Below are 56,424 nucleotides of genomic sequence, written 5' to 3'. Positions count from 1 at the left end.
GTTAGTTGCCATGCCGACAAGCTTGCGTCACGAAAGCCTTGCCGCCGTAGCCAAAACAACGCTATGGCGAACCGGCAGCGTTGAATTTCCGACCCAGTTTGTCGGTCAGTCGGCAGTTCTAGAGATCATTGGCCCGCACGGCCTTGCGGTGACGAAAGCAGTCCGCGGCGGCCTCTTTCTTCAATCTCGGGATAGCTACTATCCTCCGCACTCACATTCCGCCGAGGAATTCTACGTCGTGCTGAGTGGTAACGCGAAATGGCAGAAAGGCAATGATCCTTTCCAAGAAAAGCTACCCGGCGCGCTGATACATCATTCTCCGGGGATCGCGCATGCAATGCAAACTGGCAAGGTACCGTTGCTTGCCGCTTGGATTTGGATGGGAGAAGATCTATCCTATGACTCCTACAGACTAGATTAGCCGGAAACATGCGGATTTGTCTCGGAAGTGGCGGCTTCAGGCCACGGCCTTGAGGCGGTCGGCTATTGAGGGAAGGCTAGGGAGGAATTCATTGATGCGGGCATGTGGATGCCCATCCAAAGTGAGCGTCATGCGGAATTGCATCGCATAGAGATACACAGCTTGGGCAGAGTTTAGAGTGGCCAGGGTCTGGCAATTTAAAAGTGGCGTCGGAGCTTCGCGCCGAACGAACGCGGGTCAAACGCGCCGTCAAAGCCTCCGATGCGACGATGATTTGTGCCTGAGGTGGCTGACCTGACTCAGAAACCGCCCTCAGAGCCTTTTCCCGGCTTGGCCGCTGTGATGGGACTCCGGAACGGCAAAACCCCGCCAGCGGCCTTCCTTGAGTCAGGAAAGGCATTCCCCGGCAGGCCCGCCTTGGGATAGGCTGGCGCTCCAGGCGATTCAGCCGCCGCTCTTGGAGGTTCCCATGCTCAAGCACATCGTCTCCCTGGCCGGCACTGGCCTCATCGCCCTGATGCTGGCTGGCCCAGCCCATGCCCTGACGCAGGCGGAGTGCAGCACGAAGTATCAGGCCGCCAAAGAGGCGAACAAGCTCAAGGGCATGTCGTGGAACGATTTCAGGAAGGCCCAGTGCGGTGACGATGCTGCGGCGGCTCCTGCGGCCACCACAAAGACGACGAAGCCTGCTGCCGGGGATGCTGACGCCGCCAGCCTTTCTCCTGCCCAATGCAGCGCCAAATACCAGAAGGCCAAGGATGCCGATGCGCTGCAAGGCGCGACATGGAACGAGTTCCGCAAAGACCAGTGCGGCCCAGGCGCGTCTGTGGCGTTCACCCCGCCCAAGAAGGCCAAGGCCGCCAACACCAAGGCCGATGACGGCAAGGCCCTCCCAATGGCAGCTTGCAGCGAGAAGTACCAGGCCGCAAAGGCCAATAACACGCTCAAGGGCAAGACGTGGAACGAGTTTCGGAAAGCCAGTTGCGGTGCTGGCGCTGATGACGACGACAGCGTGCCATCCATGGACGAGGCCAGCTACACCAACGACCCCGATGTGCCGGTGACCAAGGCCCCGCGCGGCGTCACCTTCCCGAAGGTCGTCTCCCGAAAGTTCTCCAGCGAGACGCCCGGTAAGCAGCGCCTCCACACCTGCCTTGCTTCTTACTACGACAACAAGGACGCCAACACGCTGAACGGGTTGAAGTGGATTCAGAAGGGCGGCGGTTATTACAGCCTGTGCAACCAGCGCCTCAAGGCGGCAGGGGCGTGAAGCTTTGGCACACCATTGGGGGGCTGGCTCTCGCATTCATCGCCACGTCGGCCTCCGCCGAAACCGTGACGGTCAAATATCGAGGGCCTGTTCCGCTCGACAGCTTCCAATGCCGTGACACGGAGAGCAGCTTCGTTGAGCGTGTATGTTACGACGCGGCGCAGCAGTACATGGTGATCCGGCTCAAGGGCACCTATTACCACTATTGCGAGATCGACGAGGCAACGGTGGCTGGCCTGCTGGCTGCCCCCTCGACCGGCAAGTTTTTCAACGCCCATATCAAGGGCAGCGGAGCCGACGGGCCGTTCGACTGCCGCACGCATCGCGTTCCCAGCTATTGATGCAATCTCATGAAACTCAGTGACCTTCCTCCTTCAAAGCCGGTCATTCTGGAATGCGATTGGTGCCGGATGTCCCACACAGTCACCCGGCAAGACATTGTTCCCCGAGGCGGTGACGACATGGAGGTTGAAGCCGCTCTCCTGATGATGGCCTGCCCCTCTTGTCAGACCACCGGCCTTCTCAGGCGCAGACCGGAGCGTAAATGGGCCACGGTGAGCCTGCCGCAATTCAACCTCTTCAAGGCGTGGCGGCGGCAGAAGGTGAAGCCACCGGCCCAAATGACCCTTGGCGATCTGTTTCAGGACCGTCTCATGGTGGTGACGGATTGCGATGCGTGCGGCGTGCGGGCCTATCTTACGCCGGAAAGCTTGCACCTGCTCCCCAATGTTGAGCTAGGCGCGATGGAACGGTTTTATTGCTGCCCGCACTGCAACAACACCAATGGTGAGGGCAGGCCGAAGTTCATGGTTCGGCATAGTGGGATTTTGACATAATCCTCGACATGTACGCGACAAGTTTTTGTGTATCTAACCGTCTTTCTGCAAAAGATTTAAATTCAGAGTGCCGCATCCGCAACGTAATGCCTCTTTCTTGCCGCGGTTGGGGGTAACGAAATACATCTCGTTGCAGCCGTCGCACGCAAAAGTTTCGGTGAATGATCGGAATGCGGTCACCACAGGAGCGAAATCCTCCTTCTTGAGATCTGCCCATTCGTTGAAGTGAACCGCCGTGTTGATCTGCCAGTTCTCGTATCCAGTTTTGACCTTCGCTTCACTGAACGCGATCTCAATCGCGGCGATCTGCGCAACGACGTCCTTTTGATTCCAAGAAACGGCAGCGGCCTTGGCCTTCTTTAGCAACTCACCTAGAGAGCTGGTTGCGTTTGGAAGAAGATCGCCAAGCATGAATTGGGCATCGCCTCGGAATTCGACATTGGCACGCAAGCGATCACATGCCTCCTTGGCGAAATGCTCGAGATAGTGGCGCAGGAGAGCAGCAGCGGCGCGAATATCGTTTTTTCGAGGTGTTCTTCGAGCTCGGCCCAGACGTCCCGATCATCCCACTCGGTAGGTCCGAAATCCACGGTCCAGGTCCGGAAGTGGGCAAAGTTGCGGCCTTTGATGAGGCCCTCCGACTTCATGTGGCGAAGCCATATCTCGTCGTGGGTCGTGAAGATGAATTGCGTGTTCGGGAACATCTCCTTGAGGAGTGTGCAGACTTGACGCCGGTGCCCTGCGTCGACCGACATCAACACGTCGTCGAGGACGGCGAACGTGAAATTTTCACCGAGCAGATGATTCATCAGCGCGAGGTAGAGGCATAGACCCATTCCATCCTGATGGCCCTCACTGTGGTATGCGCTTGGCGGAAAGTGGCCTCGACCATAGAAGTCTACATCGAAACCGAGTTTGCCGATCGAGGGTATCAGCTTTGCGGTAAATGCTTTCTCATCTTCCTCGTTAATCTTGCGATAGTAGCTTGCGAAGGCGGCTTCGACATTCTTGTATATCCTTTCAAGGGCGGTCGTCGTTACGTTGCCATAGCTTGTGAAGACCTTAGTGGCGCGATCCGCGCGGATCTTGCCGGCGGCGAATTTCAGCTGTGCGGTCCGGTAAATCTCCAGACGCTCCTGTGCAAGGACCAAAAAATCGCGCGCCGCATCTTGCTTGGTGGGTTCGGGTATTGCGGCAATTGCAGCGGCAAGCGCGGCCAGCGAAGGTTCTATGTCAGGAACCTTGTGCGCAGCGGCCAGAACTGCACGCGTATCGTCGAGCGGCAAGAACTTTTTAAGTTGCTGATATTGTCCCCGAAGGACCGTTCTAAACTCGGCGAGCCCGGTAATATCAATTTTCGGCGAGAACATGCCGCCATGGTCAATCATGGTGTTCAATGCTGTGCCGGCGGCATGGAGAGCGTCAAGAATCGGCTTCAGTTCATCTTCGAGGGCAGCACGTCGTTTGCTGATATCTTCGAGATGCTCCAGTTTTCCAGCGAGGTGGTCTGTGAAGGCGTCAGGTTCGAACGGCGTATCGCAGACCGGGCATGCTGCTCCGTCATACAGCTCCAGTGCCGACTTTAGTAGAGATTCGCGGGAGAGGCCATTGAGGCTTTCGGAATCCTTGCCCAGCTCGACAGCATTGGCGTCGGCGCTTGAGCATGCTTGCTGAAATGGGCTGGCTTGGAGCGCTTGGACGGCTTCGCGCAATGTCGTTAGGTCGGCGGCAGCCTGCGCCTTCGGCACGCGGCCAGGTGAGTTGGCGGCGGTCGTAGTCAGGCCATCCTTCACCGAGGTGTTGGGCTCCAAGTCGGCCAAGGGTGGCAGACCGAGCAACTCACGATGCGGATTGACTGCATCGAGGACGGATTTCTTGGTGAGTTGCGCGGTGTCGAGTGCGGCCAGAAGATTGGTGATAGCGTCCTTTTCTGCGCGCTCAAACCCTGGGAGATCTTTGGTGCACGCGTTGGCGATCTTCTGTAGCACACCCCGCAGTTTCTCGATGTCGTCGAGACGCAGCAGTGATTGGACCTCTTTCGAACGTTGGCCGGGTTCGGAGAGGACGTATCGGATCAACTCGCGGCGCGAAAGGACGAACTCTGGGTGAAGGTTGACGCTCTCGAATGCGGCGATGACAGGCTTATCGGCAGGTTTGATGTCCGGGGCGCTTGCCGATTTCACGGTCCGGCGGATCTGAGCCTTCTTGTTACCGAGAGAGGGGATGGTTACGTCAAGCGTGACCGAGGCTGCCTCAGGCTTATTGCGGCTATCGACATGCGGGCCATGTGCCTTGACAGAGAGCCCTCCAGTGCCCGCACCGGCCAAGCGTGAGATGTTGCCGGTTAAAGCGAACTCGATTGCATCCACGATGCCACTCTTGCCGGTCCCGTTTGGTCCGCAAGCGGCAAAGTTCTGACCCTTGAGATCAAGGGTCAGCTCCCGGATGCCGCGAAACTCCCTTATGTGAATCTTGTCGATCCGGATCATAATGCGTCCGGGAACAGCACGGCGCGGATCGCAGGCTCTGCGAAAATTCCGTCTTCAAGAACAACCTTTTGGAGCCCCGACGCGATTTCACCGAACCCTTCTTCCTTTTCCAAGAAGCTAAAGAATTCCCCAAGAATCGTGGCGGCTACCGACTTCATTTTTGCAGGCGGCTGCGATTGGTCTTCGAAGGTATTCAAGTTGTTTCCTCCAAAGGACGAGAATGACAGGAAAGCTTATTCGTGTCACCGCTGCATGGCAATAATGTTAACTTACTATTATTCTAGTCCAAAGATATTCGTATTTTTTGAAGGCAAAACCATTTTCGGCATGGCGACGGGCATTTTCGACTATAGCGCTGTTAGCAATAGCGCCGAACCACATGCTGGTGTCCAAACTTACCGGCCGGTGTGGCTTTTTCGGATATTTGGGCTGGCGCCGTGGGAACTTGAGATCGGCCGGTCAGGAATTCACGCCGGACTGCACAAGTGGTCCTATGAGACACTTCGGCAATGCGATGTGACTGAGCATTGGCTGTGGAACACCGTCTCTCTCGGCCCCTCGCCAACCGTCACCCTTCGCGGCGTCCCCAAACATGCTGCCGGTTTGATTTACGCCGCAGTCTTGCTGGCAAAGCCCATTCATGCCGCTCACCGGCTGATCGAAGAGCTGTTATCGTGCGACAGATATGTTTCGGAACGCGAACGCCAATGCCTCGTTGAGGAGCTCAGCACCCACGTCTACTGGCGTGAAGACGATCCCTACGCGCTCCAGCTCAAACACATTCCATCGCTGGAACAGCAATACCGCCGCATTCTGCGTTTTATCGACGGCGACAGGCAAGAACTGGATGAGCGCAACAAGCGCTTTGTCGAAGCCGAACTTCACGCGTGGTGCGGCTGGTTTGACCGCGTGGAAAAGACGCCGCTGACCGACGAGCAAGCGCGGGCCTGCATCGTCATGGAGGACCGCAATTTGCTGGTTGCGGCGGCCGGATCCGGGAAAACGTCGACGATTGTCGCCAAGGCCGCCTACGCCATAGGCAAACAATATTGCCGTCCAGACCAAATGTTGCTGCTGACCTTCAATCGCAGCATTTCAACTGAGATCAAAGAGCGGCTGAACGCTCGGGCATCGGCTCTTGGCTTGCCGGCCGATGTCACGGTGGCGACCTTTCATTCCTTTGGCTACGGACAAGTCAAACAGCTGGATCGCAGCGCCAGGCTCGCGTCGTGGGCTGGGGCCGACGCCAAGGCAATCGAACATCTCAAACATCTCGCCAGCCGCCTTCGCGCCGGAGATTCGTCATTTTCCCTTGCCCTTGCCGAGTTTTCCGCGATCTGGGCCGAGAGCGATCAAGCCCAAGACAATCATATTCTTGCCGCCGCCGCCTCCAAGAGCCTCGAAGAGGCAATGCGAAAGCTCGTTGCGCGGCAAGTTTCCCGCGACGCCGTGCCTCTATATACAACGCTGGCTGGCGTCACGGTGCGGTCCCTCCAAGAGCTGCGCATATGCAATTGGCTGACGCTGATGGGCGTCGATTTTGAATATGAGCGCGCCTTTCCTTCCCAGCATGTGCCAAATGACTGGAAATCGGGATACCGGCCAGATTTCTACTATCCGGCCATTGACTGCTGGCATGAGCACTTTGGCCTCAACAAGCTTGGAAAGGCGCCGCCGTGGATGTCGGCAAAGGCTGGCAGTCGGCAGCGTACATATGAGGAAGAGGTCGCGAACAAGCGAGCTGTGCTCGCCAAAAGCGGTGCCGATTGGTTTGAGACAACAAGTGCTGATTTCGACGAGGGAACGTGGGAGGCCAAGCTTCACGGTGAACTGAAGACCAGAGGCATGGAACCGGCGTTCATCGGCTGGGACCGCCTAGCCCAGCAATATCAGCAACTGGACAAGGTCAGCGGCGATGTCATTCGGCTTGTCTTGACATGTATCGGTCACGCAAAATCCAACCGCCTGTCTCCTGACGACGTGGAAAACATGCTGGCCTCAATCGGCAATGGTCGTGCGAAGGCGTTTCTCAAGGTCTTTTTGCCGCTCTATCGCGCCTATGAAGATGATTTGCGCGAACATCGCCAGCTCGACTATGAAGACATGGTGATGATGGCAACTGACGCTTTTTTGGAGGGAAGCCTCACCCACCCCTACAAGCTGATTTTGGTCGACGAGTTTCAAGACGTCAGCAACAGCCGCGCGGCGTTAATTGCCGCCATGCTGGCCCAGTCGCCAGAGGCTAGGCTGTTTGGCGTTGGTGACGATTGGCAGTCGATCTACCGCTTCGCTGGCGCCGACATAACAGCCATGACCCATTTTGGCGAAAGGTTCGGCTTCACAGCCACAAACTGGCTGTCGCGAACGTTTCGCAGCAATCAAGCCATCACCGATGCAGCATCGCAGTTTGTCATGAAAAACCCAGCCCAGCTGCGCAAGACAGTAAAAGCGCGGACGCAGGGCACAAGTGACTCGATAGAAGTCATCTTCCACGCTGATGACGGCATGGAGTTTCTCGCGCGCGAACTTGAGGCCTTGGCCGAATATGCCAGGGAAAAAAATCAAAAACTCTCGGTTTTCTTGCTCGGTCGCTATAATTTCTTGAAGCCGACTGCGATGGACGGCTGGAGCCATCGTTTCTCCGAATTTCTCGAACTGTCCTACATGACCATTCACAAGTCAAAGGGGCTCGAGGCCGATATTGTGTTTTTGATCGGCGCGACTGACAAAAAAGGCCGCGATTTCCCTTCCACCGTGCAAGATGACCCTTTGCTGGGGCTGTTCATGCCGGAACCAGATGCGATGCCGTGGGCCGAGGAGAGGCGGCTGTTTTACGTCGTTCTCACGCGTGCGCGCAGCAAAGTCTACATTATGGCGGCCGAGGGCCATGTTTCGCCGTTTGTCGCAGAATTGCTGGCTTCGAAGGACGTGAGCTGTTCATCGTTTAGCGGCGGTCAAAAGACCGAGGTAAAAGACCCAGCCGCGCATTTGCGCTCACGCCTTTGCCCAAGATGCGAAAAAGGAACTGTAGAGCGGCGTGTGAGCAAATATGGGCCGTTTGAAGTTTGTGAAAAAAGCTGCGGCTACAAACGCAATTTGCCGCGTCCAACGTGAACGGCTCGGCGGCTGCGGTTTTGCAGAAAAGGCAAGCAGCCCATCAGTAATATATGGGACTATGTTCCTTGTGTGCGATATGGCAAAAGACATGAACTGGCACATTCTCATCCAATAGGCTCTAATTCCCCTATTCATTTGAGCTACTTCCCACATCGAATCTCGGCCTCAATGCACGCCCCATTCCGCGTCCACGGCGTCGGCGAGATGCTTTAGCGTTGGGAAGTGATAGTGAGGTTGGGTCAGCACTTTCGGGGCGGGCGTTCCGCCAAACCCCTGCTGACCCATGCGCCGCTCGATCCAGCATACGGTATAGCCTTCCGCCTTCGCCACGCCTATGTCGTGATGCTGGCTTTGGGCGACATGAAGCATTTCCGATTGTTTGAATCCGTGAACCGACTGGCGGCCGCGATTAAAGGCAAAGAAGCGTGGATCTGGCTTGGCGCAGCCCGCTTCATCGCATGTCACACTGTCGTGGAAGGGATTTCCAAGCGTTTCGGCATAGGCCGAAAACATCGGCCGGTCGACGTTGGTCATCGCCACCAGCTTGTAGCGCCTGCGCAAGCGCGCCAAAGCGTCCGCTGAGTCGGCAAACGCAGGATGACGGAAGATGGCGAGCTGAAAGGCGTCAGCAGTGGCTTCATCGTTTATGAACCCGCACTCCGAGGCCAGATGGTGATAAACATCCTTCATCGCCACCGACGCACGCCCATGAAACCTGTCCCGGCCGCGCTTGTAAGGTTCGAAGATTTCGTCATCGCTGGCCTTCGCAGCTTTTGGGCCGCCGAGTCGCCTGATCGCGTTGAGCACGCCCGTTTCAAAATCGATGAGGGTGCCGACCACATCGAATGACATCACTTTGAAATCAGTTAGCTTCATCTCGCCCGGCCTTTGCGGAAAAGAAGTTCAATTTGTGCGAATGCGCGCGGCGGCGGCCGATATGCCGCCGCCCGCCGTTGTATATCAGGCAAACCACCAGCGATGATAGGCGCGGCCGCCGTCGAGCTGCCATTCTGACGACAGTTTCTTTCCGTGCTGCACACGCTGGTTCCTGGCACTCAGGAAATTCTGGAAAAAGGCCAAGATCGTGCCACCGTCGTCATGGCACAACCGCTGCATCTCGCCGTACATTTCCGCGCGCTTCTTCTCGTCAAGCTCGCCTTTTGCAGCAATCAGCAATTGCTGGAATCTCTCATTGTGCCAGCGAGTCGAATTCCACGGCGCGCCGTCGCGGTAGAATGTCGAGAAGACCATGTCGGGCGTTGCGCGCTGGCCATAGTTCGATCCGACGAAGGCCTTCTTGAGCCAGACATTTGCCCAATAGGAATCCGTCGGCTCACGCACGACATCAATGTTGATGCCGGCCTTGGCCGCGCTTTGCTGGTAGATGTTCCCCATATCCACAGCGCCGGGATAGACGGCATCGCTCAATGAAAGCTGCACGGAAAGATTTTCCGCGCCTGCCTTCTTGAGGTGAAAGCGCGCCTTGTCGGGATCATATTCGCGCTGCGGAATTTCGGCGTAGTAGGGAATGTTGGGTGCAATGGGCTGGTCGTTGCCTAGCGTGCCGTGGCCGAATGGAATTTTGTCGAGCGCCGAGCGGCGGTCGAAAGCATATTTCAACGCGAGGCGGACATCCGCATTATCGAATGGCTTTGCCTCGCAATTCATGTCCATGGTGACTTGCGTGCCGCTCGGCACCTCATCTATTAAGATTGAGGGCGCGCCCTCCAACATGCTGAGAATCTTGGGGTCGGGATCAGCGATTGTGTCAACCACATCGCTTAAAAGACTGTTGATGCGCGCCGTGACATCGTTGATGCCGAGTAGATGAACCTCATCGAAGTATGTTTCACGATGATATTTTTCATTGCGCACAAAACTTGCCTGAACACCTGCCTCAAACTTGGTCAGCTTGTACGGGCCGGCGCCGATCCCAGAGAGCGCGTCGACATTGCCAGAACCGTCTTCCGGCATGATGGCTAGATGGTAGTCCGCGAGGATTGACGGCAAATCAGCGGTGCCGACCTTTGTCTTAATCACCACAACGCCCTTGCCATCTGCCGACACGGTCTCGATATCGCTGAGCAGTCCTTTGGCTCCCGACTTAGAATTCGGGCCCAGATGATGATTGAGCGATGCCACGACATCGGCTGACGTAAGCGATTTTCCGTTGTGGAATTCCTGCCCTTGAACCAGTGTGAAACGCCATGTTTTGGCATCGGGAGAAGCCTCCCAAGAGGCAGCTGAATCAGGGCCGATTTTGTTGTCGGGCGTCACTTCTGTGAGGTAGGTTCGGCAGATGTGCGGGAGCTGGATGGAATAGGCTCCGGATGCCTGTGCAGGGTCGAGCGTGTCGGAGGTATTCGAATTGCCGATAGCGACGCGGAACGTGCCGCCCTTTTTGGGAGTTTCAGCTTGGACGGCAGCGCTCCAAAATGCAGAGGCACCAGAAGCGCTCACGCCAAGCGCCAGCGCGCTTTGCATGAATTGACGGCGTGACATTGAGCTCGACTGGTTTTGCGCCAGCAGACGGGAGAGTTCGGGGTGGGACATAGACCTTCCTCCTGGTTGATGTGGCATTTTCTTGTTGTTGGCGAAGATCAGGCCGCCGAGCGGCACAGATTTCGCGGGTATCAGAAATCTTTGCACAAGCGCAGGGAGTCGTAGATGGCAGCGTGGATATTGCGGCTGGCCACCGCATCGCCCACTCGGAACAACATGAACTTTCCGGAGCTGTTGGCGCTCAATTTCTGGGGCTCGCCATTCAGCAGCGCCTGTTGATCGGTCACACCGTCATTTCGTGATCGTGCCCGCATGCTGGTAAACACTTCGTCGGCGGGAATCGTGCCGTGCTCGACAATGACGTGATCGGCAATGCGCTCGATGTCCGGGCCGCCGTACTCATTGCTGAAAGTAACCTTGAGCTTGTTACCATGGCGCTCGATGCGGCTTAGCCGTGAGTCGGGTGTGATGGTTACACCTTTGCGGTAGAAATGTTCGAGAAAGATCGAGAAGTTCTGCGTTCCCATATCCGAGGCCGCAGCACGGTCTGGGGTCACATACTCAACCTTAGCACCATGTTTTCCCGCCAGATGGTCGGCGCAGGAGGGGGCGGAAGGCTGGCCATTGTCGTCATAGACCAGAATATCGCCTGTGAGAGCTGGTCCTGTAAGAGCATCCCAGACACTGATTGCAAGCTCTCCGCCGGGAACAAAGTCCATATCGGGAATTCCGCCTGTTGCGGCTATCACGATATCTGGGTTTTCGGCCTCGATCTCATTGTCGCTGGCCATAGTGTTCCAGCGGATATCGACGCCGAGCTCCTCCAGTTGCTGTGCATACCAGTCCACGATGCTGATAAGATCGCGCCTCCAGCCAGCAAGTGCTGCGATCTGGAGCTGACCTCCCAGTTTTCCCGAGGCTTCGAACATCGTGACATGATGACCCCGTGACGCGCACACCCTGGCGGCTTCCATGCCCGCAGGCCCTCCGCCCACCACGACAATCTTCCGCACCGCGCCGGCAGTCTTCGGGATTACGTGCGGCATGGTTGCCTCGCGCCCGGTCGCAGCGTTGTGCAGGCACAATGCGTCATAGCCCTGGGAGACCCGGTCGAGGCAGTAGCTGGCGCCTACGCAGGGGCGGATGGAATGTTCTTTCTTCTCGGTAATTTTGCGGACGATGTGGGGATCGGCAATATGCGCGCGTGTCATGCCGACTAGATCAAGAATGCCTTCCGTGATCGCATGCCTGGCCGTGGCGATTTCGGCGATGCGGCAGGCATGGATCAGCGGCAGCTTGATGTATTTTCGGAACTCCTGAACCTGCCCCAGCCATGGCGCCAAGGGCGCCCACATGCCTGGAATATGCTTGGCAAGCGCATAGTGAGTGTCGATGTGACCGAAGTTGACAGTCATATAGTCGACAAAGCGGGACTCCTCGATAATCTGCGCGGCTTCAATGCCTTCTGAAAGACCAAAGCCCTCCACCCAATCTTCGGTGGCACCCAACCTGATGCCGATAATGGATTTGCTGCCAACGGCCTGCCGCACTTCCTCCAGAAGCTCTAGCGTAAACCGCAACCTGTTGCGCAGGGAGCCACCATATTCGTCGGTCCTAAAATTCGTGGCCGGAGATAGGAACTGTTCAGGCAAATGCCCATGCGAGAGAATTTCCGTGCCGTCGAGGCCGCCTTGCTGGCAGCGCAGAGCGGCGGCGGCATAGGCCTTTATCACCCGCTTTATGTCGTGACGGTCCATCTCGCGCGGAAAGGCCCGGTGCGCTGGTTCCTTCACCCGTGACGGGGCGATCACGGGAAGCCAGTTGCCGGCATTCCAAGTGGTGCGGCGGCCCAGATGCGAAATCTGGCAGATGATGCCGCAATCGTGCCGGTGTATCCGCTCGGAGAATTGCTGAAAATATGGAATGATGTCGTCCGTGCTGACATCGATCTGGCCAAAAACCGAAGGCGTATCGGGTGCAACAAACGATGATCCGCCGAACATCGTCATGCCGATGCCGCCCTTGGCCTTTTCCTCGTGATAGAGTTGATAGCGAAGTTTGGGCATGCCGTTCTCGGCATAGGCGGGAGCATGTGGTGTGCTGACCACTCGGTTCTTCAGGGTGAGATGCCTGATCTGAAGAGGCTGAAGCAGGGGGTCTTTAGAGCCCACAGGATTGCCTTTCTGAAATCTCAGCGAAATGGGTCGATTTGGGCCAAAAGGCAAAATTTCTGTCCCTAACGGCCAGATGTGCGTTGCTCTGCATCATTTCCATCACCTGGAAAATCTGTTGCCTTTATTGAGCGGGGCCATAATGTTTCCTACACGTTTCCTTATGTGAAACATTTAGTCAACCACTTTTTCACTCCAGCTTTCGCGGCGAAGTGTTTTTGGCTAGATGCGGTGCAAGAGTATGTTTTGAAGGATACGCAAGACTGATGGATTTCGCGGGCATAGGTGGAAGCCTCGGCGCAAGCTTGCGCGAGGTTCGGAAGGCTGCGGGTATCACACTCGAAGCGGCAGCACGCCAAGCGGAGCTCAGCAAGGGTTACCTTTCGAAGGTTGAATCCGGCCAGGCAATCCCCTCCGGGCGCGTAATTGTGCGTTTGACTACCGTCTACGGCGTGCCTCTCTCTGACATATTTATCGCTGACAAGCAGAAGCGGCCGATTTCGCTCGTGCGGGCCAGTGAGCGGATACCGATCAATCGCACGGGCACCGAGGTCGGATATAGCTATGAGATGGGATCGCGGGCAAAACTCAATCCGCGCGCTGAAATCTATTTTCTCACACTTCCTGTTCTGGATGACGAAGCGTCACCAAGGTTCCGCCATGCGGGAGAAGAAATCATTCATGTTCTCCAGGGGCGGGTGCGCTTCGTCTATGGCGGCATCGATCTGGTGCTTGGCGAGGGAGACTGCATTCAGTTCGATTCAGGCGTCGAGCACTATGCAATGGCGGAAGGCGGCGAAGTTGCGCGAGTGTTTATTGTCAATATTCCTGACCGGTTGGAAACCCAAGGGCAAACAATGCAAAGTTTTGCCGGGAAATGAAAACACAATCGGCAACCCGCTTGCTGACTGTCGCGATGATGAATAGGGCAACAATATAGGCAGACCTGGACGAAAATCCCCGAAACTTAGCTTCGTAAATTCAGCGCAACCTCGGTAGAAACGAAATGGCCGCTCAGTCCTTTGGACCATGCTTTCGCCTTACCGAACTTTTCTCGGCCACGACGGACTGTTTATAGGGATCTTATATTTAGCGCGCAGACCGGGGTGAGGCATGGCACTCGCTTCTTGCGTCTCGTTGAAATAGACGGCGTGCGGTTTGCTTGCGCTTGAGTTCAAGAAGCTATCAAGCCGCTCAATTGCTTTGGCCCGGACCTCTTTCTTCCCCTGCACCGCCACGCTGCCGGTCGTCGCCCACCAAGTTATGACCGCCCCTTGAGGCATGCGATATCGAACCCCTTGTGGGAATTCATCAGATGAACCGTTTGGAAAGGCTTCGACAAACAGTTTTTCCAGTTTGTTTTTTGGGCCATTGAATTTCATCGGCGTTCTCCGTGTGAGAGTTGCGCCGATACTTTACAAGATGCAATTTCTTCACTTGCGGCTCGAGCGCCGCGCTACCGAAGTCACGGTGTCAGCTTTTCGGTTTGAAGAGCCGGCGCTTCTGGCCCTGCCCCTTCGAAGAGACATGGCAATTCATGCGCTGATGTGGCTTTTGTCCAATAATGCCATATGTGCGGCATGCATGCTTATGTCAGAGCTGCACGCACTGATCACACGATCAACTCGACTACCATGGAGATAAAATAAATCGATTCTCTCGCCCGTCACGGCCTCACAGAGTTGATCAATGTGAGGCTACATCTGAGCCAAATCGTCAGCTCTAATATCATTGCGCGTGTAACGTTTTCAAATTGTGAATGACTTGGGCTGATATGATTTCTGGCAGCATACCGTGGAGACGAGCCAAACCATTCGCGGCAATCCATACATCGCTTGGTATCGTAGGACGGGCACCAGTCTGTGTGAATGGGCCGTCTGTTTCAGTCAGAATGCGATTCAACGGCATCGTCCGGATTATAGCTGCGCGCTTTTCATTGGCCAGCATCTCCGCGTTAATGGAAAAATAGCAACCGAGGTCCGCTGCTCTCCTGGCCTCCGTTGCAGTTCCGGTGAACCAATGAAGCACTACGCGCCCTCGCTGGGGCGGCATGTATTGCTCGATCATATCGAGCACGACCTTCGTAGCTCTGACGCTATGCGTCGTGACAATCTTGTTCCCCGCTGCCGCGCAGAGCGTCAGCACGCGGGCGAAAATGTCCTTTTGGATCTCAAACGACCTGTAGAATCGTGGGCTGGCGTCCAGCCCGACCTCCCCCACATAACGGGTTCGCGGGAGCAGTTCTTCCCATAGCCCGATCTCATGAGCACGTTCGGCGACCAGTTGAGGATGCAAGCCAAGAGCTGCCCGAACATGACGGGTGGCTGACGCCAGTTCGTGGTTCCTTGGCCAAGCCTTAGGCGTGGTCGTAACGGTGAGAGTAAATACACCGTCACGTTCGCAACGCTCTACTGCGGCTACGTGGTCATGGTAGAGGTCAAGGTGACAATGAAAATCTACTAGGCCCGATAACATAGAGCCTCCTACGCTGGTGCAGCGCGAACGCCAGTCAGCAAATGCCCAACCTCCGTCAATCCACGACGATAGACATCGGCGAGAGCATCATGCCGTGAAGGATCATCATAAAGTGGACCCGGCTTGTGAATCAGGGCCTTCGCAAGTTCCGGTCGCTTCGAGAGCCGCTCTATTGCGATCTGGAAGGATCGCACCTGCTGACCTTCGGCCTGCTTGGTGTCCAATGTCGCGGCTTTCAGGTCGGGCACACCATAAGCTGTCGAATTATTGCCTCGTAGAGAGGATCGCCGAATCAGACACGGCAGACAGTAGCCGCAATGTCCCTGTGGCTTCTTGGTCCAACGTCCTTTCGTCGGTGACGAACACGACAGCGACAGCGGGGCAAGTTGCTTCAGCAGAGTTGAATTGGCGCACTCAGCGACCATCTCCCCCTTGGTCTTGTCCCAATAGGGGTTTTCAACCTTCCCGCTTATGCCGAGCGCGTGGAGTAAATCGTTCCATCTGGCCATATAGAAAGGATGGGTCGTCCGTGTGCTGAGCGCGCCGAGGTGGAGTCGATCGAGTGGGACATTGAGGGCGATCAAGCCGTTCTCCGGAACCTTGAGCACGAAGTCGCGGCCAAGCGCTGTGCCGGCGGCGATGCCCAGAGAGAAGAATAGGAACGAGCGGCCGCGCGTCGTGTCCTCCGATCCAACATCCTCAACCAGTCCGCTATCGAAGTTCATCCACACGCGCAATCGATCAAACGCGGATGCCTTGAAAGCAACTTTCAACCCGTCGAAGCACTGTTCCTGCGATTTGCTCACCAGCCCCTCGCCCGCATGGCTGACCAAAAGCGGTGTCTTGCCAGCGCTCAAGCTGTCGATCGCCCCGATTAGACTATCCAAACCACCGGAGAACAGGCTCACGCCATCGAACGGGACTGGAATGAGTTCGGGCGCTGCGGGGGGGACCAGTTTCGCGTAGCTCTTGGCCCGTTTGCGGAAGCCGACATCCCATTTGTCACCTGTAAGGAAGTTCAAGGCGCGAACCAAGATCGGCGCAGCGGCGGCCCATCGCGCCGGATCGCTCACGGGAACTACCAGTCGAATTTCGCGTGTCCATGCGTCCTGCGATTCAGTCGAGCGCGAGATTCGGGTGTCCGCTGCATGAACGTGGGCCGCGACCACGAGTATGTCCGCGCCGATCTCGTTTGGGGTCAGGTGCAGCGCCTTGAGGTCGGCCAAAGCGCGACCAATCCCATGATCGAGGCGCTTGCCCGCCACCAACTGCAAGGTCGATACAACCTCATCACGCGCCTTGGGAATACGGGTCTTATCGTCCTCTCCGAAACGGCCAATGATGACATGGCGCCTCATTTCACTGCCTCCCCATCGCCCATCTTCTGCAATACGTCGAAGGCGGACTGATAGACGTCGGTGACAAAGCCCATCACCGCATCGGGAGCCAGTGACTGGATGTTGACGCCCGCAGCGTTGATGGCGTCGCTGACGCCACGTTGGATGAAATCACGCAGTTGCGCCTGAACCCTCTCGGCCGCGCGCGGATCGGCAGGCAAGGTCACAACCTTGGTGCCGATGTCGTTGCAGATGCGCGCCTCGATTGCGTGCGTCGCATACAACTCGAAGACTGTCTGAATCTGGCCCGGTGTCAGCGCGTCGATGTCCGTGATGCCGGCTCCAGCGAGATCGGCGATTGTCTCGACAAAGGCGTCGCGCGCAATACCTTCATCAATCGAGCCGCCTTCGGGGCAAATGTAGTCGGCGAGTCCCGCGAACACTTCTTCGATCGGCCGTCCTGCTAGACTTTCAAGGTTGAGCGTCCGCAGGGCTTCACGAACGCCATTGGCGCTGGCGTCGTTGAGAAATCTGACGAGTCCGGCACCTGCGCCCCGCGATGAACCCATGCGCTGCGCAGCCTGACGCGAGCCGCCCGCAGACTTCGACACATATTGCGAGACCGCGCGACCGAGAACTCCTGTGGTCGCTGCCGCCGGAACTTGCGAAGCGCGTGAAATTGGTTCGGGCAGATGTGAATCGCTCCGACGCTCCTGCCAACGCGGCCGGACGGGGCGCTGGCGCGGGAGGAACTGCTGGGGGCTTTTCGGCGGGAGACGGGGGCTGTGCCCCATCACCATCACCCGCGCCTACGCCCGCACCGGCCCCACCATGGCCATCGCCCTGCAACCAGCTCGGAACGAGAGGTGTGCCACCGCTTGCACCGCCGTAAGCGCTCGACGTGCCCATCAGCGCACTCCTTTCCGCGTGCGGAGCGCGGCGCTCGCTGTCGTCTTCAAGAAGGTCGAACCGGACGTGGACCATCCTTGGAGCAACTTCTCTAGGCGCAGCAGAGCATCAGAATCCTTGATGATGCCCTCCCAACCCGATGCGGGCCACGGCCCGCAACGATCGGCTGGCAGGGCTTCGAGCAAGTCGAGAAGATTCGCCTGTAATGTCGGATGAGCGCGAACCAGCACGGCGATTCCCTCTATTCCAGGAGGCGCGGTATCGAAGGCATCCCCGCCCATGACGCGCCCACGCAGTTCCTCGAAGACTTGGGCGGCCTCGGCCGGAACGAGTTGTTTGAGTTCTCCCTCAAACGCTTGAACGGCCAGTTTCGGCCCGAGCAGCTTTTCGACCACCGCCGCGAGGCGCCCGAGCACGGAAGCAGCACCGAAATAATCCTTTCGATCCTTGGTCACGAACAGATAGGGGCGCAGATCGACTTCCGCCAAGAGCGGCGACAGCCGCGCCCAAGCCCGTATCGCATCGGCTGCTTTCCATTCTGTCAGGATGGCGCTGTCCTTGGACTCCGGCAAAGCGATCGGCTTGGTGTCATCGATGGAGCTGATTTTAGGCCCGGTCCGCTTGGCTTTTGGGGTCGGCTTCTCCTCAAACGCCGCAGCTTCTAGCGCAGTCAAATCCAGGCAGCGGCCATCCGGATCGCGGGCTGCGGCGCTGGCGATTTGGTCGAACAATCTGGAAAGGAAGCGTTCGGCCAACATGAGTTTGGCCAGGACGGGCAGCTTCACGTCGTCTCCGAAACCGCGAGCGAGCGCAGTTTGATAGCGTAGTAATAGGGTGTTCAGGAAGCGCTTGATCTGGCGCGGATTGCCCTGAGTGCCACTGGCTAAGATCGGGCCGATCTGATCGCTCAACGTGAGCGCGTTTTGAACCTTGCCCTTTTTGTCGCCCAAGGCAGCGTTGACAGTCTGCGCGTCTAGCCCAGCCGTTTTCCAAGGCCGCTTGAGCAATTCGCGCGCAACGGCGATGAGCGCCGAGTAAGCGGGATCGCCCTCGTTCAGCTCGGCGCCGATGAGCAACAAGGTGACGTAGATGCGGGTTTCGGTTTCACCCAACGCGGGAATCCGGAACGGTATCTGGATCAGCTTTTCGAGATAGTTGCGGGCGTAATCGCGAGGCCCGGTCGTGTCCGGCAGCTCAGGGAAATGCTTGCGTACTGAATATTCGATCATCGCCTCGTCGGCCGCGACGATGAACGCGGTACGGGCGGTGAATACGAATAGGCGGACAGCTTCTAGCGTCTCAATCGCAGTGTCTGGCAGGCAGCGGTCGAGATCATCAATGAGCACGATCAGTTGCTTCACGCCGGCCTGCTTGAGCAGGCCGTCAAAACCTTTCCGGAACGCCTCGATCTCTTCAGGAACGTTCTTCGACTCTCCGGGCTTCAGCAGCCCCTGAACACCGTGGATGGCTTTGTCGTAATTCTCCTGCGTGGCGAGTTTTGAAGGATCCGAGAAGATCCCCTTCAAGGTGCCAACCACAGCGCCAACCTGGTCTGCCGTGGGGATGCCGGTGAAGGCTGTTAATGCGAGCCCACCCCCATGCCGCGCGACCTTGAGCCAGTCGATCCGACGGAAGATATCTTTTACGGCTATGCCGGCCTGAGTGAGCAACGGGCGCTTTTCAATGAGCCCGGTGACGATCCCCTCAATCAACGCGATCTTGGCGTCTTCGAACCCCTGAAACCGCCAGCCATTGAATTTTATACAGAGGACGTCTTTGTCTGAGATGAGACCGTGCTCGATCATCTCTAGGATACTGGATTTACCGGCACCCCAGTCGCCATGAACCCCGATCGTTACAGCACGCTCAGGTTTTTCACGCAGTAGTTCTATGATAGTCTTGGCTATCGCCTCGTTGTTGAGAAGATCAACCTTTGTCTCGTTGTCAGTAAGAATCATCTCAACCTCTAGTGTCAGAAAATCATAGCGATTGTGCCGTTCCCTTGCGAACAGTTTGCCGCAACATGCGGAGATTAGATATATGGCCCTGTACGTAGTACGGCTGCCGCTTAATCCATGCTGAAAGCATTCTAATATTGCCAAGAGGCATTAAATTACTCCGGCGACAGTCTCAATAACTCCATGACAGCAAGATCCGGTTTCCTGGCGCTTTGCGAAGGTGTTTCGATCACACTCTAGCACTAAACTTAGAGGTCGAAGCGAGGTCCTACTTACCGCACTTAGCGTGTTGCAGTTCTGATTTTATTCACGACGCGCACTTCACAGCATATTATATCTTACAATTGATTTTATGCCAAATACTACTGAGCCGTGATTCTGAGTGCATCCAATACTTGCGGCGTAATAGTGCCAGTGACTTTTAGCCCGTAATCCGTTTGCATACGGCTCAAAGCATCTCTGGTATCCGGCCCAACCTTCCCATCAGCCTCGCCTGCGTAATATCCATAAGCTATCAACGCCAACTGCACTTGGATCACAATCGCCTTGAACTTGTTGGAATTCCCCGGCAGCGTGACCAGCGGCGGCTTTTGAGCTGGTGGCGTGTATGTAGGAGTGGAATAGAGATTTGGCGTATAGACTGGCGGCGTGTAGGGCGGCGGGTCATAAAGGTAGCCGCCAGTTCCCGAAGACCGGTGGCTGGAATGGCTGGCATGTGAGGAATGGCTGGAATGAGATGCCAGCCAATACCGGTGATCCAGCGAAAATATCTTCGAAACAGTGCCATTGGGTTCCTTTTTTGCAGCCGTTCCAAGGGGATTTGACAGCGCCGTTGTATCTCTGAGCGGCGTGAGACCGGCAGCAATCAACGAAGGTATCAAGAATGCGCGTTTCATTGAGCTGAAATCCTTCCAAATCCCTTGTCGTGCTTGTACCACTCAAAAAAGCCGGTACAGCTCTCTCTCAATCCACATGGCGCGCATTCTGGCAAGAATTTTTGCTTCCAGTCCGATATCGTCGCTGGCGCCAGCTCTCGATATTCGTGGGGCACTGTACATAGTGGGAAATTGAAGAGACGCACACACAAGCCGGCGGCTCTCGCAATATCCACAGCCTTGGCAATCATCGAGAATTCTTTGGAATGATCGAAAAACAGCTGCTCCCAGTTCTGCCGCCCATAACCAATCGGTTCCAGCTGCATAATCGACCATTGGCTAATAAACGCGAGATTTGCGCAAACGAATCTCGCTAGCTCATCAAACTCTTGAGAATTCCATTGGGTTATAACTGTTCTCAATTCGATGGCCGCTCCCACTTGAAATAGTATGCCAAATGAATCGAGCAGCTTGTTGTAGGCACCTTGCTTCGCGACGATTTTGTCGTGAGTTTCCGGCAAATGAGAATATAGAGGAATTCCCCATGTAACGGCACGGGGCTCCAACGCGTCAAAAAACGAAAAATCACCTTTATCGAAGTGCTGGCCATTCGAAAGAATATGGAAAGACAAATCTGGGCGCTCATTGACGGCAGTGGCTAGCAAGTCAAACAGTTGCGCTTTGTAAAGTGTTGGCTCACCGCCGGACAGTCCGATCGTGCACCCCAAGGGCGCAAGGCGCACCGCCGCCTTGAAGTATTCAAACCAATCGAAATGCTTCGCCTTTGGGGGTTGTGAGCACATCACACATGTTTGATCGCAGCGTTCAGTGATGAGAATTGTGTTGTGGCGTGAGTTTGCGCGTATCAGCCTTTGGGCGGTTCCGCCCTTTGGCACAACCAGCACAACGTCGCCGTCAACATCACCAGCTTGGACGCCATGGAGAACGAAATCACCGCGGCCAGACGCAAATGAAAGACAGGATTCGTCGCAAGAAACGAGATAGGCATCGTCGCCAGTCAGTTCAGGGTGCCAATCGCGGAACAATCTGACCACAAAGGGGTCTGAATTGTGCGAAGTTGCCCGCAGCCTTAAAGGGATCATGCGTGCACCTTGGCGTATTCGCGATTCCACACTGGCAAACCGACCCAAGATGCCAGCGACTGCTGTGTCGCTGCGTCGCCGCGATATAGAAGTTCAAAAGCCTTGTCGAAAAGCGCTGTATGCCGCTGGCAAAACCAAGTGCTGCCTCTTGGGATATCGACTCTCCCATACCGCGAGATATCGTCTACAATGTCAGTGCCGCAATAGGGCTGATAGACACAATGCACACAATCTGGATCGAAATTGTTCATCGATCCAGCATTCAGCGTGCCGCGCGAGCTCTCGTCGATGCCAGTCCAAACAGTCCCGATGCTCAAGTCGATATGGCCAATTCGAGCTAGCATTCGCGCTTCATCGGTGGGATACAAGCGGCCATCAAAGTCGATCAGTATATAGTCTTCTCCCAACAGATTCGGATTGCGGATGTCGACATGATTATCGATACCCGAGAACAGTATTCTCTTTAGGCATTGTGAGAAATAATACTCTCCGACCGCAGTTTGAGAGTTTGCATTATGGCGGATTGCAAACTCAAGGAAGTCGGAGTGGTACCTATTCCACCTTTCAGTCACTTGTGCTGAAGGCGGCCGCTTGCGTGCGAAGCCATGATTGTTGATTGGCCGAAGATATATGGAGCTAAAGCCATAAGCCAAATAGGTAGCTAATAGATCGTTGATATTCGGTGGGTTGAGAGGATCAATGGTTGGAAGCGCCGAAATATTTGATCTATCTTTCCTCGACAAGAGAGAACTCACATTCTCAAAGAATTTTTGCGTCAGTGCAGCATCGTGCGTCCTGGCCTGTGACTGGAAAATTGCAGGCCCGTCTATAGATGTGCTGACGTCCACGTCGTCATGCTCTATGAAGTTCCATTCGCGCGGCCCAAGATGTTGAAGATTTGTGCATACGACAAACCGCGCATTCTCAAAGCGAGATTTGCAAAAATCTCGAATACGCTCCAAAAGATCGACGCGTAACAGTGGCTCGCCACCCTGAAACTCAATTTTGATCGTGTCTGTCTGGAGTGCATCTAAAAATTTAATCGCGGCTTGGCATGTTTCTTCGTCCCAATCATATCCCTTGGCGCGCTCATCCGCTCGCGAAACCTGACAATATGTGCACGTAAGATTGCAGCGAAGGGTCGGCACCAAAATGACGTAGGAAAGGGGTTTGGCATGGGATTGCCGACGGAGCCATTTGTATGCAAATGAGCGAAATGCCAAGTCTTCTTCATTCTCATACGAAAAGCCGTGTGATTGAAGAAACTCTTTGTCTTGTGGAAGAAGCTGGCTCAGCGCGTACCGATTTAGAAAATCTTTACCGGATGCGAAAAAATTGCCGGCGTCATTTGAAAACAGTGTCCCTACCCCCTGAACATCCCGAAACCTGAGGGGCCATGTTTTCATGAGCCGGCGACTGCAGCCAATAGCGAGCGGCGCATGCTCAAAGTTTCGGCGTATATTTTCTCTCGATAAAGGGCATAGAATATCTCACGCCGCGCTTTGCCCAAATCCAACCCTTGTGCGGCGTCCATGGAGATTTTCGCTTCCGTGGTGGACAATGTCCATTCGGGATGCAAATAACCGAGACGACCGATAGCAACCTCGATAAAGGGCTGAAGCGGCTCTGGAATCTCGAATGTTTCTCTTTGCGCCATAAATCATGCATCGCACAATAGAGTTTATGATTTGGCCAGTGTTGCCATAACGGCAAGATAATTCAAGCCCGAGCATTCCGAAACTGGCTAAAACTGCGGGGAATGTTTTTGAACAGGTCTTGTCTCAAGAACTTGTCATAAATTGCACCACTTAGCCGGCTAATAGGAGTGCGATTGGTATGGCAAACGCTTGAAAGCACCCAATCATGAATCGCAAATACGGTTTGGAGCATTTCGAGACGCACAAGGCGCGCATGGCGCTTCGCCCGCGCAGTCAGCCATATAATTATGTGATCTGCGAATACCTGGCACTTTCCTTCTTTCGTCATATCAAGAAGCCATCACGCTGGAGTGTCCGGGTCAGGGACTCGGCCGGACGATATCACTATGACCAGCTGGGGTTGGCCGAAGAGGGCCACAATGCCCCCTTGGAGCTGCGCCTGACCTTTGAGCAGGCATTGGCGGCTGCAAAGGATTGGCATGACGGTGCGGGCGGTCAAGGCATCGTCAAAAAGGACCCTGCACGGCTTCCCGCCTCCATTCTGTGGATCTGCCCACTTGGCGAGGAATATACTGTCTCTCACGTCATGGCTGATTTTGTTGGATGGCGGGGCAAGTTCAAATCGAAGTCGAACCACTATTCGATCGTTTCCTCCGCCAACCGTTACATCATTCCCTTGATCGGCTCCGTGCTGGTGAAGGACCTTGCGGCGAGCCATGTCAGGTCAGTGGCGCTTGCGGTCGAATCATCGGCACGCAGTGCAGGCCCGAACTCAGTGCCGAGAAGCATTGATCCTGTGAGCCTGCCTGCCGAAGACAGGCGGCGGCGGCGGGTAAGCGCCAATCATGTGCTACATATCCTTCGAAAGGCGTTGAAAACATCCTATGAGGAAGGGAAGATCACCAACGAGCACGCATGGCGCTATGTGCATGGCTTCCCGCAGGTTGACAAGGCGCGGATCGAATACCTGAGCTGGGTAAAGGCCAAAGAGATGGTTGATGCTGCCCAGCCGGATCTCAGACGCCTGATCCTCGCGGCGCTGTATACGGGATGCAGGGTGACTGAGCTGTTCAGGCTGACAGCCGGTGATCTTCTCGAAAACCGCATGGCTCTCTATGTCCGGCCGCAAAAGACTTACCGCGGTCGCACCATCGCCCTGCCCGAAGAGGGCTATGGCTTTTTCAAAGCCTTGGCGCGCGGAAAAGGCAAAGCAGACTTGCTTCTGCTCCGCCAAAACGCTCTGCCGTGGACCAGCTACGCGCTCTCCGAGGTATTCCGGCCTCTGGCAACACGGCTTGGCCACCCCAAGAGTTTCGTCTTTTACTCTCTTCGCCACACCTATGCGTCTCTCCTGCTGCAAGCAGGAACCCCGCCCATCGTGGTGGCACGTCAGCTTGGGCATCTCACAATGCAAACTGTCATCAGAACCTATGCTCATGTGGTAGATGATTTCTACGACGATGAGTTCCGGCGCCGCTTCCGGCCCGGCTTTCTTGCCGAGCCTGACCTGTTTTCGAACCAGATGGTGGGCGATGATGGGCTTTGAACTGCTCTGACGTGCTGTCAGCGGGATTTGGCGGCCGCAAACAGCGCCGTTACGAGGGGAGAGCGAGGCTCCTTGTCAATTGCCACGAGTCCGACCGAGTGCTCGACAGGAGGGTCCCTGAGGGGAATGGCCCGGACTTCCTCGAGCCTGCCCAGTGCGTCAATGAAATATTCCGGCATGATGCTGGCCAAGCCCATGGACTTGACTGAAGAGAGCAAGTTCATAATGGAATTGGTCTCGAGCCTTGGGGATGGATGGGCATTGGCGGCAGCAAAGGCACGGTCGATAATCCTGCGGTTCTGCATATTCGGGGTCAGAAGGCACAAGGGCTCCTGCGCTGCCTCGGCCCAGGTTACACCGTCCCTCCTTGCCATCGGATGGGCTTCGGCAACGAAGAGGCAGTAGCGTTCCTTGTAGAGGGGAACCTGGAGCAGCCCCTCAACGGGTTCATTGTCGAGATAGGTGATCCCCGCTTCGATTGAAAACTCGTGCAAGCCGCGGAGGATCTCCTCCGAAGATTGGGACAGAACGGTGAAACCGACGCGGGGGTGCAGTTGCTGCATCACATGCGTGAGGGGCGCGACCTTGGGAAGCGCTGAGGGAACGACTCCCAGGTTGATGTGGCCGACCAAATCTCCCTTCTTGTTGCGGATCTGGTCAAGCTCCCGCGTCAGGGATTGCCAGTTGTCGAGAATGGGTAACGCCCATTGCAGGACCCGCTCTCCCTCAGGGGTCAGGCCTATGAAGCGTTGCCCACGCGCTACGATGGGAACACCCAGTTCATGCTCCAGCTGCCGGATACGTCCTGACATTGTGGGCTGGGTCACATTGCAGGCCTGTGCTGCCCGCGTGAAATGCTTCTCGCGCGCGAGAGCCACAAGATACTGAAGCTGCCGGATGTCCATGTGAAGGACAGTATCCGGGAGCGGGCGGCAAGGGAAGCTTGGCTTCCAGCTTCCGTTCAGGAAGAGGATAAGCCACCCGTGAGCATGTTCACGGCGCGCTCCCATTCTTCAGCGATTGTCGGGGCGCGGCGGCCGCCGGCTCTCCGGTACCAATAGGCGGCATTGGCCTGATCGCCCTCGATCCAGTGTACAAGGGCATGCACCAGATCATAGGCCGGATCACCCTCGCCGCCCTGGGCGAGTTCATGCGCCTTTTGCCATTCTGGCCCCACGGCAAAATCACCCTTGCGCAGCCACCACAACGCTTCCAGCGGCGGCGAGAGGCCGGTGGGAAGGCTGTCGCTCTGCATCGCCGCCGGCACGCGTAGGGGGGAGAGGCTTGTTGCTCATGACTGGAGCATTCTAACGCACCTTCTTCCCATAATCGCCATTGGAAACATCAAATGGATTGAAAACACTTGGGTTTCCAAAAAGCTTAAAATGCTCTGATGGCGAATCCAAAACGGTAGTTGCAATGTTCTCTTGTTTTCTTTATATTCCTATCTTAGGAAGATACATTCACACCGGGAGTGAGAAATGGCCGCCACAAAACTTCGCAAAAACGCGCTTGCGGCGCCCCAGCATCGCGCATCCACCGCCGCGAAGCTTAAAATCGCCGCGGCTGTTATTGCGCTGCTGACGGCTCTCGCAAAGCTGTTTTCCATTCTCGTGCCTTGGATGAAGGAATGGAATTGAAGCCGGCTGGCTTGTGGCAATTTGGGGTACGATGTGGCACTTCCTCACTAATGCCATAGCACTTCTATGCATACTACCCTTAGTTAGAATTCCGGTGGCATTTTTGGCACCTGCCAATCGGCACATCCAATTCAGTTTTTGGAGCGACATTTTCCCTTCATTACCACCTTCACCTCATTTGTACTGCGCTCCACGACTTTTACTATTATGCTGTTCGTTTTGACATCAACAGTTGTAACAAATATCTTTATTTCGTCTGCTAACCCGTATGTGAATTCGTCGTCGTCAACTATTGCGTCCTCTACTAGCTGCCCCTTGTGATATACCTTTCCAGAAACCACTCTAATGTCGACATCATTGCCGCCTCCGTCGAGCCTGCATGCTAGCCTAAGATCACGCCCAGTTGAAACATTCTCCAACCACTCTATAGGAGCGTACCCGCTGTCTCTTATCTTTCGGGTGCCCCAGATGCTTTCAAGATAATGACCATCCGCTAAAATTATGCCATACAGTTTGGCTTCACCTCCCAATATTTCCCCTACTTTTTTGCCTCCAAACGACGGCTGAAGTGTAGCAAGCCGCTCAGCCGGTACTTTAGTCAAAAAGACGGCAACCAAGGCACTGTTCCGCACTTCATATGCGTTCACTGCAAGAACATCACCCTCACTTGTTAGAGTCACTGGCCCGTTGCCATCTAAATAAGCCATGCCGTTGCTACCCATTTTCTTTCGAATTTCATTCAGGGTAGTCACTCCAAATTTGAAGTAATGATAGTCTGCTGCGTTGTTAGACTCCCTGCCACTCCAATCGCTTTCCAACAACACAATCTTTCTGTCGGCGTTTCGAAAAATAACAGAAAAAGCGTTTCCATCTCTCTGCTTCAATATTCTCTTTGTGTACAAGCCAATTTCTTCATCAGCACCAATTCGCTGTGCATCAAGAGAAGAGAGTTGAGATATATCTGAGCCCACCTCGATAGACGAAAGAGATTGCGCCGCCACTTGTTTGGCAAGAAGTAGGCCTGAGATCGCACCAAACAATATTGCAAACCGGAACATCGCGCAACTTGAAGGCATTACAGTGACTCGTCTGTTGTTTCCATTGCTCCCGCCGTGTTGACACCGTCGGTTCCCAAATGGCTCGCGTTTTTATTCAACGGCGTTCTCTCCGGAGAGCATCGTGGCATGTGAACTGACGTCAGACAAGCGCTGGTCCAATTAAGAGGCGCTCACAACTGGCACCAGCGTCAAGTGATGGCAACCTGCCAGCGAACACCGCATTCTGTTCGACTGTAGGCCGACGCCGCCATTTAAGTGAACCGAAATCGCTAAGCTTCAACTCCCATACACATTAATATCTTTGGGCCCCAAGAGGTCAAATAGCTTCGCTTCAAACAGCCGCAAAAATTCCAAGACTTACGACCCGTCACTACAAGACCATCTGAAGCAATCTAGTCTCACTTCTCGTCGCCTCGGTACGCATTTCGCGCAGGTATTTTACTACCCCAATCTAGTTTTGACGAATTTGCTTGCTCCACCCTTCGTCGCCGACAAAGATGTGCCCAATATACTCCGCGCTTTCATCATCAGATCGAGGCACATACGTGAACACACACCCTTTGGAAAACGACAATAAGTTTATCTCGACACAACCTTCATGTGAAGGACAGTAATAAGCATGTCCACTTTTCATGAAATGTATGCCTGCGGGATTTGTAACTCTGTCACCAGCGTGTCCAGATACCGGGCCGCTACAGTCTTCAGGACCGTAGGTTGTCGCCGGACAAGCCGGAACCGCTGTCTTTAGCTGAACCAAACAACCGCTAGAAAATGCAGGGCTAGGGTTCACGGCCGAAACCGCTAGCACTATCAGGGCAACACTGACAATTCGGCGTTCTTCAATAATTCCGTTCATATTGTTACCCCCGGCCATCACTACATATTTGAATCGCCAACTCATCACCTGAATTTTGACAAACGCTAACTAGCACCCATTAATCCAAATGCTTCAATAACAGAGCAATTCGGCACCTCAATCCGCTTTTCGACAATACCATTACTTGTCATGAATTGATTGTTGTCAATCTTGCATGACTCGTCCTCTTTGAGGAGATATATAAGCCCGGCAAGCCCCGCCGATCTGCAATATGTGATTCCGTCGCTGTCAAAATATCCGCACGTAAGCCAATTTGTGCCAGCAGCTCGCACGACTTTGTCACCGATGCTGTTGCCGAGCGCATCCTTGACAAGGTTTCCAAAACTCCAGATGGAAGATATCTTTTTTGACTCCTCATCACCGTATACGCTTACTCCGGATTTATTTTTGGTCAGCATAATATGCAGGCCATCTTCAACAACGAGTTCGTTTTCATAACCTGGAAATGCCGTTGATAGTTCACTTATCAAAAACTTGTTGGATAAACTTATTCCTGCACCATCCCCCGCAGCTTTGACGCTGCTGCCAGTGAAGACTAATCCGTTTTCCGACTGCTCGGCCTTTCCTATTCCGTCGGCTGATGGGCGATCATTTGGCCTTGAACTCGCTTGATCGGTATCATCATCCTCTCCGCTGTCATCAGTCGAGTCGCCGGTCCCAAATTCGTCAGGCAATCCAGCAATGTCAGCGTAGCGAAATTTTGACATGTCGAATGTGGTTTGGAACGTTCGATCTAGGGGAATCCCCTCTCGAGAACCGCTTAGTTTAAGAATTATGGGATAGAAACGTTCCCGCAATTCTTGCGCATCGAAAAGAAGTTCAAAAGAATAGTCGGAACAAGTCTTTCCGGTCTGAATGTTTTTCCCACTTTCGTCACAGTTGCCACGTTCATCAAAATGGAGTGGAATCACGCCAATTTTTGTGACTGTGTCTCCAATGCTGGCAAAAATGGTGGTGCTTTCTTGGTCAATTCCCATCCCCGCCCAACCGTTGTCGACAGTCCACCCATAGTTTCCATTCGGCCCCAGTTCTCGCACCTTGAAATTCTCGGCTAACGGCAACGCGCCAAATGAGCCAAAGTCTTGATACAGGCTATTCTGCGCGATTTCGCCAAGCGCGCCATTTTTTGCGGTAAGAACGACAAGTCCAAGTACCCCCGAATCGGCATGACTGTTCTGAGGTTCACCTTGATCGTCGAGGCGCTCGCCACCGGCTACTACAAAATAGAGCTTTTGAGCACCAACGCTGACAGTATCCAATTTATGTGGTCGCATACAGTATAGCTGCCCTTCGTGTTTGGACAACCAGCATTTCTTCGCTTTATTATAGTTTCCATAGAAATTCCTCATAAAAACTTTCCAAAAAATGGTGGGATCGCGCATTACGGAGGCCGGAACATCGGCAGAACTGTTAGATACGGCACCAAAAGTGCAGAAAATTAGGAGCATAAAAACTTGAAGAAACGAAAGTGTTTTCATAGCCTCTCCTTTATTGTGCATATTCATTAATGCCTAAAGTCTCATATATTTGTAGCATTGAGGCTATTGGCTTTTCCTCTATTCTAACGTAATTGTGCCAATGGATGTTTGTAACTCAAGCCGAACTGGCTCTCCACAATTTGTTGTGTCGAAATATTGCAGCCCAGCAATTTTTCCAACGATTTGCATGTTGAGCGCTTCATCAGGCGTTGTTGCTATGCCAAAAACATAGTCGTCTCCCAAGCGCATGTCTCGGTTCACGCTAAGCGTGCATTCCGCGCGCCCATTCAACGATATGGATTGAAGGGTGATTTTTTCCTCGCAGTGGCTCACAAGATGGACCCACCAAAAGCTTTGCTTCATTTCGTTTCTCGTTTCGAACCGACAGTCGTCGGCCAGGGCTGGTATTGTTTCTGATAGCGCAACGATCATGAGGATCAGTGCGGTGCGAATGCGTTGTGTCATCGGGTCTCCGGTTTCATGTGGATTTGTATGAATCGCTCGAATTGTGACTGACTTATTGGTGTGTCGTCATATCTTACGCAATTGCACCAGCCTTTCTGCTTCTAGCATTGGAGATACTGCACGTTCTTCTTATAACGTAGTAGAGAATACATAATATAGTTGATAAACTTGTCATTCGCAATGCGCTGCCATGCCCCACATGGACATGCGCAAGCTTGTGGGTAAGAACGTTTTGAAATTTCGCGAGGCGCGGGGGCTTACGCAGGAGCGCCTGGCTGAATTGTCGGGCTTCAGCCAACAATACATCAGCGGCTTAGAGCACGGTCGGCGCAATCCGACTATTGTCTCCATCTATGAGATCGCTGTGGCCCTCGGGGTGAGCCATGTCGATCTCGTCAAGGTTGAAGGCAAGAGCGTAAAATAGATCGCCTGCGGCGTTCGAAGGCGCGTTGCGGAGTCGGGTTTAGGGTGGGGTTGTCCCCGAGGCGATGAGCGGCAAATCCATGCCTTCGATGTCGCGAATATCCTTGCCCACAATGCCTTGCAGATCGCCATAAAGCCCAGCTGTTGTGTCAAGGACAGCGGAAATCTGCGCTTCGCGCTTGGCCCAAAGGCGCATCATCGCCTTGCGTTCCGAATTGAGATCGTCCCGCATGGTGTCAAACTGCTCGAGGATTGCCTCTACCCGGTGCCTGAACTTGGGGCCGGTGAGATAGCCGTAGACCAGCTCCATTTTGGTGTGCTGACCGTTTTGTGCCTGACGCGCCGCCGCAAGTTCAATCAGGGCTGACCGCAAAGCGACCGCCAGCGGCACCGCCAGCCGTGGTTCGACGACCCAAATTCCATCGATTTGATCAAAGGCTGTGAGGTCCTTGGGCCGCGCCGCCGAGACGAGCACGGCGATTTCAGCGTTGGCCGCCCGCTGGTCGGCTCTGAGCTTCGCAAGCCACCCCTCAGCCCAGTTCTTGGTACGTTTGGATTCCCACAAGATGGCACCGCATGGCTGCCCAAGGCTGCCGACCACGCGATGAATGATGTCTCCGCCAAACTCGCCCTTGCCGACCGGTTCGACGAGATCGGCGGCAAAGCGGCCACGCAGGGCTTGCTCCAGCTCCAGTTCGAGAACCTCGCCTTGGAGCTGCTGGGAGCCTTGCTCGGCCTTGCGGCGCAGTTCCTCGATTTGGCGTTGCATCCCCGATATCTTTTCGTCCCTCTCGGCGAGCTTGAGCTTTAGACCTTCCTCCGCATCACGTTTCGCTGTTTCTCGGGCCTCGTTGATTCCCTCGGCAATCTTCTTCTCGACGGTAAGGTCGAGCTCGCGGCGCTGGTCATCGAGCTCGCCCTGTTTCTTCAAATAATCGGCTTGGGCCTTTTGAGCCTCGGCCAGCTTGTGTTCCCGCTCCGTGAGGAGTTGCTGGATGCCAGCAAGCTCCTTGTCTTTCTGCTCCATCGCGGCCGCTGTCTGCTTTTTCGCCGTTTCGGCAGCCAATTTCTCGATGGACTGCCGCTCAGCCGCAAGTTTCCCGGCAAAGTCGGCATCCTTGGCGATTAGCCGCTTCTCGAACTCTTGCCGCGTCGCCGCAATCAAAGGCGCCGCAAGAGATTCGGTGAGCTTGATTTCAGACCGGCAACTCGGACAGATAATCGTTGGATCCATCATACTATCCTCGGGGTCCATTGCAGCTTTCCAGCTCCGACAACCACTTCGGCAGGTAAAGGGCAAGTGCTGTCCACCATAAACGTGAAAACCGCCCATGACCGGCCGTCCCTCTGGAGAGATTTGATGAACCTGCGTTTTGCCAGAGCGGCAGGGGTATTTTCGCCGCACCACTCCCAATATTCATCAGTTGGGCCCTCGCCAGCCAAGACCTCGAACCCCGGCTCAAACTCATCCTCTTCCTCGCAGTCGGGACAGCCAATTTGGTGCAAAGCCGGTTCGCCACGGAGGCGAGCAACCCGTCTGTGAATAAAGTTGCATGCCGTTGGAAGCCACCGAAGCGGGCTGGACAGTTCACACCACGACAACATGGCGGCCGTATTCATGCTGCCATTCGCCTGATATCCCGCAAGCAGCTTGTCGCATTGCACCGCCGCCTGCAAGACATCGACCATGGTGTTGCAGCCTTTGATCTCGATGCCAAAGGCCGCAACGCCCTCTTTGTCCAGCTCCTCCCATTGATCATACAGAGCCTCGCGAGACACCGTGCCATCGGTGACGGCAATAGCAAATGGCCGAGCCTCCGCTGTCCAGCCCAGTGAAGGCTGGCATACCATCTCGATGGAGAAGCCCCCCTTGTTTCCACCGAAGGCACCGATGGGGGCACTCACGAGTGTCGACAGCAAAGCCCTGCGGCTCAGTTCATGTTTCATTGGCATGACTCCTTCTTTTTTTCGCTTGGCAACCTTTGACCTCGCCGCATCATGGGTGGAGAAATGGTTCTTCGCTGCCGCTGTTTGGGAGACAGGGTGCGCTCCTGGACGGCAATCACGCCATAAATCCGTACCCAGTAGCGCGGGCTTCCCTTTCGCGCCCGCCGATAGTCAAGAGCGCATCCAGCGAGTTTGACATAGTGCGATCCATCGCTGTCGAGGATGCGCAAGGTACTTCCCGAGACGCCGGTGATCACCGTCCAGTGGTTGAAAGCCGCACCCTCGATGCCAGCCAAGATCGACCCAGTGCCTTGCCGCAAAAGCTGCCGGACGACGCGATCAAGCCGGTAGGCGGCCTGTTCGACATCCTTCCTTTTGAGCTGGCTGACCTTGAGTGTCTTCCCCGTGAATTGCGAGGCGGCAGCGGCTCCGTGGCGCGCGAGCCCAAGCATTTGGATGGCGAGGGTGCCGTGGAGAAAGAGACTGGCAAAGCGCCATTTGCGGTCAGCGAAGCGGACAAGCCCCTTCCACACAGCTGCCTCGTAATCCAAGGGCAGCCCGCCGTGAGGCGCCAGCGCGTGCCGTAGCCCATTCATCACCGCGTAAAGACCGCATAAGGCATCGCCATCTCCCTGCTGGAGCGGCCGGCGCATTTTTGACCGTGAAGGCCCCCGCGATACTCTTTCTTCGCTCACGGCCGAGATCGCCGAGAGGAAAGAGAGGACCAATTGGTCCTCCCCTATCGTTTGGCCGGTGGATGCTGGTGTTTCGTGTCCAGTATTGTTCATCAGCCCAGCCTCAATATTCCGAGGCCAGCATGACGGTCAGCACCCTGACCGTCACTTTGGGATCAGCGGGATCAGGCGAAAGATAGGTGCGCGACCGGTCATAGTAGTCGATTTTCCAGATGATCTTGTGGCCTTGGGCCTCGATCACCGCGCAGTCGTGTTCACTCCATGGATCATTATCCTCGCTAAAGGCGGCAAACTTTGCGACGGCCGTGAAGATCGCCTCGACCTCCACGAGGCCGAGCGCGGCAATGCCGTCTGTCATCATGATGACGCCGCCGAGCATGCGTGTCCTGAGACGGTCGTTAAGCTCCCGTATCCTGCACCTGCACCGCTTGGCCCCAAGATGCGGGCACTCGCCAAGCTGGCAGTCAGCGGGTTTGGTATGATTGTTCGTGTTTTGTTCTTTTTGAGAATGTGGCTTTCCTGTTTCCATATCGCTCATGGAACTCTCCTGTTGATGATGGTGGGGTGGCTTGAACTGGCAGCCGGCTACGCGTCAGCCAGCGCGCAGCGGGAAGAAAATGTTCTTACGTCTGGGAGCACGCAACTGGTGCGTGCGCGACCATTCACAGCAGCCGCAACAGCTTCCGCTGCGCGAGAGCATCGCCCTCGATATAGCCTTCGGTCGTTTGAATGGACCGATGCCCTGCCAACAGCTGCACGTCACGCAACGAACCTCCCGCCCTGTGCACGAGCCTGGCGGCATTGGTGATGAAGGTGCGGCGTCCTGAATGCGAAGAGCATCCAGCCAGCCCCAGTTCGGCGTAAAGGGCATGGAACCAGTTGACGACCGCCTTGGGGCTCATATGGGCACCGCGCGCCGACCTGATCACCGGCCCTTCCGCCATCGTGCGCCCAGCCCCTTCAAACTGGCGTTTCAACAAGTGGAGGGCCTTTCGAATATCCTCATGCATCGGCAAGCGCCGCCCTGAGCCATATTTCGCGACAGTGCCGGGTAGCTCGATAGCGTCACCGATTTCACCGTTACTGTCGGTGACCATTGTCCATGTGAGCTTGGCGATCTCTCCAGCACGAAGTCCGGCTTTCGTGCTGAGCAAGATCATAGCCTTGTTCCTCGTCCCGTGATGGCGCTTGGCGGCCAAGGAAATGGCGCGGCGCACGTCAATGGGGCGGAGAACCTTTGCAGGTTGTCCTTTCATGACGTTCCTCAAGATGTGGCAATTTGGGAAAATGCTGGGCGGTGGCCAAAAGAGGCCAATACCTCCCCAGTAGCCCTAGAATACCAAATCCCTAGAACCTTGTCAAGCCATTGAAAAACATGGATTTTATTGGCATTTAAGGTCGGCTGTGTACCGCGAATCCGCCGATTTCAGTGATAAATGCGCATTAATTACCAGTATTACGGCACCCCAAGCGGCATCCCAATCGCAAATCGCTTCGCCAAAAATAGGGCCTAGCATCATTAATCAAAGAACAAATTCAACAAGATGGAATGGTGCTGCCAGGGGGAATCGAACCCACGACCTCTCCCTTACCAAGGGAGTGCTCTACCACTGAGCTACGGCAGCATCGGCGTCCAAACGCGGGCGGACACATGCCACACGCGGGGGCGTTTCGCAACCCCGCTTGACGGGCGGCGAGGATAGGGGAAAATCCCCTGATGAAGCGTAAAGACACGGAAACGCAGGCCAAGAAAGACCGTCTGGCCAAGGCGCTGAAGGCCAATCTGGCCCGCCGCAAGGCCAAGGCTAGGGCCACCCCAAAGCCCTCAAAACCGCCTGCCGATTAGGGTTGCCGCAATTGGGCCATCTGTGCTTGTTACGCGCAATTCATGTGGGATGGCCCTGATTTGCACCAGCGGGGCCACGAGGATCAGGGGTAATTCATGGATCGTATCCGCATCCGCGGCGGCAACCGGCTGAACGGCACCATCGCCATTTCAGGCGCCAAGAACGCGGCCCTGCCGCTGATGATCGTGTCGCTGCTGACGCCCGAAACCCTCACCCTCTCCAACGTGCCGCGCCTCGCCGACGTGAAGCTGCTGCAACGCATCCTGCAGAATCACGGCGTCGACATCATGATCGCCGGCAAGCGCCCCGGCCAGAACGGCCAGTCCGGCGATACCAAGCAGCTTTCAGCGAAAACCATTGCCGATACGACCGCGCCCTATGAACTCGTTTCCAAGATGCGCGCCTCATTCTGGGTGCTGGGGCCACTGCTCGCCCGCTGCGGTGAGGCGAAGGTGTCTCTGCCCGGCGGCTGCGCCATCGGCACAAGGCCTGTGGACATGCATCTCCTCGCCATGGAGAAGCTGGGGGCTGAGATCGCTATCGAGAACGGCTATGTGATCGCCAAGGCGCCCAGGGGCCTCACCGGCGCGCGAATCAGCTTTGACAAGGTTTCGGTGGGCGCCACACATGCGGCGCTGATGGCCTCGGTTCTGGCCAAGGGTGACACGATCATCGAGAACGCGGCGCGCGAGCCCGAGATTGGCGACGTGGCCGAGTGCCTCGTCAAGATGGGGGCGAAGATCGAGGGCATTCATTCCTCCACCCTCAGGATTACCGGCGTCACCAGCCTGCATGGGTGCGAGCATGAGGTGATTGCTGACCGCATCGAAACCGGAACCTACGCCATGTGCGCAGGGATGACGGGCGGCGATGTGCTGCTCAAAGGTGCGCGCCCCGATACGCTGGGCGCGGTGATGGATGTGATGCGGCAAACCGGCATCGAGGTGACGGAAACCAATGACGGCATCCGCATCTACCGCAATGGCGCGGCACTTCAGCCCGTGAATGTGGACACGCAACCCTATCCGGGCTTTCCCACCGATTGCCAGGCGCAGCTCATGGCGCTGGTCACCAAGGCAAACGGCACCAGCATGATCCGCGAGACGATCTTCGAGAACCGCTTCATGCATGTGCAGGAGCTGGCGCGCCTGGGCGCAGACATTCATCTCCACGGCGATACGGCTGAGGTGCGCGGCGTCGCCAAGCTCACCGGCGCTCCGGTCATGGCCACCGATCTCCGCGCCTCCGTGTCGCTCGTCATCGCGGCCCTGGCGGCGGAAGGCGAGACGATGATCAACCGCGTCTATCATCTTGACCGCGGCTTCGAGACGCTGGAGGAAAAACTCCAGGCCTGCGGCGCCGATATCGAACGCATTTCCGGTAACTGAACCATGCTGGCCCTTGCGGCGCTCGATGCCGAGGATCTTTCCGTCATCTCGGCGCAGATGCAGGACGCCGTGCTGAAGCTTGGCGACATGTCCTATGTGCCGGCGCGCAAGCAGTTCGCGCTGGTGGCCAACCGCTATGCCTGGGACGATGCGAAGGAAAGGCAGCGCCGCCGCACAGGCCTTCATTTTGACAGGGTGCTGAAGGCGCAGTCGCACAATATCCGGCAGGGCGATGCGGAGGCCATCGTGTCGCTGCTCGCCATCAGTTTCGAGAAGGGCGATGAGCCTTCCGGCACCATCGTGCTCACCTTCGCGGGCGGCGGAGCCATCCGCCTCACCGTCGAATGCATCGAGGCCGAGTTGAAGGATTTAGGCCCCGCATGGGAAACCGCCCATACGCCCAGCCATGAGGACGGGGCCTAGCAGCCAGCCTCGCGTAACGGCTATGGTCTTCCTTCCATGACCGGCACACCCCACACCAACCGCCTGATCGCCGTCGATCTCGACCAGAGCATCGGCCATGGCCCAAGTGCGGAGGCCGACCACGAGCGCCGGGTAGCGATCTATGACCTGATCGAGGACAATCGTTTCACCCTTCTGGCGCATCCGGAAGGGCCTTACCGCCTTGAACTCTCCACCGCCGACGGCCGCCTGATGCTGGACGTGCGCAACGCGAAGGAAGAGCGGCTCACGCTGATCGGCCTTTCCATGTCGCCCTTCCGGCGCATCGTGAAGGATTATTTCCTGATCTGCGAAAGCTATTACGCTGCCATCCGCACCGCCACGCCGTCACAGATCGAAACCATCGACATGGCGCGGCGCGGGCTTCACAATGAGGGCAGTTCGCTGCTGCGCGAGCGGCTTTCCGGCAAGATCGATGTCGACTTCGAAACGGCGCGCCGCCTCTTCACGCTGGTCTGCGTGCTGCACTGGCGGGGCTGACGCACGGGGATGGCGGCAGATCTTCCCAGCGCCGTTCTCTTCGCCTGCACGCAGAATGTCATCCGTTCGGTGATGGCGGCGGCGATCATGCAGCATCTCTATGGCCACAAAGTCTATGTGGCGTCCTGCGGCGTGAAGCCGGGCGAGCGCGACCCGTTCGTCACGGCCGTCATGGAGGAGATCGGCATGGACGTCTCGAAGCACCGGCCGCAGGGCTTCGATGATCTTGAGGATTCGAGCTTCGATCTGGTGGTGTCGCTGTCGCCCGAAGCCCATCACCGGGCGCTGGAAATGACGCGCACCATGGCGATCGAGGCCGAATACTGGCCCACCCTCGATCCCTCGCTGGCGGCGGGAAGCCGCGAGCAAATTCTCGACAGCTACCGCGACGTGCGCGACCAGCTTTACACGCGAATCCGCAAACGCTTCGGCAGCGTGGCGGCGCGCGGCGTGTAAAAGGGCTCCCGGAGGAGCCCTTTCGCGTTTGCGTGCCTGGCGGTCAGACGATCACGAAATCGGCTGACGTCATCGCAAGGCCGGTGGCGATGGTGGCGAACTGGATGGCGGCGTGGGCGCCATTGCCGTCATCATCATAATAGAGTTTGCCGCTCACCGAGTCATAGATGATGCGGTCGGCAGCATCCGCCGCCGCCGTGCCGGTGACGAATCTCCCCGCCGCCAGCGTGCCGACGGGAATGGCCGCGAAGATCGTGTGGCTCAGCTCGATGGTGTCATCAGCCACGCTGAAGTCAGCGATATTATCGACATTGTCGGTGGCGTTCAGCGCGGTAGAGAACACGAAGGTATCAGCCTCGGTGCCGCCGTTCAGATAGTCATTGCCGGTGCCGCCATCGAGACGGTCGCTGTTGGCGGAGCCATAGAGCGTGTCGTTGCCGGTGCCGCCAATGAGCTTATCGTCTCCGACGCCACCATCCATGACATCATTGCCGGTGCCGCCGTTCAGCGTGTCATTGCCCACCTCTCCGTAGAGATAGTCATTGCCCGACGCGCCGAGGATGTTGTCATCACCCGCTTCGCCATGCAGACCGTCGTCGCCGTCGCCGCCATTGATGGTGTCGTTGCTGTTGTCGACATTGCCATTAGCAAAGCCACCATAGATCGTATCGTTGCCATCGCCGCCGATCAGATTGTCAACGCTGTCGCCGCCCACGAGATAATCGTTTCCGGCGCCGCCATTGAGCGTGTCGGTGCCTGATTCACCGTAGAGCTGATCGTTACCTTCGCCGCCCGTCAACTTGTCGGTTCCGACATTGCCATACATGGTGTCGTCGCCAGTGGTGCCGGTCACCGTGTCGTCGCCCGTACCGCCATAGAACCGGAACTTTTCGATGCCGGTGGTGATGCTGCCGTCGCTGGCGGCGGCAGCGCTGTTCACCACCATGGTGAGACCCACTGTGTCGGTGCTGCGGTTCAGCTCGAGATAGTCGAAGCCAGTCCCGCCATTGATGTTCTTCATGCCCAGCCAGGCATAGATCGAATCATCGCCTGCGCCGCCCACCACCGTGTCTGTGCCCGTCGCCGAACCGGTGTTGATGGTGTCATTGCCGATGCCGCCATTCAGATTGTCATTGCCATCCTCGCCATACAGATAGTCGTCGCCGGCAGCGCCAACGAGGACGTCGTTTCCGCCTTCCCCGTGCAGCGTATCGTTGCCGTCGCCGCCATTGATGGTGTCCTTGTTGTTATCGACCGTACTGTTGGCAAGGCCGCCCCAAATGGTGTCATCGCCGTCCTGGCCGTTCAGAACGTCGATATCGAGGCCGCCGACAATATAGTCATTGCCTGTGCCGCCATTGATGGTGTCGTTGTTCGATTCACCATAAAGGCTGTCGCCGCCATCGCCGCCGGTCAGCTTGTCGTTGCCGGAATTGCCGTGGATGATGTCATCGCCAGCCAAGGCGGTAATGGTGTCATTGCCCCCGCCGGCATCATACCGCAGCTTTTCAACCTGCGAGACAGTGGTGCCATCACTTCCCGCAACGCCATTCATCGTGAATGTGTATCCGGTGGCATCCGAGGTGCGGTCGATCTGCAGGTAATCGTAACCCGTTCCGCCGATGATGTGCTTTACGCCGGTCGAGGCATAGATCGCGTCATCACCAATGCCGCCATTGACGGTGTCCTCGCCGATGCCAGTGGTGATCGAATCAGCGCCATTGCCGCCGTTCAGCGTATCGTCGCCGTTCTCGCCGTAGAGATAGTCGTTGCCATCATCGCCATTGATGGTGTCGTTGCCATCCTCGCCATGCAGGGTGTCGTTGCCATCGCCGCCGCTGATCGTGTCCGCCGTCGGCTCGCTGGTGCCGCTGTTAAAACCGCCCCAGATCGTGTCGTTGCCGTCCTCGCCCTTCAGTGTGTCCAGCCCCGCGCCGCCGACGATATAGTCATTACCGGTGCCACCGTTGATCGTGTCGTTGTCGCCTTCGCCATAGAGGCTGTCACCGCCGTCGCCGCCATTCAGCGTATCGCCGCCAGCGCCGCCGTGAATCGTGTCGTCGAACACGCCGCCGGTGATGATATCCACGCCGGTGCCGGCCCAGTAAATCAGCCGCTCGACACTGGTGGTGATCGATCCGTCGCTTCCCGCCGGGCCATTGAGGGTGAAGGTGAAGCCGGTGCCCACCGTCGTCCGGTCAAAATAGATGGTGTCGAAGCCGGTGCCGCCGTCAAAATTGACCTGTCCGACTGACGCCGTGAGATAATCATCGCCCGCGCCACCCGTCACGGTGTCGTTGCCCGCGCCGGTATAGATGCTGTCAGCGCCATTGCCGCCGTTCAGCGTGTCGTTGCCGTCGTCGCCATAGATATAGTCATTGCCGTCATCGCCGTTGATGATGTCGTTGCCGGCCTCGCCATGCAGAGTGTCGTTGCCGTCGCCACCGCTGATCGTATCGGCGCTGTTGTCCACCGTGGAGCTGGCATAGCCGCCATAGATGGTGTCATTGCCGTCCAGGCCATTCAGCGTGTCGGCGCCGTCATTGCCTTGAATATAATCGTCGATCAGGCTGCCATTTATGGTGTGGCCGCCTGCGGTCGTATCATAGATATTGGGCATGGGGGTTCCTCCAGTTCGCGCAAAACCAGGCCACCGGTACACGGTGGATGTGACAGTGGATTGCACCCCTCGCGGCGGATGCTAGCGGCAGAACTTCAGTTCTGTCCAGCGCCTTGTCTGTGCTGAAGATCACAGTCGGGCATCGGGGTTCAGCAGCATGCTTGATTTTGCCGCTCAACAAGACCATGTTCCGCCGCAAATCGCGCCAACCCAAGGAAAAATATGGCCAAGGAAGAACAGCTGGAATTTGACGGCACCGTCACCGAGCTTCTGCCCAACGCGACGTTCCGCGTAAAGCTCGACAACAGTCACGAAATCATCGCCCATACGGCGGGAAAAATGCGCAAGAACCGCATCCGCGTTCTGGCGGGGGATCGCGTTACCGTCGAGATGACGCCCTATGATCTCACCAAGGGCCGCATCAACTACCGTTTCAAGTAACCGCCCATGGCGGCCGATCCGGTCAAGCTGGTTCTCGCCAGCGCCTCGCCAAGGCGGCTGGCGCTTCTGGAGCGCGTGGGCCTCAAGCCTGATCTGCTGAACCCGGCGGATGTCGACGAGACACCGCACAAGCGGGAAAGCCCAAGGGCTTTGTCGATCCGCCTGGCACTGGAAAAAGCCAAGGCAGCGCGGGAGATGCCGCAGGTCAAGGCGCAGGGTTCCAATGCCTTCGTGCTGGCCGCCGACACGGTGGTCGGCCTCGGCCGCCGCATTCTGCCCAAGGCCGAAACCTCTGACGAAGCGGAAGATTGCCTGTGGCTTCTCTCAGGCCGGGCCCACAAGGTCTATTCCACCGTTTGCCTCATTGCTCCGGGCGGGCGCACCACCAGCCGCTGTGTTGAAACCAAGGTGCGCTTCAAGCGCCTGTCGCGGGAAGATGTCAAAAGTTACATCGCCGGAGACGAATGGCGCGGCAAGGCGGGAGGCTACGCCATCCAGGGCCGCGCCGAAGCCTTCGTGCGCATGCTCACGGGCTCGCATTCCGGCGTCATCGGCCTGCCGCTCTATGAAACCGTTTCGCTGCTGGAGGGCGGCGGCTATCCGGTCTTTCACTCCTGGATAACCCAGACGCCGGACCTTGCCTGATGGCGGAGGTGGTGCAATTGCGCCCCAAGCGGCCCTGCCCCATCTGCGGCAAGGCCTCCACGCAGAAATTCCACCCATTCTGTTCCAGCCGCTGCGCGCAGGTGGACCTGCACCGCTGGCTGGGCGGCGCCTATGCGATCCCCGTCGCCGAAACGGAAGACGAAGACGGCGGCACGCCGGAGGAGACATAAAAAGCCCGGCTGAATCGCTCAGCCGGGCTTTTCTCTCAGATGCGCGCGATCACTTGTGGAGATCGACGTCCTTGGTTTCGCGGATGAACAGCATGCCGACCACCAGCGTCATCGCCGCGATGATAATCGGATACCACAGCCCCGAGTAAATATTGCCGTTGGCCGCCACGATCGCGAAGGCGAAGGTGGGCAGCAGGCCGCCAAACCAGCCGTTGCCGATGTGATAGGGCAGCGACATGGAGGTGTAGCGGATGCGGGTGGGGAACATTTCCACCAGCATGGCGGCGATCGGCCCATAGACCATGGTGACATAGAGCACGAGGATCCACAGCAGGAACACCACCATGCCGGTGTGCATCTGCGCCGGATCGGCCTTGGCCGGATAACCCGCTGCCTTCAACGCACCCGACAGCGTTCCCGCGAAGCCGTCGGATACCGCCGCCGTAAAGCCGCCGGTCTTGACGGCCGAATCAACGATCTTGCCCAGTTCCGCCGCCTTGTCGGTGGCGTTCTTGTAGGCATCGCTGTTCATGCCCGCCGCGATCAGCGCCGAGAGCGTCTTGGCTTTCGTGGGATCGGCATTGGCGCGCCCGTCCTTAAGGCCCGCCGCCGTAACGAAGTCGGAGATGGCCGTATCCGCCGCCGTGGCCGCCGCAGCGATCCCCGCTTCTCCTGCCGCCTTGAGGCTGGTGGCGAGATCGGCATTCTTGGCCTTCGTATCAGCCGCCAGCTTGACAGCATCGAAGGACGGCACCGTCACGTCGCCGATCTTGATGGAGGCAGCACCCGCCGGGCCTGCCGCATTGGTGTAGGGCACACCCGCCTTTACCAGCGCCGTCTTGGCGGTGTCGCAGGCGGAGGTGAATTTGGAGGTGCCGACCGGATTGAACTGGAAGGAACAATCCGCCGGATCGGCCGTCACCGTCACCGGCGATTTCTGTTGCGCCTCATAGAGCGCCGGGTTGGCATATTCGGTGATCGCCTTGAAGATCGGGAAGTATGTCAGCGCCGCCAGCAGGCAGCCCGCCATGATGATCGGTTTCCTCCCGATCTTGTCGGAAAGCCAGCCGAAGAAGATGAAGAACGGCGTTCCCAGCGCCAACGCCCCGGCGATCATCAGGTTGGCAGGCGTGGCATCTACCTTCAGCGTCTGAGTCAGGAAGAAGAGCGCATAGAACTGGCCGGTGTACCACACCACCGCCTGCCCGGCGGTCAGGCCCAGCAGCGCCAGGATGACGAGCTTGAGGTTCGGCCATTGAGCGAAGCTGTCGCGCAGCGGCGAGCTCGATCCCTTGCCCTCCGCCTTCATCTGCTGGAAGACGGGTGATTCATTCAGCTTGAGACGGATCCACACCGAGATCGCCAGCAGGATGGCCGACAGCAGGAAGGGTATGCGCCAGGCCCAGGTTTCAAAGGCGGTCGCGGCGCCCGGCGCATCCGAGACCGGCTGCGAGAACCAGGTACGGCAGGCCAGAATCACGAGGAGCGACAGGAACAGGCCCAGCGTCGCCGTGGTCTGGATCCAGCTTGTATAGAGGCCGCGCTTGTCATGCGGCGCGTGCTCGGCGACATAAGTCGCGGCACCGCCATATTCGCCGCCCAGCGCCAGGCCCTGCAACACGCGCAGCAGGACGAGGATGACCGGCGCCGCCATGCCGATCGTTGCATAGTTCGGCAAAAGGCCCACGCCGAAGGTCGAAAGACCCATGATCAGGATGGTGATCAGGAAGGTGTATTTACGCCCAACGAGATCGCCCAAACGCCCGAACACCAGTGCGCCGAAGGGCCGGACGATGAAGCCCGCCGCGAAGGCGGCCAGAGCGAAGATGAAGCCCGCCGTTTCATTGACGCCGGAGAAGAACTGCTTGGCGATGATCGCCGCCAGCGAGCCGTAAAGGTAGAAATCATACCACTCGAACACCGTGCCCAGAGACGATGCGAATACCACCGTCGCCTTGCTCTGGTCGAGATCGCCATCGACGACTTTCGCGGCAGCCTTTGCCATGTGTATCCCCCACTTTGAATGCCGCTCTTGTGGCGGCTGTTGGCCCGACTTCCCCGTTCAGGGGGGAATCTGACATCGATTCTTAACAACGATAAAGGTGCACCGTCATCAAGAATCTGACCAGCGCGGCAATTCAGGCGCAAAAGCCCGTTATTGCAGCGCGAAAAGGGTCTGGACGTTTCTGTTGCATGGCCCAGAACGATCCCCTATACAGCGCCCGTCCAACAGCGTGCCCAGGTAGCTCAGTTGGTAGAGCAGCGGACTGAAAATCCGCGTGTCGGTGGTTCAATTCCGCCCCTGGGCACCATTTTCCTCCAAAATTTGTTTCATCAAATGGCCAGCCAAACGGCAGCGGTCATGAATGTCCGGTGAACGCCGCATTCCGGCGCGCTTCAGGCTCATGGCCTCAAGGTGACAGCATCGGGACGGCAATCCGACGCCAACACAGGAGGTCACCATGAACCGGATTTCTCAGGCCCTGCTCGCCGCAGGATTGTTTGCAGCAGCATTTGGAACAGCTCACGCGGCTGAATATCACCCGTCCAGAGCTGCGCTGATCGAGGCATGCCACAACACAACGGGCTGCGAGATGAATGGCGTGAATGACAATGTCGCCGGATGCAGCCCGTTGGCTTGCTTCGTGTGCGAGGGTGAAAAATGCCGGGGCTGGATGAAGCCGCAGCAGCCGAAGCTCGTGAAAAATGGCATCCGCCCGAGGACACTGGCGGCGCCAGTCCACGGCATCAAGGCCGCCACCATCCACACCCTGCCGAAACTCCCGGCCACTTACATCCCGAAGACGATCCACGTTTCCATGCAATAGGGATGGCCGGCATGCGCTTCCCGCACCCAGCTGCCTGATGCGATCCATAGAAAAGCCCGCCCCCACTCCGCAGTCTTGCGGCGAGAGGACGGGCGAAAGAATCAAACAGAGTGATTGACGCGGGGCGCTTACGCCGCCTTGTTCTTGATGGCGCCGATGATGGCGGTCAGGATCGCCCCGCCCGCGCCGCCCGCGACGAGCTGGCTGATCACGCCGCCGACACTCAGGTTGCCGGCTTGCGCCGCTGCCGAGATCGCCGGGATCAGCAGCGAAACAATCTGCCCTAGCACGCCGCCGCCGATGGCGCCCGCGATGGTGTTGCCGAGCGTTCCCATGTCGAAGCCCGACGAGGCCTTGCCCGCCGCATTGCCGCCAATCGCACCGGCGATCAGGTTGATGATGATCTGTTCCATGATGTCCTCCCCAGACGTGCAATGGTGCGCATAAGCTTAACCTCCCGTCAATGGGCTCGCGGGGATATGCAGTCCCGCATGTGATGCCCTAAGCTCGCGCAACAACAGGGAGAACGTCATGGCAGGGGTTTCATCTTATTCCGGCATCTTCAGGCTCGATGGCCGCACGGCGATTGTCACCGGCGGCTCGCGCGGCATTGGCCTCGCGCTGGCGGAAGGGCTGGCAGCGCATGGCGCGGACATCGCCATCGTCGTGAAGTCGACGGTGGACCGTGCGGAAGAGGCCGCGAAAGCGATCCGCGCCACAGGCCGCCGCGCCATGGTGGTTCAGGCCGATGTCGCCAACGAAGCCGATACGATCCGCATGGCCGATGAGGTCACCGCCGTCTGGGGCCATATCGACATTCTCGTCAACAATGCCGGGATCGTGCTCCCCGCGCGGGCGGAGGACTGCCCGCTCGACACCTGGCGGCAGACCATGGCGGTGAACCTCGACGGCGTGTTCCTCGCCTCGCGCGCGGTGGGCCGCCAGATGATCAAACAGAAGTCGGGATCGATCATCAACATCGGTTCGATGTCGGGGCGCATCGTCAACTGGCCGTTCCGGCATGCCGCCTACAATGTCTCGAAGGCCGGCGTGCACATGCTCACCAAATGCCTCGCCACCGAATGGGCGGAATTCAATATCCGCGTCAACGCGCTGGCGCCGGGCTATATTTTCACCGAACTTACCGATGAGGTGCTGCGCGAACATCCCGATGTGGTGAACGATGTGTGGGCCAAGGGCGCGGTTCAGAACCGCATTGGCAGCGTGGAGGAACTGGTGGGCGCGACCGTCTATCTTGCCTCCAGCGCAGCGAGCTTCACGACGGGCGAGATCATCACCATCGACGGCGGCCTTACGCTGCGCTGAGCGGGCTGCCAGGGCATCTGGCTGCTTGCTCCTTAGTTATTTCAAATGCTATGAAATCGCCAAATTCAGATAGGCGGCATCTGATATGACGTTCGAGGCTCATCCAAAATCAAGGCCTGATGACACGAAAATGCCATCCGAAAGGAATTTCGGACTGACGTTTGCGGGCGTCTTCGCGTTCATCGGACTCATCAAATGGGTTCTGGGCGGCGACGTCAGATGGTGGGCGCTTGGCGTTTCCGCCCTGTTCGCCGCTTTCACCTTCGCCGCTCCTTCGGCGCTCCGGCCGCTCAATGGCCTGTGGTTCAAGCTCGGGCAACTCCTCCACCGGATTATCAATCCGATTGTCCTCAGCCTGCTCTTCGTGGCCGTCATTGTTCCGATGTCGCTGGTCATGCGGGCCATGGGAAAGAAATTCTTGACTCTGGGCTTTGAGCCCGATGCGCGCAGTTACTGGATCACGCGCGATCCAGCGGAGTCCAATCCCTCCTCCATCCGCAACCAGTTTTGAATTCAAAGGCGATCCGCATGTCGTTTCTGGCAGAACTCCTCGCTTTCGTGCGCCAGCGCAAGAAGTTCTGGCTGCTTCCCCTGCTGATCATCCTTGTGGTGTTTGGCGGCCTTCTGATCCTCGCCAAGGGCAGCGCCGTCGCTCCTTTCATCTACACCATTTTCTGACGGGCCCGACGGTGCGCTTTCTTGGCCTTTCCGCCTATTATCACGACAGCGCCGCCGCTCTCGTGGAGGATGGCCGCATCGTCGCCGCTGCGCAGGAGGAGCGTTTCACCCGCCAGAAGCACGACGCGCGCTTTCCGGCCAACGCCGTGCAATATTGCCTGGAGACGGCGGGAACCACGCTTTCCGGCATCGACCATGTGGTTTTCTACGACAAGCCCTTTCTCAAATTCGAGCGCCTGCTTGAAACCTATCTCGCCTTCGCGCCGAAGGGCTTCGCCTCCTTCCGCATGGCCATGCCGGTGTGGCTGCGCGAAAAACTGTTTCAGAAGGACTTGCTGAAATCCGAGCTGCGCAAGCTCGACAAGGCGTTCGATCCGAAAAAGCTGCTCTTTACCGAACACCACATGAGCCACGCGGCGAGCGCCTTTTATCCCTCGCCGTTTGCCGGGGCCGCCGTGCTTACGATGGATGGGGTTGGAGAATGGGCCACCACATCGCTTGCCATTGGCCAGGGCAGCGATCTCTGCATGGAGCGCGAAATTCACTTTCCTCACTCCCTGGGCCTGCTTTATTCGGCTTTTACTTATTATACCGGCTTCAAGGTCAATTCCGGCGAATACAAGATCATGGGGCTCGCCCCCTATGGCGAGCCGCGTTTTGCAAAGGTCATCCGGGACAATCTGATCGATCTCAAGGAAGACGGAAGCTACCATCTCAACATGGACTATTTCGACTACGCCACCGGCCTTACCATGACCAACGGGCGTTTCGACGCGCTGTTCGGCGGCCCGCCGCGCAAGCCTGAACAGCTGCTCACGCAGCGCGAGATGGACCTTACCGCATCCGTGCAGGCGGTGCTGGAAGACGCCGTGCTGGCGCTGACGCGGTCGATCGCCCGGGAAACCGGCCACAAGAACCTGTGCCTCGCCGGCGGCGTGGCGCTCAACTGCGTGGCCAATGGAAAGATCCTGCGGGATGGCCGGTTCGAGAACATCTGGGTGCAACCCGCCTCCGGCGACGCAGGCGGCGCGCTGGGAGCGGCGCTTTATGCAAGCCACGCTTTCGCAAATGCGCCGCGCCAGGCTGTACGGCCGGGCGGCGACGGAATGTCGGGCGCCTATCTCGGGCCTGACTATGGCCAGCAGGATATCGAAGCGCGGCTTGCCGCGGCGGGCGCCAAATTCACCGTTCATGGCGATGACGAGCTGATCGCCATTGCCGCGCAGGCAATTGCGGCTGGAAGCGCTGTGGGCTGGTTCCAGGGACGGATGGAGTTTGGCCCGCGCGCGCTCGGCAACCGTTCGATCCTCGGCGACGCACGCTCGCCGGAGATGCAGCAGATTCTGAATCTGAAGGTCAAGTACCGCGAGTCGTTCCGTCCATTTGCGCCTTCGGTTCTTCGCGAAGACGTGGCTGGCTGGTTCGAGATCGATGTCGATTCACCCTACATGCTGATGGTCGCGGATGTCGCGAAAGAGCACCGGCGAAAAATGACGCCCGCCCAAGAGGCACTGTTCGGCATCGACAAGCTGAACGTGCCGCGCTCGGACATTCCGGCCGTCACGCATGTCGATTATTCGGCGCGAATCCAGACTGTGCATTCGGACACCAACCCGCGCTATCACGCGCTGATCTCGAAGTTCAAGCAGATCACCGGGTGCCCGGTCATCGTCAACACGAGCTTCAATGTGCGCGGCGAGCCGCTGGTGTGCACGCCGGAAGATGCCTTCCGCTGCTTCATGGGCACCAGGATCGAACTTCTCGCCGTCGGCAACTGCATTCTCCGCAAGGAAGATCAGGATCCGTCATTGCAACAAAACTACGAAACAGCATTCGAACCCGACTAAAGAAGGAACCCGTCCATGGCTGCCCGCCGCACTGCGCTTTTTGGAGCCGTGACAGTCCTCTTTACCCTTCTTCTCGCGCTCGGCCTGCTGGAGGTGCTGCTGCGCATCGACCCGTCGCTCATGGGCGTGGCGCAGATCGACCGCATGACGCCGAGCCTTCGCAGCGAGATCGCCGCGCGGCTTGGTCTTTCGACCAAGACGACACGCCCTGTCTTGCCGTCGGCCGGGCGCTTCGACCACGGCCCGGATATTTTCCTGATGGAACCCAACGCCGTCCACGTCATCCGCGCCGATGCCGCCGACCTGCAACTGGGCGCCATCGAGGATCACCTCATGGATGCCAAAGGCTTCTACAATCCGCCCGGAAAATCCGGGCGGGAGGCCACCGACTACATCATGGCCGGGGATTCCTTCGTATGCTGCGTCGGCGTGAAGGCGGATGAAACATCGTCCGCGGTGCTGGAAACGCTGACCGGAAAACAGACCTATAATCTCGGCATTCCCGGCACTGGCCCCTATGAATACACCGAGATTGTGCGCAGGTTTGGCGTGCCGCTTCATCCCAAGACCGTGATCTTCAACATTTATGAGGGCAACGACTTGCGTGATGTGATGCGCTTCAACGACTTCCGGGATGGCAAGGTGCTCAAGCGCAAGAAGGAGCCGATGGGCGGCCCCTTCGCCGTCAGCTATGCCCTTGCTTTCATCAAGGCATCGCTTGAAAACCTGGCGAAAGGCCTATCAAGAAAATCCGGCGTGACTTTCACTTACACGGTGACATCGCAGGGCATGCCTATCGCTATGAATGTCACCAACGCCGACGGCGACGAAGTCAGGATGGCCAAGCGGATCGTTTCCGGCGATGTGCCGCCGTCACTCTACGGGGCGCCGGTGCGCGCCTTCGTCGAACTCGCCAGCGCCAGCGGCTTCAAGCCGGTCTGCACCTATATTCCCTCCGCCTACACGGCCTATCGCGGGCATGTGGCGTTCGACGATCCCGCCAACGGCGCGGCGCTCGAGCAGGCCAGCGACATGACGCGCGAATGGCTGGCCGGCAATGTGCCGCAGCTCGGCTGCGCCTATCTTGATCTCGTACCGGCGTTTCAGGCAGCGGCCTCCCGCGGCGCGCTCACGCATTTCCCCGCCAATGTCCATTTGACGCCCTATGGCCATACAACGGTCGCAGCCGCGGTGGCGGGTTTTCTCGCGGCCCAGCCCGGCGCGAATTAAAACTCCGCGAGGCCGGCGTTTTTACCGTTCGTAGTGATCGGCCACCAGGCGGTTCAAAAGCCTGACGCCCCAGCCCGAGCCCCAGCTCTGGTTGATGGGCGATTTCAGCGCATCCATGGCGGTGCCCGCCACGTCGAGATGCGCCCATGGCACATTGTTCACGAAACGCTGCAGGAATTGCGCGGCGGTGATGGCGCCTGCATTGCGCCCGCCGGTGTTTTTCACATCGGCCACGTCATGGTCGATGATCTTGTCATATTCGGGCGCCAGCGGCATGCGCCACACTTTCTCGGCGGTGGCATAGCCCGCTGCGGACAGGCGCTGCGCCAGCTCGTCATCGTTGGAGAACAGGCCCGCATGTTCCTTGCCCAGCGCCACCATGATGGCGCCGGTCAGGGTGGCGAGGTCGATCATGAATTTCGGCTTGAAGCGGTCCTGCACATACCAGAGCACATCGGCCAGCACGAGGCGGCCTTCGGCATCGGTGTTCAGCACTGCGATGGTCTGGCCGGACATGGACTTCACCACGTCGCCGGGCCGCTGCGCCTTGCCGTCGGGCATGTTCTCGACAAGGCCGATGGCGCCGATGGCGTTCACCTTCGCCTTGCGCTTCGCCAGCGCCAGCATCAGGCCGGTCACGCAGGCTGCCCCGCCCATGTCGCCCTTCATGTCCTCCATGCCCGCCGCGGGCTTGATGGAAATGCCGCCGGTGTCGAAGGTCACGCCCTTGCCGATGAAGGCCACAGGCTTCTCGCCTTTCCGGCCGCCATCCCAGCGCATCACCACCATGCGGGCTTCATGATCGCTGCCCAGCGCCACGCCGAGAAGCGCATCCATCCCCAGCCGCTTCATCTGGGCCGGGCTCAGGATTTCGATCTTCACGCCCTCCTTGGCCAGCGCCTTGGCGCGGCGGGCAAATTCCTCCGGGTACAGAACATTGGCCGGCTCGTTGACGAGATCGCGCGCCAGGTGAACGCCCTCCGCCACCGCTTCGAAGTCCGCGAAGGCCTTGCGCGCCGCCGCCGCATCGGCGCAATGAAGCGTAAGACTCTCCAGCGTTACGCTTTCGGGCTTCTTCGATTTGTACTGGTTGAAGCTGTAGACGCGCAGCATGGCGCCAGAGGCCAGCAGCGCCGCCGCCATGCCCTTCGGTCCGAAATCGCCGTCGATCTCCACGGCGACCGCCGCCTGCGGCGCCTTCAGCGCCTGCAGCGTTCCGGCAATGGCGCCGCCGAGAAATTCCACCTCCTGCGGCCTGATGGTGCCGGGCTTGCCGAGGCCGAAGATCACCACGCGGTCATAGCGCCCGCCGGGCGAGAGAACATCGAGCCAGGATTCGCGCTTGCCGGTAAAGCGCGCCGCCTTCATGGCGCGCGCCAGGTGGCCGCCGGTCTGCTTGTCCACCGCTGACGCAATGTCACCCAGCTTCGCGCCTTCGGTTGCGAACACCACGAGAACACCGGAGGCTGGAGCGGTAGGCCCCGAAAATTTAATCTTCATGATCACTTCCCGACAAAACGAAACAAGACAGCCAACTCAGCGGCGCGAAACGGCTGCGAAGATGCAGGTCTTAGACGCAACGGCCCGTTAACCACAATGGTCACAGCGCCGCGCATCGGACTCAATTCAAGATGAGGATGAATGCCATTCCCGGCTTCACCCCGGCAGTAAATCCCGTTAAGAGTTTGTAAAGAACTGTAAGCAGGCGATCGGGCGTGATCCTGGCGGACGAAAACAGCAACCACCCGAAGAGCCTGCGGGGCTCCATGTCCGCGCTGGCATTGGCCGTCGTGGCGGGCATTCTGATGGCTGGAGCCGCCATGGCGGCGGTTGATTCGCCCTTCGTCCCCAAGTCTCCGAAATTCGTGGCCCCGGTCACCAAGTCGCCGCCCAAGGGCACGCGGATGCATGTGGTGGCCGACCAGTTCACCTATAATTCGAAGACCCGCTTCGCCACCGCCACCGGCATGGTCCGCATGGTCTATGGCCCCTATATCCTCACCGCCACCCGTGTGAGCTACGATTTCAACAAGGATGTCTTCAAGGCCAACGGGTCAGTCGTGCTGCGCGAGCCTAACGGCAACGTCACGGAAGCCAATTCGGCCGAGCTCACCAATCATTTCAAGCAGGGCTTCGCCGAACATGTGAAGGCGCTGCTCACCAACGACGTGACGATCACCGCCGATTACGCGAAGAAGATTCAGGACGGCATCTCGATCTACACCAACATGACCTACACCGCCTGCAAGGATTGCGTGCGCCAGGATGGAACACCGGCATGGCAGATCAAGGCGCCGCAGGCCACGCACGACCAGAACACCAAGACCATCCATTACGTCGATCCGACCTTCGAACTGGCGGGCATGCCGGTCTTCTGGCTACCCTATCTCTCCTACCCCGACCCCACGGTGAAACGGCGGAGCGGGTTTCTGCTGCCCAATTTCGGCTACAGCAAGGTCTATGGCGCGGGCGTCACGGTTCCCTATTTCTGGGACATCGCCCCCAACATGGACCTAACGTTGAGGCCCATGGTGACCACGAAGCAGGGCCTGTTCGGCGATGTGGAATGGCGCCACCGCCTGGCAAGCGGCGAATACAATATCCGCGGCTACGGAATTTACCAACTCGATCCGGACGCGGCGCGGGATCCGTCGCACTGGCGCGGCGCCATCACGTCGAAGGGCGATTTCAAGATCAACAACACCTGGTCATGGGGCTGGGACGGCACGCTGCTGAGCGACATCAATTTCTACCGCGACTACGGCATCAGCAACCCCGACATGATCACCAACAACGTGCATGTCACCGATATCGACGATCGCGCCTATGTGTCGGCGCAAATTCTCAATTACCAGTCGCTGCGCACGCGTGATGACGAGCACCTCATTCCCTACGCTGTCCCTTACGTGACGGCCAGTGACACGCTGGCGCAATCCGTTCTCGGCGGCGAACTGGGTTTCAACGTCGATGCCTATTCGCTGTACCGCGACGATGCCGCGACGGACCTTGATCTCGGCACCCGGCAAACCCGCGCGGTGGCCAGCATGGACTGGCAGCGGCGCATGGTGAACGGCTGGGGCCAGGTCATCACCCCGTTTGCGAGCGTCAGGGCCGATCTCTACAATTCGGAAGACGTGCCCAGCGCTTCTTCGGACGAGGTGACGACCGCGCGGGTGCTGCCCACCGCCGGTCTTGACGTCCGCTGGCCTTTCATCGCCTCCCAGTCTCTCGGGCAAAGCATCCTCACGCCGGTGGCGCAGATTATCGCGTCTCCCGGCGAAAAGGATGCCGATGACATCGCGCCCGAAGATGCGATCACGATGAATTTCGACCATACCAATCTTTTCCTGCAGGACCGCTTCAGCGGCCTTGACAGGTATGAGGGCGGAACGCGCGCCAACGCCGGGCTGATGTACACCTTCCTCGCCCAGAATGGCGGGTTCCTCCGCGCCAGCGCGGGCGAATCCTATCATATCGCGGGCACCAACAGCTTCGAGGACGGATCGGGGCTGGAGGACGATCTTTCCGACATCGTGGGCGCCGTGGCTTTCCAGCCCAATGACAAGCTGCGTTTCACCTACGAGGCGCGGGCGGCGCAGGACTTCTCGGCCATGCACTCCCAGGAAACCTCCGTCAGCCTCACTTTGGACAGGATTTCCGGGTCTGTCAGTTATGCCGACGTGGACAAGGCGCCAGATTATGGCCGGCCGGAAAACGCCCGGCAAATCTGGGCCGATGCGGGCTATCAATTCGCCGATGCCTGGAAAATGTTTGGCGGTTTCAGATATGATCTGGGCAAGGACAAGTTCATGGACAGATATCTCGGCCTCATGTTCGATTGCGACTGCATGCGGGCCAAACTGGTATATGAAGATTCGATTGATGACGAGACGCTGGAAACCGGCCACAGCCTGAAGCTGTCGGTCGAATTCCGCACCATTGGCGTGCTCGGCGGCAAGATCAAGTTCTGACGGCGAACATGCGGCGCGACATTCTCATCAGCTTTTGTCTTTCACTGTGGATTGCCGCGAGCCTCTCGTGCGGCGTGGCGCATGCCGGCGGCGTGGTCGCCATCGTGGCCGATGTTCCCGTCACCGAATTCGACATCACGGCGCGGATCACGCTGGCGAAAATCCTCGATCCGCAACTTCCGCCGCTTGACCGCAAGAAGGCGCTGCAGGGCATGGTCGACGATGTCATCAAGCGCACAGACGCCAAGAAATACAATATGGACGCCAGCAATGACGACGTGAACGACGAGATCAAGCGGATTGCGGGGCGCATGAAACTGAGTTCCGACGGCTTGCTGAAACAGCTGGCCGGGCGCGGGATCAACGAGACATTTTTCCGCAACTATCTGTCCGCGCAGCTTGGATTCAACCGCATCCTGGCCAGCAAATACCGGTCCGACATCAAGGTGAACGACAGCGACATCGACAGCAAGACCGCCGAGATCAAGTCGAAGGTGGATGCGCAGATGGCGCAGCTTCGCAAGGATCCGCGGATGAACGGCATCACCGTGTTCAACATCATGGAGATCACCCTGCCGGTGGAATCTTCCGACGATCCGGCCCTTCTGCAGGCGCGCGCGGTGGAGGCGCAGCAGGTGCAGCAGCAGTTCAAGAGCTGCAGCAATCCGCGCGCCGCGGCCAGCGGGGTGTTCAACGTGAAATTCGGCAAGATGATCGAGGCTGACGCCGCGAAGCTGCCGCCGCCCTTGCGCGCCGCGCTGCAGAAAGCCGGCGTCAACAAGGCGATCGGCCCGATGCGCGGGCCGGGAGGCATCCAGCTCATCGCCTTCTGCGGCAGCCGCAAGATCACGCCGGAGATGCCGACCTTCAAGATGCCGGACCGCGACCAGATCTCCAACATCATCGTCAATGAAAAATACGACGGCTACGAAGCCTCCTACATGGCCACGGCCCGCAAGAAAGTTTATGTCGAGTACCGCGATCCGAGCTACGCGCCGTGACGCATCAGCCCATCGTCCTCACCAGTGGTGAGCCTGCGGGCATCGCGCCCGACATCACCGCCGCCGCATGGCAAGCGCTGAAAGGCCGGGCGGCCTCCTGCTTCTTCCTGCTGGGTGATGCCGATTACTGGCAATCGCGCAATCCATCCCTTCCCGTGCGCCGCATCCAGTCGCCGCGCGAGGCGAAAGATGTTTTTGCCGAAGCCCTGCCGGTGCTCCATCGCCCGCTCGATGCCGCGCCGGTAGCGGGCAAGCTTCATCCGGCGACAGCGAAACAGGTGATTTCCGCCATCGACGAGGCGGTGAGCATGGCTTTCGACGGCACGGTATCGGCCATCGTCACCAATCCCATCCAGAAGGAAGCGCTCTATACGGCAGGCTTCCGCCATCAGGGCCACACGGATTATCTCGCCCATCTGGCGGAGACGCGCGGCCACAAGGCGCAGGAGGTGATGATGCTGGTGGCGGCGGATCTCCGCGCCATTCCGGTCACCGTCCATATTCCCTTATCGGAAGTGCCGAAACAGCTCACGGGGGCTTCGATCATGGCGCAGGCGAGCGTCGCGGCGGAGGCGCTGACGCGTCACTTCGGCATCGCCCAGCCCCGCCTTGCCTTCACCGGCCTCAATCCGCATGCCGGCGAAAACGGCACGATGGGCACCGAGGAAAACGCAATCATCATTCCGGCGCTGAAGGAACTGGCGGCGCAAGGATATTCCGTACAAGGACCATTGCCCGCCGACACCGCCTTCCACCCGGAAGCCCGCGCGCAATATGATGCGATCCTCTGCATGTATCACGACCAGGCGCTGATCCCGGTCAAGACGCTCGACTTCCATGGCGGCGTGAACGTGAGCTTGGGGCTTCCCTTCATCCGCACCTCGCCCGATCACGGCACGGCGCTCTCGATCGCGGGCACCCACACCGCCAATCCGAAGAGCCTGATCGCCGCGCTTACCTTGGCCGCCCAGATGGCGAAGACCGCCTCGTGAGCGGGGACGGGCTGCCGCCGCTCCGCGAGGTGATCGGCCACTTCGGCCTCGCGGCGAAGAAAGCCCTCGGGCAGAATTTCCTCTTCGACCTCAATCTCACCCGCCGCATCGCCCGCGCCGCAGCCCCGCTTGAAGGCTTCACCATCGTCGAAATCGGCCCCGGCCCCGGCGGCCTCACGCGCGCGCTATTGATGGAAGGTGCGGAGAAGATCATTGCCGTCGAGCGCGACGATCGCGCCATCGCGGCGCTGGAGGAGGTCGCGCGCGCCTACCCGGGCCGCCTCACGGTGATCTCCGGCGATGCGCTGGCAACCGACTGGCGCTCCCTCATCAAGGGCCCGGCGAAAATCATCGCCAACCTGCCTTACAACATCGCCACGCCGCTTCTCACGGGATGGCTGACAAATGGCCCATGGCCGCCGTGGTTTTCCTCCCTCACGCTGATGTTCCAGAAGGAAGTGGCCGAGCGCATCGTGGCCAGGCCTGGCGGCAAGGATTATGGCCGCCTCTCCATCCTGTGCCAGCATCTCTGCGATACGAAAAAACTCTTCGACGTAAACCGCTCGGCCTTCACGCCGCCGCCCAAGATCACCTCGTCCATCGTGCAGCTCGTGCCGCGCGCGATGCCTGAACCCGCATGTGATATTGCCGTTCTTGAAAAGGTCACCGCCGCGGCCTTCGGCCAGCGCCGCAAGATGCTGCGCTCCAGCCTGAAATCCATCACCGATAATCCCGAAGTCGCTGCTGGCGTCGGCAGGCCTCAATCCAGAA

At 57.8% G+C, this 56,424-nt stretch carries 55 protein-coding genes, 2 tRNA genes and 1 pseudogene (2 of these 58 only partly in view); 28 read left to right on the top strand and 30 right to left on the bottom strand.

What is annotated here, in order from left to right; translation table 11 throughout:
* The 4 genes from QM694_RS15545 to QM694_RS15530 all read left to right on the top strand — a co-directional run.
* On the top strand, positions 1-421 hold the 3' portion of the coding sequence (locus QM694_RS15545) for a dimethylsulfonioproprionate lyase family protein (protein ID WP_415007831.1). 188 nt of this gene lie to the left of the window's left edge; the window shows 421 of its 609 coding nt (coding positions 189-609); the start codon falls outside the window, past its left edge; the stop codon is at positions 419-421.
* 469 nt (positions 422-890) lie between these two features.
* Positions 891-1,691, top strand: coding sequence for a hypothetical protein (locus QM694_RS15540; protein WP_415007830.1), 801 nt, complete (start codon positions 891-893; stop codon positions 1,689-1,691).
* Positions 1,688-2,032, top strand: a complete 345-nt coding sequence (locus QM694_RS15535) for a KTSC domain-containing protein (protein ID WP_415007829.1) — start codon at positions 1,688-1,690, stop codon at positions 2,030-2,032. The genes QM694_RS15540 and QM694_RS15535 overlap by 4 nt, the downstream gene beginning before the upstream one ends.
* Positions 2,033-2,152: 120 nt before the next feature.
* A complete protein-coding gene (locus tag QM694_RS15530) occupies positions 2,153-2,527 on the top strand; it encodes a hypothetical protein (RefSeq protein ID WP_415007828.1) in 375 nt (124 codons plus the stop codon).
* Between the two features lie 33 nt (positions 2,528-2,560).
* On the opposite strand, the gene QM694_RS15525 is transcribed toward QM694_RS15530, so the two are convergent.
* Genes QM694_RS15525 through QM694_RS15515 form a run of 3 tightly spaced genes read right to left on the bottom strand, consistent with a single transcriptional unit; the run spans position 2,561 to position 5,213 of the window.
* Complete coding sequence (locus QM694_RS15525; protein WP_415007827.1) at positions 2,561-2,938, bottom strand: hypothetical protein; 378 nt, start codon at positions 2,936-2,938, stop codon at positions 2,561-2,563.
* Positions 2,899-5,016 carry an AAA family ATPase gene (locus QM694_RS15520; protein ID WP_415007826.1) on the bottom strand — a complete coding sequence of 706 codons (2,118 nt, stop codon included), beginning with the start codon at positions 5,014-5,016 and terminating at the stop codon, positions 2,899-2,901. The genes QM694_RS15525 and QM694_RS15520 overlap by 40 nt, the downstream gene beginning before the upstream one ends.
* Entirely contained in the window at positions 5,013-5,213 is a 201-nt protein-coding gene (locus tag QM694_RS15515) for a hypothetical protein (protein WP_415007825.1), read from the bottom strand. Before QM694_RS15515 ends, QM694_RS15520 begins: the two co-directional genes overlap by 4 nt.
* Before the next feature lie 64 nt (positions 5,214-5,277).
* On the opposite strand from QM694_RS15515, the gene QM694_RS15510 reads away from it, so the two are divergent.
* Positions 5,278-8,130 (top strand): UvrD-helicase domain-containing protein, encoded by a 2,853-nt coding sequence (locus QM694_RS15510; protein ID WP_415007824.1) that lies wholly within the window; start codon positions 5,278-5,280, stop codon positions 8,128-8,130.
* A gap of 168 nt (positions 8,131-8,298) precedes the next feature.
* On the opposite strand, the gene QM694_RS15505 is transcribed toward QM694_RS15510, so the two are convergent.
* The 3 genes from QM694_RS15505 to QM694_RS15495 form a co-directional block, all read right to left on the bottom strand.
* Positions 8,299-9,009, bottom strand: a complete 711-nt coding sequence (locus QM694_RS15505; protein ID WP_415007823.1) for an HAD-IA family hydrolase — start codon at positions 9,007-9,009, stop codon at positions 8,299-8,301.
* Between the two features lie 84 nt (positions 9,010-9,093).
* Complete coding sequence (locus QM694_RS15500) at positions 9,094-10,686, bottom strand: ABC transporter substrate-binding protein (RefSeq protein WP_415007822.1); 1,593 nt, start codon at positions 10,684-10,686, stop codon at positions 9,094-9,096.
* Positions 10,687-10,766: 80 nt separating this feature from the next.
* Positions 10,767-12,806, bottom strand: coding sequence for an FAD-dependent oxidoreductase (locus tag QM694_RS15495; RefSeq protein ID WP_415007821.1), 2,040 nt, complete (start codon positions 12,804-12,806; stop codon positions 10,767-10,769).
* A 266-nt stretch (positions 12,807-13,072) separates the two neighbouring features.
* On the opposite strand from QM694_RS15495, the gene QM694_RS15490 reads away from it, so the two are divergent.
* Complete coding sequence (locus QM694_RS15490; RefSeq protein WP_415007820.1) at positions 13,073-13,687, top strand: helix-turn-helix domain-containing protein; 615 nt, start codon at positions 13,073-13,075, stop codon at positions 13,685-13,687.
* A gap of 159 nt (positions 13,688-13,846) precedes the next feature.
* On the opposite strand, the gene QM694_RS15485 is transcribed toward QM694_RS15490, so the two are convergent.
* From QM694_RS15485 to QM694_RS15445, 9 genes are all read right to left on the bottom strand, one after another.
* A complete protein-coding gene (locus QM694_RS15485; RefSeq protein ID WP_415007819.1) occupies positions 13,847-14,188 on the bottom strand; it encodes a hypothetical protein in 342 nt (113 codons plus the stop codon).
* A 346-nt stretch (positions 14,189-14,534) separates the two neighbouring features.
* Entirely contained in the window at positions 14,535-15,281 is a 747-nt protein-coding gene (gene qatD / locus QM694_RS15480; RefSeq protein WP_415007818.1) for a Qat anti-phage system TatD family nuclease QatD, read from the bottom strand.
* A gap of 8 nt (positions 15,282-15,289) precedes the next feature.
* On the bottom strand, positions 15,290-16,639 hold the full coding sequence (qatC, locus tag QM694_RS15475; protein WP_415007817.1) for a Qat anti-phage system QueC-like protein QatC: 1,350 nt from the start codon (positions 16,637-16,639) through the stop codon (positions 15,290-15,292).
* The gene (gene qatB, locus QM694_RS15470) at positions 16,636-17,187 is read right to left on the bottom strand and encodes a Qat anti-phage system associated protein QatB (RefSeq protein WP_415007816.1); all 552 of its coding nucleotides are present in this window, start codon (positions 17,185-17,187) and stop codon (positions 16,636-16,638) included. The genes qatC and qatB overlap by 4 nt, the downstream gene beginning before the upstream one ends.
* A gap of 339 nt (positions 17,188-17,526) precedes the next feature.
* Entirely contained in the window at positions 17,527-19,485 is a 1,959-nt protein-coding gene (qatA, locus tag QM694_RS15465) for a Qat anti-phage system ATPase QatA (protein ID WP_415007815.1), read from the bottom strand.
* A 362-nt stretch (positions 19,486-19,847) separates the two neighbouring features.
* Complete coding sequence (gene hxsA, locus QM694_RS15460; protein WP_415007814.1) at positions 19,848-20,381, bottom strand: His-Xaa-Ser repeat protein HxsA; 534 nt, start codon at positions 20,379-20,381, stop codon at positions 19,848-19,850.
* Complete coding sequence (gene hxsC / locus QM694_RS15455) at positions 20,378-21,463, bottom strand: His-Xaa-Ser system radical SAM maturase HxsC (protein ID WP_415007813.1); 1,086 nt, start codon at positions 21,461-21,463, stop codon at positions 20,378-20,380. Before hxsC ends, hxsA begins: the two co-directional genes overlap by 4 nt.
* Positions 21,460-22,869, bottom strand: a complete 1,410-nt coding sequence (gene hxsB / locus QM694_RS15450; RefSeq protein ID WP_415007812.1) for a His-Xaa-Ser system radical SAM maturase HxsB — start codon at positions 22,867-22,869, stop codon at positions 21,460-21,462. Before hxsB ends, hxsC begins: the two co-directional genes overlap by 4 nt.
* On the bottom strand, positions 22,866-23,120 hold the full coding sequence (locus tag QM694_RS15445) for a hypothetical protein (RefSeq protein WP_415007811.1): 255 nt from the start codon (positions 23,118-23,120) through the stop codon (positions 22,866-22,868). Before QM694_RS15445 ends, hxsB begins: the two co-directional genes overlap by 4 nt.
* Before the next feature lie 206 nt (positions 23,121-23,326).
* Between QM694_RS15445 and QM694_RS15440 the strand changes: the two genes are divergently transcribed.
* Entirely contained in the window at positions 23,327-24,667 is a 1,341-nt protein-coding gene (locus QM694_RS15440) for a tyrosine-type recombinase/integrase (protein WP_415007810.1), read from the top strand.
* 17 nt (positions 24,668-24,684) lie between these two features.
* On the opposite strand, the gene QM694_RS15435 is transcribed toward QM694_RS15440, so the two are convergent.
* The gene (locus QM694_RS15435; RefSeq protein WP_415007809.1) at positions 24,685-25,572 is read right to left on the bottom strand and encodes a LysR family transcriptional regulator; all 888 of its coding nucleotides are present in this window, start codon (positions 25,570-25,572) and stop codon (positions 24,685-24,687) included.
* A gap of 56 nt (positions 25,573-25,628) precedes the next feature.
* Positions 25,629-25,922, bottom strand: coding sequence for a hypothetical protein (locus QM694_RS15430; protein WP_415007808.1), 294 nt, complete (start codon positions 25,920-25,922; stop codon positions 25,629-25,631).
* 226 nt (positions 25,923-26,148) lie between these two features.
* On the opposite strand from QM694_RS15430, the gene QM694_RS15425 reads away from it, so the two are divergent.
* Positions 26,149-26,307, top strand: coding sequence for a hypothetical protein (locus QM694_RS15425; RefSeq protein WP_415007807.1), 159 nt, complete (start codon positions 26,149-26,151; stop codon positions 26,305-26,307).
* A gap of 131 nt (positions 26,308-26,438) precedes the next feature.
* Here QM694_RS15425 and QM694_RS15420 read toward each other — a convergent pair whose 3' ends face one another.
* From QM694_RS15420 to QM694_RS15410, 3 genes are all read right to left on the bottom strand, one after another.
* Positions 26,439-27,365, bottom strand: coding sequence for a hypothetical protein (locus tag QM694_RS15420; RefSeq protein ID WP_415007806.1), 927 nt, complete (start codon positions 27,363-27,365; stop codon positions 26,439-26,441).
* A 921-nt stretch (positions 27,366-28,286) separates the two neighbouring features.
* Complete coding sequence (locus QM694_RS15415) at positions 28,287-29,720, bottom strand: hypothetical protein (protein ID WP_415007805.1); 1,434 nt, start codon at positions 29,718-29,720, stop codon at positions 28,287-28,289.
* A gap of 78 nt (positions 29,721-29,798) precedes the next feature.
* Complete coding sequence (locus QM694_RS15410; protein WP_415007804.1) at positions 29,799-30,185, bottom strand: hypothetical protein; 387 nt, start codon at positions 30,183-30,185, stop codon at positions 29,799-29,801.
* 199 nt (positions 30,186-30,384) lie between these two features.
* Between QM694_RS15410 and QM694_RS15405 the strand changes: the two genes are divergently transcribed.
* Entirely contained in the window at positions 30,385-30,609 is a 225-nt protein-coding gene (locus QM694_RS15405; RefSeq protein WP_415007803.1) for a helix-turn-helix domain-containing protein, read from the top strand.
* Positions 30,610-30,648: 39 nt separating this feature from the next.
* Here QM694_RS15405 and QM694_RS15400 read toward each other — a convergent pair whose 3' ends face one another.
* The 6 genes from QM694_RS15400 to QM694_RS15375 form a co-directional block, all read right to left on the bottom strand.
* Positions 30,649-31,845 (bottom strand): DUF2130 domain-containing protein, encoded by a 1,197-nt coding sequence (locus tag QM694_RS15400; RefSeq protein WP_415008645.1) that lies wholly within the window; start codon positions 31,843-31,845, stop codon positions 30,649-30,651.
* On the bottom strand, positions 31,842-32,555 hold the full coding sequence (locus QM694_RS15395; RefSeq protein ID WP_415007802.1) for a hypothetical protein: 714 nt from the start codon (positions 32,553-32,555) through the stop codon (positions 31,842-31,844). The genes QM694_RS15400 and QM694_RS15395 overlap by 4 nt, the downstream gene beginning before the upstream one ends.
* Entirely contained in the window at positions 32,552-33,343 is a 792-nt protein-coding gene (locus tag QM694_RS15390; protein WP_415007801.1) for a hypothetical protein, read from the bottom strand. The genes QM694_RS15395 and QM694_RS15390 overlap by 4 nt, the downstream gene beginning before the upstream one ends.
* Positions 33,344-33,353: 10 nt before the next feature.
* Complete coding sequence (locus QM694_RS15385; protein WP_415007800.1) at positions 33,354-33,629, bottom strand: DUF3768 domain-containing protein; 276 nt, start codon at positions 33,627-33,629, stop codon at positions 33,354-33,356.
* A gap of 283 nt (positions 33,630-33,912) precedes the next feature.
* Entirely contained in the window at positions 33,913-34,506 is a 594-nt protein-coding gene (locus QM694_RS15380; protein ID WP_415007799.1) for a tyrosine-type recombinase/integrase, read from the bottom strand.
* A gap of 294 nt (positions 34,507-34,800) precedes the next feature.
* A tRNA-Thr gene (locus tag QM694_RS15375) sits at positions 34,801-34,875 on the bottom strand.
* Between the two features lie 92 nt (positions 34,876-34,967).
* Here QM694_RS15375 and QM694_RS15370 point away from each other — a divergent pair.
* The 5 genes from QM694_RS15370 (at position 34,968) to QM694_RS15350 (ending at position 37,883) form a co-directional block, all read left to right on the top strand.
* A complete protein-coding gene (locus QM694_RS15370; protein WP_415007798.1) occupies positions 34,968-35,096 on the top strand; it encodes a hypothetical protein in 129 nt (42 codons plus the stop codon).
* Between the two features lie 96 nt (positions 35,097-35,192).
* Positions 35,193-36,485: a UDP-N-acetylglucosamine 1-carboxyvinyltransferase gene (murA, locus tag QM694_RS15365; protein WP_415007797.1), complete on the top strand. Its 1,293-nt coding sequence runs from the start codon at positions 35,193-35,195 to the stop codon at positions 36,483-36,485.
* 3 nt (positions 36,486-36,488) lie between these two features.
* Positions 36,489-36,908 (top strand): DUF2948 family protein, encoded by a 420-nt coding sequence (locus QM694_RS15360; protein WP_415007796.1) that lies wholly within the window; start codon positions 36,489-36,491, stop codon positions 36,906-36,908.
* Positions 36,909-36,944: 36 nt separating this feature from the next.
* On the top strand, positions 36,945-37,427 hold the full coding sequence (locus QM694_RS15355) for a UPF0262 family protein (protein ID WP_415007795.1): 483 nt from the start codon (positions 36,945-36,947) through the stop codon (positions 37,425-37,427).
* Between the two features lie 9 nt (positions 37,428-37,436).
* Positions 37,437-37,883 (top strand): low molecular weight phosphatase family protein, encoded by a 447-nt coding sequence (locus QM694_RS15350; RefSeq protein WP_415007794.1) that lies wholly within the window; start codon positions 37,437-37,439, stop codon positions 37,881-37,883.
* A gap of 43 nt (positions 37,884-37,926) precedes the next feature.
* Here QM694_RS15350 and QM694_RS15345 read toward each other — a convergent pair whose 3' ends face one another.
* Positions 37,927-40,503: a beta strand repeat-containing protein gene (locus QM694_RS15345; protein WP_415007793.1), complete on the bottom strand. Its 2,577-nt coding sequence runs from the start codon at positions 40,501-40,503 to the stop codon at positions 37,927-37,929.
* A gap of 222 nt (positions 40,504-40,725) precedes the next feature.
* On the opposite strand from QM694_RS15345, the gene infA reads away from it, so the two are divergent.
* The 3 genes from infA to yacG are packed head-to-tail and all read left to right on the top strand — an operon-like array spanning position 40,726 to position 41,780.
* A complete protein-coding gene (infA, locus tag QM694_RS15340; protein WP_415007792.1) occupies positions 40,726-40,944 on the top strand; it encodes a translation initiation factor IF-1 in 219 nt (72 codons plus the stop codon).
* Between the two features lie 6 nt (positions 40,945-40,950).
* Positions 40,951-41,589 carry a Maf family nucleotide pyrophosphatase gene (locus QM694_RS15335; RefSeq protein WP_415007791.1) on the top strand — a complete coding sequence of 213 codons (639 nt, stop codon included), beginning with the start codon at positions 40,951-40,953 and terminating at the stop codon, positions 41,587-41,589.
* Positions 41,589-41,780, top strand: a complete 192-nt coding sequence (gene yacG, locus QM694_RS15330) for a DNA gyrase inhibitor YacG (protein ID WP_415007790.1) — start codon at positions 41,589-41,591, stop codon at positions 41,778-41,780. Before QM694_RS15335 ends, yacG begins: the two co-directional genes overlap by 1 nt.
* 49 nt (positions 41,781-41,829) lie before the next feature.
* On the opposite strand, the gene QM694_RS15325 is transcribed toward yacG, so the two are convergent.
* Positions 41,830-43,785 (bottom strand): MFS transporter, encoded by a 1,956-nt coding sequence (locus QM694_RS15325; protein WP_415007789.1) that lies wholly within the window; start codon positions 43,783-43,785, stop codon positions 41,830-41,832.
* Between the two features lie 231 nt (positions 43,786-44,016).
* Here QM694_RS15325 and QM694_RS15320 point away from each other — a divergent pair.
* Positions 44,017-44,092 (top strand) — tRNA-Phe (locus QM694_RS15320).
* A gap of 150 nt (positions 44,093-44,242) precedes the next feature.
* Positions 44,243-44,608, top strand: coding sequence for a hypothetical protein (locus QM694_RS15315; protein WP_415007788.1), 366 nt, complete (start codon positions 44,243-44,245; stop codon positions 44,606-44,608).
* Positions 44,609-44,736: 128 nt separating this feature from the next.
* On the opposite strand, the gene QM694_RS15310 is transcribed toward QM694_RS15315, so the two are convergent.
* Positions 44,737-45,021 carry a hypothetical protein gene (locus tag QM694_RS15310; RefSeq protein ID WP_415007787.1) on the bottom strand — a complete coding sequence of 95 codons (285 nt, stop codon included), beginning with the start codon at positions 45,019-45,021 and terminating at the stop codon, positions 44,737-44,739.
* A 118-nt stretch (positions 45,022-45,139) separates the two neighbouring features.
* Between QM694_RS15310 and QM694_RS15305 the strand changes: the two genes are divergently transcribed.
* The 5 genes from QM694_RS15305 to QM694_RS15285 all read left to right on the top strand — a co-directional run bounded on the left by QM694_RS15305 (position 45,140) and on the right by QM694_RS15285 (position 49,689).
* Positions 45,140-45,934, top strand: coding sequence for an SDR family NAD(P)-dependent oxidoreductase (locus QM694_RS15305; protein ID WP_415007786.1), 795 nt, complete (start codon positions 45,140-45,142; stop codon positions 45,932-45,934).
* A 130-nt stretch (positions 45,935-46,064) separates the two neighbouring features.
* Entirely contained in the window at positions 46,065-46,445 is a 381-nt protein-coding gene (locus tag QM694_RS15300; protein ID WP_415007785.1) for an SxtJ family membrane protein, read from the top strand.
* 17 nt (positions 46,446-46,462) lie between these two features.
* Complete coding sequence (locus QM694_RS15295; protein ID WP_415007784.1) at positions 46,463-46,612, top strand: DUF5989 family protein; 150 nt, start codon at positions 46,463-46,465, stop codon at positions 46,610-46,612.
* An 11-nt stretch (positions 46,613-46,623) separates the two neighbouring features.
* Positions 46,624-48,459 (top strand): carbamoyltransferase, encoded by a 1,836-nt coding sequence (locus QM694_RS15290; protein WP_415007783.1) that lies wholly within the window; start codon positions 46,624-46,626, stop codon positions 48,457-48,459.
* A gap of 15 nt (positions 48,460-48,474) precedes the next feature.
* Entirely contained in the window at positions 48,475-49,689 is a 1,215-nt protein-coding gene (locus QM694_RS15285; RefSeq protein ID WP_415007782.1) for a hypothetical protein, read from the top strand.
* A 21-nt stretch (positions 49,690-49,710) separates the two neighbouring features.
* On the opposite strand, the gene QM694_RS15280 is transcribed toward QM694_RS15285, so the two are convergent.
* A complete protein-coding gene (locus QM694_RS15280; protein ID WP_415007781.1) occupies positions 49,711-51,189 on the bottom strand; it encodes a leucyl aminopeptidase in 1,479 nt (492 codons plus the stop codon).
* Between the two features lie 215 nt (positions 51,190-51,404).
* Between QM694_RS15280 and QM694_RS15275 the strand changes: the two genes are divergently transcribed.
* From QM694_RS15275 to rsmA, 4 genes and pseudogenes are all read left to right on the top strand, one after another.
* Positions 51,405-53,660 carry an LPS-assembly protein LptD gene (locus QM694_RS15275; protein WP_415007780.1) on the top strand — a complete coding sequence of 752 codons (2,256 nt, stop codon included), beginning with the start codon at positions 51,405-51,407 and terminating at the stop codon, positions 53,658-53,660.
* An 8-nt stretch (positions 53,661-53,668) separates the two neighbouring features.
* Positions 53,669-54,661 carry a hypothetical protein gene (locus QM694_RS15270; RefSeq protein ID WP_415007779.1) on the top strand — a complete coding sequence of 331 codons (993 nt, stop codon included), beginning with the start codon at positions 53,669-53,671 and terminating at the stop codon, positions 54,659-54,661.
* Positions 54,658-55,653 carry a 4-hydroxythreonine-4-phosphate dehydrogenase PdxA gene (gene pdxA / locus QM694_RS15265; protein WP_415007778.1) on the top strand — a complete coding sequence of 332 codons (996 nt, stop codon included), beginning with the start codon at positions 54,658-54,660 and terminating at the stop codon, positions 55,651-55,653. Before QM694_RS15270 ends, pdxA begins: the two co-directional genes overlap by 4 nt.
* Positions 55,650-56,424 (top strand): annotated as a pseudogene (rsmA, locus tag QM694_RS15260) (16S rRNA (adenine(1518)-N(6)/adenine(1519)-N(6))-dimethyltransferase RsmA) (it continues 90 nt past the right edge of the window). Before pdxA ends, rsmA begins: the two are co-directional and overlap by 4 nt.

Source organism: Aestuariivirga sp., from assembly GCF_047602625.1.
Taxonomy (GTDB): Bacteria; Pseudomonadota; Alphaproteobacteria; order Rhizobiales; family Aestuariivirgaceae; genus Aestuariivirga.
This window is presented reverse-complemented; position numbering and strand designations above follow the sequence as displayed.

Coding starts and splice junctions, on each gene's coding strand:
- QM694_RS15285 (WP_415007782.1), top strand. CDS start 48,475: ATGGCTGCCCGCCGCACTGCGCTTTTTGGAGCCGTGACAGTCCTCTTT.
- QM694_RS15445 (WP_415007811.1), bottom strand. CDS start 23,120: ATGGCGCAAAGAGAAACATTCGAGATTCCAGAGCCGCTTCAGCCCTTT.
- qatC (WP_415007817.1), bottom strand. CDS start 16,639: ATGAGGCGCCATGTCATCATTGGCCGTTTCGGAGAGGACGATAAGACC.
- QM694_RS15385 (WP_415007800.1), bottom strand. CDS start 33,629: ATGCTCGGCGGCGTCATCATGATGACAGACGGCATTGCCGCGCTCGGC.
- QM694_RS15350 (WP_415007794.1), top strand. CDS start 37,437: ATGGCGGCAGATCTTCCCAGCGCCGTTCTCTTCGCCTGCACGCAGAAT.
- QM694_RS15295 (WP_415007784.1), top strand. CDS start 46,463: ATGTCGTTTCTGGCAGAACTCCTCGCTTTCGTGCGCCAGCGCAAGAAG.
- QM694_RS15325 (WP_415007789.1), bottom strand. CDS start 43,785: ATGGCAAAGGCTGCCGCGAAAGTCGTCGATGGCGATCTCGACCAGAGC.
- QM694_RS15400 (WP_415008645.1), bottom strand. CDS start 31,845: ATGATGGATCCAACGATTATCTGTCCGAGTTGCCGGTCTGAAATCAAG.
- QM694_RS15525 (WP_415007827.1), bottom strand. CDS start 2,938: ATGCTTGGCGATCTTCTTCCAAACGCAACCAGCTCTCTAGGTGAGTTG.
- QM694_RS15540 (WP_415007830.1), top strand. CDS start 891: ATGCTCAAGCACATCGTCTCCCTGGCCGGCACTGGCCTCATCGCCCTG.
- QM694_RS15270 (WP_415007779.1), top strand. CDS start 53,669: ATGCGGCGCGACATTCTCATCAGCTTTTGTCTTTCACTGTGGATTGCC.
- QM694_RS15500 (WP_415007822.1), bottom strand. CDS start 10,686: ATGTCCCACCCCGAACTCTCCCGTCTGCTGGCGCAAAACCAGTCGAGC.
- infA (WP_415007792.1), top strand. CDS start 40,726: ATGGCCAAGGAAGAACAGCTGGAATTTGACGGCACCGTCACCGAGCTT.
- QM694_RS15310 (WP_415007787.1), bottom strand. CDS start 45,021: ATGGAACAGATCATCATCAACCTGATCGCCGGTGCGATTGGCGGCAAT.
- QM694_RS15335 (WP_415007791.1), top strand. CDS start 40,951: ATGGCGGCCGATCCGGTCAAGCTGGTTCTCGCCAGCGCCTCGCCAAGG.
- QM694_RS15405 (WP_415007803.1), top strand. CDS start 30,385: ATGGACATGCGCAAGCTTGTGGGTAAGAACGTTTTGAAATTTCGCGAG.
- murA (WP_415007797.1), top strand. CDS start 35,193: ATGGATCGTATCCGCATCCGCGGCGGCAACCGGCTGAACGGCACCATC.
- QM694_RS15345 (WP_415007793.1), bottom strand. CDS start 40,503: ATGCCCAATATCTATGATACGACCGCAGGCGGCCACACCATAAATGGC.
- QM694_RS15315 (WP_415007788.1), top strand. CDS start 44,243: ATGAACCGGATTTCTCAGGCCCTGCTCGCCGCAGGATTGTTTGCAGCA.
- QM694_RS15305 (WP_415007786.1), top strand. CDS start 45,140: ATGGCAGGGGTTTCATCTTATTCCGGCATCTTCAGGCTCGATGGCCGC.
- QM694_RS15395 (WP_415007802.1), bottom strand. CDS start 32,555: ATGAAACATGAACTGAGCCGCAGGGCTTTGCTGTCGACACTCGTGAGT.
- QM694_RS15530 (WP_415007828.1), top strand. CDS start 2,153: ATGGAGGTTGAAGCCGCTCTCCTGATGATGGCCTGCCCCTCTTGTCAG.
- QM694_RS15410 (WP_415007804.1), bottom strand. CDS start 30,185: ATGACACAACGCATTCGCACCGCACTGATCCTCATGATCGTTGCGCTA.
- QM694_RS15415 (WP_415007805.1), bottom strand. CDS start 29,720: ATGAAAACACTTTCGTTTCTTCAAGTTTTTATGCTCCTAATTTTCTGC.
- QM694_RS15510 (WP_415007824.1), top strand. CDS start 5,278: ATGTTAACTTACTATTATTCTAGTCCAAAGATATTCGTATTTTTTGAA.
- QM694_RS15435 (WP_415007809.1), bottom strand. CDS start 25,572: ATGGACATCCGGCAGCTTCAGTATCTTGTGGCTCTCGCGCGCGAGAAG.
- QM694_RS15390 (WP_415007801.1), bottom strand. CDS start 33,343: ATGAACAATACTGGACACGAAACACCAGCATCCACCGGCCAAACGATA.
- QM694_RS15280 (WP_415007781.1), bottom strand. CDS start 51,189: ATGAAGATTAAATTTTCGGGGCCTACCGCTCCAGCCTCCGGTGTTCTC.
- hxsB (WP_415007812.1), bottom strand. CDS start 22,869: ATGAAAACATGGCCCCTCAGGTTTCGGGATGTTCAGGGGGTAGGGACA.
- QM694_RS15440 (WP_415007810.1), top strand. CDS start 23,327: ATGAATCGCAAATACGGTTTGGAGCATTTCGAGACGCACAAGGCGCGC.
- QM694_RS15520 (WP_415007826.1), bottom strand. CDS start 5,016: ATGATCCGGATCGACAAGATTCACATAAGGGAGTTTCGCGGCATCCGG.
- QM694_RS15485 (WP_415007819.1), bottom strand. CDS start 14,188: ATGAAATTCAATGGCCCAAAAAACAAACTGGAAAAACTGTTTGTCGAA.
- QM694_RS15430 (WP_415007808.1), bottom strand. CDS start 25,922: ATGCAGAGCGACAGCCTTCCCACCGGCCTCTCGCCGCCGCTGGAAGCG.
- qatB (WP_415007816.1), bottom strand. CDS start 17,187: ATGGGTTCATCGCGGGGCGCAGGTGCCGGACTCGTCAGATTTCTCAAC.
- QM694_RS15425 (WP_415007807.1), top strand. CDS start 26,149: ATGGCCGCCACAAAACTTCGCAAAAACGCGCTTGCGGCGCCCCAGCAT.
- QM694_RS15360 (WP_415007796.1), top strand. CDS start 36,489: ATGCTGGCCCTTGCGGCGCTCGATGCCGAGGATCTTTCCGTCATCTCG.
- hxsC (WP_415007813.1), bottom strand. CDS start 21,463: ATGATCCCTTTAAGGCTGCGGGCAACTTCGCACAATTCAGACCCCTTT.
- QM694_RS15505 (WP_415007823.1), bottom strand. CDS start 9,009: ATGAAGCTAACTGATTTCAAAGTGATGTCATTCGATGTGGTCGGCACC.
- QM694_RS15420 (WP_415007806.1), bottom strand. CDS start 27,365: ATGTTCCGGTTTGCAATATTGTTTGGTGCGATCTCAGGCCTACTTCTT.
- QM694_RS15355 (WP_415007795.1), top strand. CDS start 36,945: ATGACCGGCACACCCCACACCAACCGCCTGATCGCCGTCGATCTCGAC.
- qatA (WP_415007815.1), bottom strand. CDS start 19,485: ATGATTCTTACTGACAACGAGACAAAGGTTGATCTTCTCAACAACGAG.
- hxsA (WP_415007814.1), bottom strand. CDS start 20,381: ATGAAACGCGCATTCTTGATACCTTCGTTGATTGCTGCCGGTCTCACG.
- QM694_RS15380 (WP_415007799.1), bottom strand. CDS start 34,506: ATGAAAGGACAACCTGCAAAGGTTCTCCGCCCCATTGACGTGCGCCGC.
- QM694_RS15370 (WP_415007798.1), top strand. CDS start 34,968: ATGAAGCGTAAAGACACGGAAACGCAGGCCAAGAAAGACCGTCTGGCC.
- QM694_RS15490 (WP_415007820.1), top strand. CDS start 13,073: ATGGATTTCGCGGGCATAGGTGGAAGCCTCGGCGCAAGCTTGCGCGAG.
- yacG (WP_415007790.1), top strand. CDS start 41,589: ATGGCGGAGGTGGTGCAATTGCGCCCCAAGCGGCCCTGCCCCATCTGC.
- qatD (WP_415007818.1), bottom strand. CDS start 15,281: ATGTTATCGGGCCTAGTAGATTTTCATTGTCACCTTGACCTCTACCAT.
- QM694_RS15300 (WP_415007785.1), top strand. CDS start 46,065: ATGCCATCCGAAAGGAATTTCGGACTGACGTTTGCGGGCGTCTTCGCG.